Origin of the sequence: Enterobacter sp. ECC-249, from assembly GCF_043965265.1 — a bacterium.
In the GTDB taxonomy this organism is placed as follows: Bacteria; Pseudomonadota; Gammaproteobacteria; order Enterobacterales; family Enterobacteriaceae; genus Enterobacter; species Enterobacter quasiroggenkampii.
Genome location: NZ_CP143660.1, coordinates 568,548 through 624,543, shown reverse-complemented (window position 1 = coordinate 624,543; position 55,996 = coordinate 568,548). Strand labels below are relative to the sequence as shown.

The 55,996-nt window shown below is 57.4% G+C and carries 57 protein-coding genes and 1 other annotated feature (2 of these 58 only partly in view); of the genes, 22 read left to right on the top strand and 35 right to left on the bottom strand.

The annotated features are described in order from the left end of the window. A protein-coding gene (locus tag V1587_RS03055) for a LacI family DNA-binding transcriptional regulator (RefSeq protein WP_371899067.1) crosses the window boundary here: on the bottom strand, window positions 1–7 show its start. 944 nt of this gene lie to the left of the window's left edge; 7 of the gene's 951 nt are visible here — the first part of the coding sequence; the start codon lies at window positions 5–7; the stop codon falls past the left edge of the window. Between the two features lie 293 nt (window positions 8–300). Here V1587_RS03055 and V1587_RS03050 point away from each other — a divergent pair, with 293 nt between their 5' ends. From V1587_RS03050 to V1587_RS03025, 6 genes are all read left to right on the top strand, one after another. After that, a complete protein-coding gene (locus V1587_RS03050; RefSeq protein ID WP_032644367.1) occupies window positions 301–615 on the top strand; it encodes a PTS sugar transporter subunit IIB in 315 nt (104 codons plus the stop codon). Window positions 616–626: 11 nt separating this feature from the next. Continuing rightward, window positions 627–1,955, top strand: coding sequence for a PTS sugar transporter subunit IIC (locus tag V1587_RS03045; RefSeq protein WP_111967629.1), 1,329 nt, complete (start codon window positions 627–629; stop codon window positions 1,953–1,955). Between the two features lie 17 nt (window positions 1,956–1,972). Then, entirely contained in the window at window positions 1,973–3,355 is a 1,383-nt protein-coding gene (locus V1587_RS03040; protein ID WP_371899066.1) for a glycoside hydrolase family 1 protein, read from the top strand. After that, window positions 3,355–3,657 (top strand): PTS lactose/cellobiose transporter subunit IIA, encoded by a 303-nt coding sequence (locus V1587_RS03035; protein WP_028015653.1) that lies wholly within the window; start codon window positions 3,355–3,357, stop codon window positions 3,655–3,657. Before V1587_RS03040 ends, V1587_RS03035 begins: the two co-directional genes overlap by 1 nt. 138 nt (window positions 3,658–3,795) lie before the next feature. Continuing rightward, window positions 3,796–5,175, top strand: coding sequence for a carbohydrate porin (locus tag V1587_RS03030; RefSeq protein ID WP_023326394.1), 1,380 nt, complete (start codon window positions 3,796–3,798; stop codon window positions 5,173–5,175). A 186-nt stretch (window positions 5,176–5,361) separates the two neighbouring features. Continuing rightward, on the top strand, window positions 5,362–6,267 hold the full coding sequence (locus tag V1587_RS03025) for an EamA family transporter (RefSeq protein ID WP_008500138.1): 906 nt from the start codon (window positions 5,362–5,364) through the stop codon (window positions 6,265–6,267). Window position 6,268: 1 nt separating this feature from the next. Here the strand turns inward: V1587_RS03025 and V1587_RS03020 are convergent, their stop codons facing one another. The 13 genes from V1587_RS03020 to V1587_RS02960 form a co-directional block, all read right to left on the bottom strand. Continuing rightward, entirely contained in the window at window positions 6,269–6,535 is a 267-nt protein-coding gene (locus V1587_RS03020; protein WP_041911701.1) for a Txe/YoeB family addiction module toxin, read from the bottom strand. Next, a complete protein-coding gene (locus V1587_RS03015) occupies window positions 6,510–6,782 on the bottom strand; it encodes a type II toxin-antitoxin system Phd/YefM family antitoxin (RefSeq protein ID WP_371899065.1) in 273 nt (90 codons plus the stop codon). Before V1587_RS03015 ends, V1587_RS03020 begins: the two co-directional genes overlap by 26 nt. 56 nt (window positions 6,783–6,838) lie before the next feature. Next, on the bottom strand, window positions 6,839–8,029 hold the full coding sequence (gene nepI, locus V1587_RS03010; protein WP_371899064.1) for a purine ribonucleoside efflux pump NepI: 1,191 nt from the start codon (window positions 8,027–8,029) through the stop codon (window positions 6,839–6,841). A 102-nt stretch (window positions 8,030–8,131) separates the two neighbouring features. Further along, on the bottom strand, window positions 8,132–8,584 hold the full coding sequence (locus V1587_RS03005; RefSeq protein WP_371899063.1) for a DUF1198 domain-containing protein: 453 nt from the start codon (window positions 8,582–8,584) through the stop codon (window positions 8,132–8,134). 175 nt (window positions 8,585–8,759) lie between these two features. Next, complete coding sequence (uhpT, locus tag V1587_RS03000; RefSeq protein ID WP_096217538.1) at window positions 8,760–10,151, bottom strand: hexose-6-phosphate:phosphate antiporter; 1,392 nt, start codon at window positions 10,149–10,151, stop codon at window positions 8,760–8,762. A 140-nt stretch (window positions 10,152–10,291) separates the two neighbouring features. Beyond that, window positions 10,292–11,611 carry an MFS transporter gene (locus V1587_RS02995; RefSeq protein WP_371899062.1) on the bottom strand — a complete coding sequence of 440 codons (1,320 nt, stop codon included), beginning with the start codon at window positions 11,609–11,611 and terminating at the stop codon, window positions 10,292–10,294. Further along, window positions 11,604–13,109 carry a signal transduction histidine-protein kinase/phosphatase UhpB gene (gene uhpB / locus V1587_RS02990; RefSeq protein WP_395314501.1) on the bottom strand — a complete coding sequence of 502 codons (1,506 nt, stop codon included), beginning with the start codon at window positions 13,107–13,109 and terminating at the stop codon, window positions 11,604–11,606. The genes V1587_RS02995 and uhpB overlap by 8 nt, the downstream gene beginning before the upstream one ends. Beyond that, window positions 13,106–13,699: a transcriptional regulator UhpA gene (gene uhpA, locus V1587_RS02985; protein ID WP_022646555.1), complete on the bottom strand. Its 594-nt coding sequence runs from the start codon at window positions 13,697–13,699 to the stop codon at window positions 13,106–13,108. Before uhpA ends, uhpB begins: the two co-directional genes overlap by 4 nt. Window positions 13,700–13,824: 125 nt before the next feature. Next, window positions 13,825–14,112: an acetolactate synthase small subunit gene (gene ilvN / locus V1587_RS02980; RefSeq protein WP_010426528.1), complete on the bottom strand. Its 288-nt coding sequence runs from the start codon at window positions 14,110–14,112 to the stop codon at window positions 13,825–13,827. A gap of 3 nt (window positions 14,113–14,115) precedes the next feature. After that, window positions 14,116–15,804, bottom strand: a complete 1,689-nt coding sequence (ilvB, locus tag V1587_RS02975; RefSeq protein WP_371899060.1) for an acetolactate synthase large subunit — start codon at window positions 15,802–15,804, stop codon at window positions 14,116–14,118. A gap of 106 nt (window positions 15,805–15,910) precedes the next feature. Further along, window positions 15,911–16,009 carry an ilvB operon leader peptide IvbL gene (gene ivbL / locus V1587_RS02970; RefSeq protein WP_057979964.1) on the bottom strand — a complete coding sequence of 33 codons (99 nt, stop codon included), beginning with the start codon at window positions 16,007–16,009 and terminating at the stop codon, window positions 15,911–15,913. A gap of 107 nt (window positions 16,010–16,116) precedes the next feature. Next, a complete protein-coding gene (locus V1587_RS02965) occupies window positions 16,117–16,596 on the bottom strand; it encodes an Hcp family type VI secretion system effector (RefSeq protein ID WP_371899059.1) in 480 nt (159 codons plus the stop codon). A gap of 208 nt (window positions 16,597–16,804) precedes the next feature. Further along, complete coding sequence (locus V1587_RS02960) at window positions 16,805–17,509, bottom strand: hypothetical protein (RefSeq protein WP_371899058.1); 705 nt, start codon at window positions 17,507–17,509, stop codon at window positions 16,805–16,807. A gap of 691 nt (window positions 17,510–18,200) precedes the next feature. Here V1587_RS02960 and tisB point away from each other — a divergent pair. The 4 genes from tisB (at window position 18,201) to emrD (ending at window position 21,057) form a co-directional block, all read left to right on the top strand. Further along, a complete protein-coding gene (gene tisB, locus V1587_RS02955; RefSeq protein ID WP_023309830.1) occupies window positions 18,201–18,290 on the top strand; it encodes a type I toxin-antitoxin system toxin TisB in 90 nt (29 codons plus the stop codon). Between the two features lie 64 nt (window positions 18,291–18,354). After that, window positions 18,355–18,801 (top strand): GNAT family N-acetyltransferase, encoded by a 447-nt coding sequence (locus tag V1587_RS02950; RefSeq protein WP_024907376.1) that lies wholly within the window; start codon window positions 18,355–18,357, stop codon window positions 18,799–18,801. A gap of 62 nt (window positions 18,802–18,863) precedes the next feature. Beyond that, on the top strand, window positions 18,864–19,697 hold the full coding sequence (locus tag V1587_RS02945; protein ID WP_371899057.1) for an EamA family transporter: 834 nt from the start codon (window positions 18,864–18,866) through the stop codon (window positions 19,695–19,697). Between the two features lie 175 nt (window positions 19,698–19,872). Continuing rightward, the gene (gene emrD / locus V1587_RS02940; protein ID WP_371899056.1) at window positions 19,873–21,057 is read left to right on the top strand and encodes a multidrug efflux MFS transporter EmrD; all 1,185 of its coding nucleotides are present in this window, start codon (window positions 19,873–19,875) and stop codon (window positions 21,055–21,057) included. Here emrD and V1587_RS02935 read toward each other — a convergent pair. Both V1587_RS02935 and dsdC read right to left on the bottom strand, forming a co-directional pair. Next, on the bottom strand, window positions 20,960–22,048 hold the full coding sequence (locus V1587_RS02935; RefSeq protein ID WP_371899055.1) for a cellulase family glycosylhydrolase: 1,089 nt from the start codon (window positions 22,046–22,048) through the stop codon (window positions 20,960–20,962). The genes emrD and V1587_RS02935 overlap by 98 nt on opposite strands. An 84-nt stretch (window positions 22,049–22,132) precedes the next feature. Further along, window positions 22,133–23,059, bottom strand: coding sequence for a DNA-binding transcriptional regulator DsdC (dsdC, locus tag V1587_RS02930; protein WP_371899054.1), 927 nt, complete (start codon window positions 23,057–23,059; stop codon window positions 22,133–22,135). Window positions 23,060–23,263: 204 nt separating this feature from the next. On the opposite strand from dsdC, the gene dsdX reads away from it, so the two are divergent. Both dsdX and dsdA read left to right on the top strand, forming a co-directional pair. Further along, window positions 23,264–24,601 (top strand): D-serine transporter DsdX, encoded by a 1,338-nt coding sequence (gene dsdX, locus V1587_RS02925; RefSeq protein WP_371899053.1) that lies wholly within the window; start codon window positions 23,264–23,266, stop codon window positions 24,599–24,601. 17 nt (window positions 24,602–24,618) lie between these two features. After that, window positions 24,619–25,905 carry a D-serine ammonia-lyase gene (dsdA, locus tag V1587_RS02920; protein ID WP_371899052.1) on the top strand — a complete coding sequence of 429 codons (1,287 nt, stop codon included), beginning with the start codon at window positions 24,619–24,621 and terminating at the stop codon, window positions 25,903–25,905. A gap of 83 nt (window positions 25,906–25,988) precedes the next feature. On the opposite strand, the gene V1587_RS02915 is transcribed toward dsdA, so the two are convergent. From V1587_RS02915 to V1587_RS02900, 4 genes are all read right to left on the bottom strand, one after another. Further along, a complete protein-coding gene (locus tag V1587_RS02915) occupies window positions 25,989–26,336 on the bottom strand; it encodes a DUF202 domain-containing protein (protein ID WP_371899800.1) in 348 nt (115 codons plus the stop codon). Next, window positions 26,326–26,673: a YidH family protein gene (locus V1587_RS02910; RefSeq protein WP_371899801.1), complete on the bottom strand. Its 348-nt coding sequence runs from the start codon at window positions 26,671–26,673 to the stop codon at window positions 26,326–26,328. The genes V1587_RS02915 and V1587_RS02910 overlap by 11 nt, the downstream gene beginning before the upstream one ends. 92 nt (window positions 26,674–26,765) lie before the next feature. After that, window positions 26,766–28,088: a 6-phospho-alpha-glucosidase gene (locus V1587_RS02905; protein ID WP_371899802.1), complete on the bottom strand. Its 1,323-nt coding sequence runs from the start codon at window positions 28,086–28,088 to the stop codon at window positions 26,766–26,768. Then, window positions 28,085–29,707 carry an alpha-glucoside-specific PTS transporter subunit IIBC gene (locus V1587_RS02900; protein WP_371899803.1) on the bottom strand — a complete coding sequence of 541 codons (1,623 nt, stop codon included), beginning with the start codon at window positions 29,705–29,707 and terminating at the stop codon, window positions 28,085–28,087. The genes V1587_RS02905 and V1587_RS02900 overlap by 4 nt, the downstream gene beginning before the upstream one ends. Before the next feature lie 221 nt (window positions 29,708–29,928). Here V1587_RS02900 and V1587_RS02895 point away from each other — a divergent pair, with 221 nt between their 5' ends. After that, entirely contained in the window at window positions 29,929–30,675 is a 747-nt protein-coding gene (locus V1587_RS02895) for a GntR family transcriptional regulator (RefSeq protein WP_395314500.1), read from the top strand. On the opposite strand, the gene V1587_RS02890 is transcribed toward V1587_RS02895, so the two are convergent. The 3 genes from V1587_RS02890 to ibpA form a co-directional block, all read right to left on the bottom strand. Beyond that, on the bottom strand, window positions 30,643–32,304 hold the full coding sequence (locus V1587_RS02890; RefSeq protein ID WP_371899805.1) for a putative transporter: 1,662 nt from the start codon (window positions 32,302–32,304) through the stop codon (window positions 30,643–30,645). The genes V1587_RS02895 and V1587_RS02890 overlap by 33 nt on opposite strands. A 165-nt stretch (window positions 32,305–32,469) precedes the next feature. Next, window positions 32,470–32,898: a small heat shock chaperone IbpB gene (ibpB, locus tag V1587_RS02885; protein WP_008500161.1), complete on the bottom strand. Its 429-nt coding sequence runs from the start codon at window positions 32,896–32,898 to the stop codon at window positions 32,470–32,472. A 136-nt stretch (window positions 32,899–33,034) separates the two neighbouring features. Then, window positions 33,035–33,445, bottom strand: coding sequence for a small heat shock chaperone IbpA (gene ibpA, locus V1587_RS02880; RefSeq protein ID WP_008500162.1), 411 nt, complete (start codon window positions 33,443–33,445; stop codon window positions 33,035–33,037). Continuing rightward, window positions 33,439–33,510, bottom strand: a sequence feature (ROSE (Repression Of Heat Shock gene Expression) occurs in the 5'-region of heat shock genes and acts as an RNA thermometer to modulate expression.). (Overlaps the previous gene by 7 nt.) Window positions 33,511–33,759: 249 nt before the next feature. Between ibpA and V1587_RS02875 the strand changes: the two genes are divergently transcribed. Beyond that, window positions 33,760–34,092: a YceK/YidQ family lipoprotein gene (locus tag V1587_RS02875; protein ID WP_371899806.1), complete on the top strand. Its 333-nt coding sequence runs from the start codon at window positions 33,760–33,762 to the stop codon at window positions 34,090–34,092. Here V1587_RS02875 and V1587_RS02870 read toward each other — a convergent pair. The 8 genes from V1587_RS02870 to V1587_RS02835 form a co-directional block, all read right to left on the bottom strand. After that, complete coding sequence (locus V1587_RS02870; RefSeq protein WP_371899807.1) at window positions 34,089–35,318, bottom strand: DUF3748 domain-containing protein; 1,230 nt, start codon at window positions 35,316–35,318, stop codon at window positions 34,089–34,091. The two genes, V1587_RS02875 and V1587_RS02870, sit on opposite strands and share 4 nt — an antisense overlap. A 51-nt stretch (window positions 35,319–35,369) precedes the next feature. Then, entirely contained in the window at window positions 35,370–36,707 is a 1,338-nt protein-coding gene (locus tag V1587_RS02865) for an MFS transporter (RefSeq protein WP_371899808.1), read from the bottom strand. A gap of 78 nt (window positions 36,708–36,785) precedes the next feature. Beyond that, window positions 36,786–37,934 carry a galactonate dehydratase gene (dgoD, locus tag V1587_RS02860; RefSeq protein WP_371899809.1) on the bottom strand — a complete coding sequence of 383 codons (1,149 nt, stop codon included), beginning with the start codon at window positions 37,932–37,934 and terminating at the stop codon, window positions 36,786–36,788. Then, entirely contained in the window at window positions 37,931–38,548 is a 618-nt protein-coding gene (locus V1587_RS02855; RefSeq protein WP_371899810.1) for a 2-dehydro-3-deoxy-6-phosphogalactonate aldolase, read from the bottom strand. The genes dgoD and V1587_RS02855 overlap by 4 nt, the downstream gene beginning before the upstream one ends. After that, entirely contained in the window at window positions 38,532–39,410 is an 879-nt protein-coding gene (locus tag V1587_RS02850) for a 2-dehydro-3-deoxygalactonokinase (protein ID WP_371899811.1), read from the bottom strand. Before V1587_RS02850 ends, V1587_RS02855 begins: the two co-directional genes overlap by 17 nt. After that, the gene (gene dgoR, locus V1587_RS02845) at window positions 39,407–40,096 is read right to left on the bottom strand and encodes a D-galactonate utilization transcriptional regulator DgoR (protein WP_371899812.1); all 690 of its coding nucleotides are present in this window, start codon (window positions 40,094–40,096) and stop codon (window positions 39,407–39,409) included. Before dgoR ends, V1587_RS02850 begins: the two co-directional genes overlap by 4 nt. Before the next feature lie 226 nt (window positions 40,097–40,322). Next, on the bottom strand, window positions 40,323–41,135 hold the full coding sequence (gene yidA, locus V1587_RS02840; protein WP_023309809.1) for a sugar-phosphatase: 813 nt from the start codon (window positions 41,133–41,135) through the stop codon (window positions 40,323–40,325). A 115-nt stretch (window positions 41,136–41,250) separates the two neighbouring features. Next, window positions 41,251–42,276 carry an NAD(P)-dependent alcohol dehydrogenase gene (locus V1587_RS02835; protein WP_371899813.1) on the bottom strand — a complete coding sequence of 342 codons (1,026 nt, stop codon included), beginning with the start codon at window positions 42,274–42,276 and terminating at the stop codon, window positions 41,251–41,253. Window positions 42,277–42,386: 110 nt separating this feature from the next. On the opposite strand from V1587_RS02835, the gene V1587_RS02830 reads away from it, so the two are divergent. After that, on the top strand, window positions 42,387–43,322 hold the full coding sequence (locus V1587_RS02830; protein ID WP_371899814.1) for a LysR family transcriptional regulator: 936 nt from the start codon (window positions 42,387–42,389) through the stop codon (window positions 43,320–43,322). 34 nt (window positions 43,323–43,356) lie between these two features. On the opposite strand, the gene gyrB is transcribed toward V1587_RS02830, so the two are convergent. From gyrB to dnaA, 4 genes are read right to left on the bottom strand one after another with little or no spacing between them, the layout of a single operon-like run. Beyond that, window positions 43,357–45,768: a DNA topoisomerase (ATP-hydrolyzing) subunit B gene (gyrB, locus tag V1587_RS02825; RefSeq protein ID WP_048030320.1), complete on the bottom strand. Its 2,412-nt coding sequence runs from the start codon at window positions 45,766–45,768 to the stop codon at window positions 43,357–43,359. A gap of 28 nt (window positions 45,769–45,796) precedes the next feature. Beyond that, window positions 45,797–46,870, bottom strand: a complete 1,074-nt coding sequence (gene recF, locus V1587_RS02820; RefSeq protein WP_048030318.1) for a DNA replication/repair protein RecF — start codon at window positions 46,868–46,870, stop codon at window positions 45,797–45,799. After that, complete coding sequence (gene dnaN / locus V1587_RS02815) at window positions 46,870–47,970, bottom strand: DNA polymerase III subunit beta (RefSeq protein WP_371899815.1); 1,101 nt, start codon at window positions 47,968–47,970, stop codon at window positions 46,870–46,872. Before dnaN ends, recF begins: the two co-directional genes overlap by 1 nt. Window positions 47,971–47,974: 4 nt before the next feature. Next, on the bottom strand, window positions 47,975–49,369 hold the full coding sequence (gene dnaA / locus V1587_RS02810; protein WP_371899816.1) for a chromosomal replication initiator protein DnaA: 1,395 nt from the start codon (window positions 49,367–49,369) through the stop codon (window positions 47,975–47,977). A 599-nt stretch (window positions 49,370–49,968) separates the two neighbouring features. On the opposite strand from dnaA, the gene rpmH reads away from it, so the two are divergent. The 7 genes from rpmH to yidZ form a co-directional block, all read left to right on the top strand. Next, window positions 49,969–50,109: a 50S ribosomal protein L34 gene (gene rpmH / locus V1587_RS02805; protein ID WP_000831330.1), complete on the top strand. Its 141-nt coding sequence runs from the start codon at window positions 49,969–49,971 to the stop codon at window positions 50,107–50,109. 16 nt (window positions 50,110–50,125) lie between these two features. Next, a complete protein-coding gene (gene rnpA / locus V1587_RS02800) occupies window positions 50,126–50,485 on the top strand; it encodes a ribonuclease P protein component (RefSeq protein ID WP_032640303.1) in 360 nt (119 codons plus the stop codon). Next, the gene (gene yidD / locus V1587_RS02795) at window positions 50,449–50,706 is read left to right on the top strand and encodes a membrane protein insertion efficiency factor YidD (RefSeq protein ID WP_001307474.1); all 258 of its coding nucleotides are present in this window, start codon (window positions 50,449–50,451) and stop codon (window positions 50,704–50,706) included. Before rnpA ends, yidD begins: the two co-directional genes overlap by 37 nt. A gap of 2 nt (window positions 50,707–50,708) precedes the next feature. Then, window positions 50,709–52,352: a membrane protein insertase YidC gene (gene yidC / locus V1587_RS02790; protein ID WP_371899817.1), complete on the top strand. Its 1,644-nt coding sequence runs from the start codon at window positions 50,709–50,711 to the stop codon at window positions 52,350–52,352. Between the two features lie 72 nt (window positions 52,353–52,424). Then, complete coding sequence (gene mnmE / locus V1587_RS02785) at window positions 52,425–53,789, top strand: tRNA uridine-5-carboxymethylaminomethyl(34) synthesis GTPase MnmE (RefSeq protein WP_032644252.1); 1,365 nt, start codon at window positions 52,425–52,427, stop codon at window positions 53,787–53,789. 111 nt (window positions 53,790–53,900) lie between these two features. Further along, window positions 53,901–55,076, top strand: a complete 1,176-nt coding sequence (locus tag V1587_RS02780; protein WP_371899818.1) for an MFS transporter — start codon at window positions 53,901–53,903, stop codon at window positions 55,074–55,076. Continuing rightward, window positions 55,045–55,996, top strand: the 5' portion of a protein-coding gene (gene yidZ, locus V1587_RS02775) for an HTH-type transcriptional regulator YidZ (RefSeq protein WP_371899819.1). 20 nt of this gene lie beyond the right edge of the window; only the first 952 of its 972 coding nucleotides appear in the window; its start codon is at window positions 55,045–55,047; the stop codon falls past the right edge of the window. Before V1587_RS02780 ends, yidZ begins: the two co-directional genes overlap by 32 nt.

Sequence of the window (55,996 nt, the reverse complement as noted above, 5' to 3'; positions counted from 1 at the left end):
TCGACATCTTTTTCCCCTGGCAGGCTTACCTCGCGCCTGCAAATTCCATGACCGCTTCGGCTCACATTATAGCCAGAACGGAGTATATCCGTTTCCGTTTTCCATGGAAACCGATTTTCCGTTTCCACTCAAAATGATGTCAAAACAGTCAAATTATGTGACACACATCCGGTTAATTAGCCTCATAAGTATTGGATCTTGATGGGTATCACAGTTCTGCTTTTTATAAATGGAAACCGGTTTCCGTATCATGTCCAATCATCCTCGCAATAACTTTTTACATTTAGAGGATGGTTGTCGATGTTCAAGATTATGCTGTGCTGCTCTGCCGGGATGTCCACCAGCCTGCTGGTCAGCAAAATGGTCGATGTCGCGAAAGAACGTGGTTTGCCGGTGAAGATTGATGCGTACGGCGTTTCCGAATTTGATACGCAGTTTCCGCAATACCAGGTTGTCCTTCTCGGACCGCAAGTGAAATACATGTTACAGACACTCTCAGACAAGGCGGCGACGCATGGCATTCCGGTGCAGCCCATCGACATGATGGACTACGGCATGCAGCGTGGCGATAAAGTACTGGACTATGCTCTGTCGCTCATCGAAGCGGCACACTAAAAGGTGTTCACATGAGTTCGTTATATCAATCCATGGTCGCGGTGATTGAGCAGTCAATTACCCCGCTGGCCGCGAAGCTCGGTCAGCAAAAGTATGTGATTGCCATCCGCGACGGCTTTACCGCCGCGCTGCCGTTTATGATCATCGGCTCGTTTATGCTGGTGTTCATCTTCCCGCCGTTCTCGGCGGATACCACCAACAGCTTCGCCCGCGGCTGGCTGGATTTCTCCCAGACCTACCGCGAACAGCTGATGCTGCCGTTTAACCTCAGCATGGGCGTGATGACCTTTTTCATCTCGGTAGGGATTGGGGCGAGCCTGGGGCGTCAGTTTAACCTCGACCCGGTGATGTCCGGCCTGCTGGCCTTTATGGCCTTCCTGCTGGTCGCCGCGCCGTATGCCGACGGCAAAATCTCGACCCAGTATCTCTCCGGTCAGGGTATCTTCACCGCTCTGATTACCGCGATCTACGCCACCCGCGTTTACGCGTGGCTGAAGCAGAACAACGTGACCATTCGCCTGCCGAAAGAAGTGCCCACCGGCGTGGCGCGTTCGTTCGAGATCCTGATCCCGGTGATGGTGGTCATCGGTACCCTGCACCCGCTGAACCTGTTCATTGAAGCGCAAACCGGGATGATTATCCCGCAGGCGATCATGCACCTGCTGGAGCCGCTGGTGTCCGCGTCTGACTCCCTGCCCGCCATTCTGCTCTCCGTGCTGCTGTGCCAGATCTTCTGGTTCGCGGGTATCCACGGCTCGCTGATTGTTACCGGCATCATGAACCCGTTCTGGATGGCCAACCTCTCGGCAAACCAGGCGGCACTGGCGGCCGGCGCTGCGCTGCCGCACGTTTACCTGCAGGGCTTCTGGGATCACTATCTGCTGATTGGCGGCGTCGGTTCCACCCTGCCGCTGGCGTTCCTGCTGCTACGCAGCCGCGTTACCCACCTGCGCACCATCGGCAAAATGGGCGTGGTGCCAAGCTTCTTTAACATCAACGAGCCGATTCTGTTCGGCGCGCCGATCATCATGAACCCGATGCTGTTTATCCCGTTCGTGTGCGTTCCGCTGATCAACGCCTGCCTGGCGTACGGCGCCACGAAGCTCGGCTGGCTGGCGCAGGTCGTCTCGTTAACTCCGTGGACTACCCCTGCACCGATTGGCGCCTCGTGGGCGGCGAACTGGGCGCTGAGCCCGGTGGTGATGTGCCTGGTCTGCATGGTGATGTCCGCGCTGATGTACCTGCCGTTCCTGCGCGCCTATGAGCGTACGTTGATTAAAAACGAAGAGCAGAAAGCCCAGGCTGCAACCGTGGGTGCCGCTGAAGCCACAAGCAATTAAGTCAAAGAGGAAGGGTCATGAAATACGCATTTCCCGATAACTTCTGGTGGGGCAGCGCAAGCTCCGCTCTCCAGACGGAAGGGGCAAGAGAGGGTGAAACCACGTGGGATTACTGGTTTGCCCGCGAGCCGAACCGTTTTCACAACGGGGTAGGGCCGCAGCAGACCTCCACGTTTTATCAGCACTGGAAAACGGACATTCAGCTGTTGAAACAGCTGAACCACAACAGCTTTCGCACCTCGATTAGCTGGGCGCGCCTGATCCCCGACGGTATCGGTGAAGTGAACCCGGACGCGGTCGATTTTTATAATCAGGTCATTGATGAACTGAATGAACAGGGCATCACGCCGTTCATCACCCTGTTCCATTTCGACATGCCGATGGCGATGCAGGAGATAGGCGGCTGGGAAAACCGTGACGTGGTGGACGCGTACGCCCGCTATGCGCAGATTTGCTTCGAGCTGTTCGGCGACCGCGTGCTGCACTGGTTTACCTTCAACGAGCCGATCGTGCCGGTGGAAGGCGGTTATCTGTACGACTTCCACTATCCGAACGTGGTGGATTTCCGCCGGGCGGCCACCGTGGCGTATCACACGGTGCTGGCGCATGCGAAGGCGGTTCAGTCCTACCGCGCCGGGCATTACGCGGGGGAGATCGGCATCGTGCTCAACCTGACGCCGTCGTATCCGCGCTCGCAGAACCCGGCTGACGTGAAGGCGGCGCACGTTGCGGACCTGATGTTTAACCGCAGCTTCCTTGACCCGGTCCTGCGCGGGGAGTATCCGGCCGACCTGGTGGCGCTGCTGAAATCCTGCGATCAGTTGCCCGCCTGTAAACCGGAAGACGGATTCCTGATTGCGGAAGGGAAAATCGACCTGCTCGGCATTAACTACTATCAGCCGCGTCGCGTGAAGTGCCGCGACAGCGCGGTGAACCCGCAGGCGCCGTTTATGCCGGAATGGTTCTTTGATAGCTACGAGATGCCGGGCCGCAAGATGAACCCCTACCGCGGCTGGGAAATCTACGCGCCAGGTATCTACGATATTCTGATTAACCTGCGCGACAATTACGGCAACCCCCGCTGCTTTATTTCTGAAAACGGAATGGGCGTCGAAGACGAGCAGCGCTTTATTGAAAATGGCCAGATTAACGATCAATACCGCATTGAGTTTATTTCTGAGCATTTAACCTGGCTGCATAAAGGCATTAGCGAAGGGTGTAATTGTCTTGGCTACCATATGTGGACGTTTATAGATAACTGGTCGTGGTGCAATGCCTATAAAAATCGCTACGGATTTATCCAGCTCGATTTAAAGACGCAGCAGCGCACCATTAAAAAAAGCGGAGAGTGGTTTGCCGCTACCGCGCTGAATAATAGCTTTGAAAGAGAGTCATTGTGATGATCGTATTAGAAGAAGCCGTAATGGAAATTATCGTCAATGCCGGCCAGTCCCGCAGCCTGTGCTTTGAGGCGCTGCACGCGGCGCGCCAGGGCAACATCGACGAAGCCAAAAGCCTGCTGCGCGAAGCCGACGGCTACGCGCGCCAGGCGCACAAGATGCAGACCAAACTGATCGAGCAGGACGCGGGCGAAGCCCGCCAGCCGATGACCTTAATTATGGTGCACGCGCAGGATCATTTAATGAATTCGCTATTAGCGCGTGAATTGTCTGAAGAAATTATTCATTTATATCAGAGATAGCCTATGGCGAAATAACTTAATGTAATACCTCTGTACCTAAAACTAGAAATCCACTTGTTCTGATGATAGCGACATATTCTGTCAGATCGGAGCGGGATGGTTATTGTCTGAATAAAATTAAACTATATTGAGATAACCATGAATACGATTAAAAAACTTCCATTAACTATGGCGGTTATCGCCGCGCTTTGCCCAATTTCCGTGCTCGCACAAGAATTTACGCAGGAGCAAATTGACGCCATTGTAGCCAAAGCGGTGGATAAAGCCCTGGCCGAGCGTCAGGCCAAAATGGATGCCGCCGTCGCGAAAAAAGCGGACGTGGTGACCGAGCCGCAAAGCGCGGCGCAATCCCCGGACATGGCGATCCCGTTCGGGATTAAATTTACCGGCTATGCCCGCTACGGCGCGCACTTCCAGGCCGCCGATCAGAAATACGTGGCTGTCGATGGCTCCTACAACGGCGCGTCCGCGATCGGTCGTCTGGGTAACGAAGGCAACGGCGGCGAGTTCCAGCTCTCTAAAGCCTTCAAGGGCGAAAACGGCGCCATCTGGGACATCAACGTGATGATCGACCACTGGGGCGACGAAGTTAACCTGAAAAAGGCCTACGCCGGGGTGACCAACATTATGGCCTCCAACCCGAACGCCTACTTCTGGGCCGGTCGTGACTTCCACCAGCGTCCGCAGCAGGGCATCAACGATTACTTCTGGATGAACCACGACGGCCAGGGCGCCGGGGTGAAGAACTTCGACATTGGCGGCGTGCAGTTTGACGTCGCCGCCGTGGCGGCGGTGGAATCCTGTAGCCCGGAAGTGATGGAAGACGAAGCGAACCCGTCGCGCATAACCTGCACCGGCGGTTCCGGTACGGGCGACAAAGGCAACTACGCCGCGACGTCTAAAATCCACGGCATGAAGCTCGGTCCGCTGGATCTGGAGCTGTACGCCAACTACGGCTTTGACTCTAAAGCGGTGGAAAGCGACGAGCGTCTGAACGCCTGGCAGGGTGGCGTGGTGCTGAGCCACACCAACGACAGCGGCGTGAACAAGGTGATTGCACGCTACTCCGATAACTCGGACAACAGCGTGTTCAACAAAACCGAGGATCTGACCACGGTCTACGCCAGCTTCGAAGGGCTGTATAAATTCACCCAAGCCACGCAGGTGGAGTACATCCTCGCCTTCCACGACTACGACAACAGCCGCGATAAGACCGACAACCGTAAGAACTACAACGCCATCGTGCGCCCGATGCACTGGTGGAACGACGTTCACTCCACCTGGCTGGAAGCAGGCTGGCAGCACGTTGACTACGACAACGGCGGCGACAACAAGGGCTGGAAGCTGACCCTGTCGCAGAACATGTCTATCGCCATGGGGCCGGAGTTCCGTCCGATGCTGCGCTTCTACGTGACCGGCGGCAAAGTGGATAACGCACGCACCGCGCGCGTGAACAACACCAAAGACGAGACGCTCGACGACTTCAACGTCGGCGCGATGTGGGAGGCGTGGTTCTAAGCAAGATAGAAGCAAAACGGCAACGAGAGTTGCCGTTTTTAGTGTTTGCTCCCTCTCCCCATGGGAAAGGGCCGGGGTAAGGGCATCAGGCCGCACCCTACAAGGTTTTGTAGGCCGGGTAAGCGTAGCGCCACCCGGCAAGATCCCATGTTATGCTAGAAAAAAATCAACATAGCAGGGGAGAAAATGGGTTCCACACGTAAAGGGATGCTGAACGTCCTGATCGCCGCCGTTTTATGGGGCAGTTCCGGCGTTTGCGCGCAGTACATCATGGAGAAAAGCCACATTTCTTCGCCTTACCTGACCATGGTTCGCCTGCTGTTTACCGGCGTTATCCTCCTGACGCTCTCCTTCGTTCACGGCGACAAGATTTTCTCGGTCATCAAACATCGCAAAGACGCCCTCAGCCTGCTGTTTTTCTCGCTGGTCGGCGCGCTCACCGTGCAGCTCACCTTCCTGCTGACGATTGAAAAATCTAATGCGGCAACGGCCACCGTGCTGCAGTTTCTGTCGCCAACCATTATCGTGGCGTGGTTTGCGCTGGCGCGGAAAACGCGTCCCGGCGTGTTTGTCCTGTCCGCGATTGTGACCTCGCTTGTCGGGACGTTCCTGCTGGTGACCCACGGCGACCCAACCTCGCTCTCCATCTCGCCAGCTGCGCTGTTCTTTGGCATCGCCTCGGCGTTTGCCGCGGCGTTTTACACAACCTATCCGTCAACGCTGATTGCCCGCTACGGCACATTGCCGATTGTCGGCTGGAGCATGTTGATTGCCGGGTTAATGCTGACGCCGTTCTACGCCGGGCGCGGGACGACCTTCGTCATTGACGGCAGCCTGCTGCTGGCGTTTTTCTATCTGGTGGTGATCGGCACGGCGCTGACGTTCAGCCTGTATCTGAAAGGCGCGCAGATGATCGGCGGGCCGAAGGCGAGCATTCTGAGCTGCGCCGAGCCGCTGAGCAGCGCGTTGCTGTCGGTGATGTTGCTGGGCGTGGCGTTCACCCTGCCGGACTGGCTGGGGACGCTGCTGATTGTGTCGTCGGTGGTGCTGATTTCGATGGATTCAAGAAGACGGGTGAGGACATCGGCGTGATCTACGAATAATAGTGATAGCGGCACATTAAAATAGTAAGAGCGCTATCTGATACCCCGTAAACCAGACGATCGGTATCATTGATTCGACGGGACCAGTATCCGGAAAGGTTACCTTTAAGGGGTTCCGGCTTACCCAGGCCATCGAAGGGTTGACGCTTCGCATCTTCAATCAATTTATTGATTCTGCGAAGCGTTTTCTTGTCCTGCTCCTGCCACCACAGGTAATCATCCCAGCCGTTATCAGTCCAAATCAGTAGCCTGGTCATCTATCAGATCCCTCTGCGTGGTTTTTCCGGTATTTGCCTGTGAGATTGACTCCATCAGTCGGCTGGCGTTAGCAGGCGAACTCATCAGATGGATGGTTTCCATCATCGAATTGTAGTGCTGCAGAGACATAACCACCGCGTCACCCCCGTTTCGGCGGCTGATGATGGTTGTCTCCACGTTGTCATTCACGTCGTCCAATACATCTTTGAGTCGGCTTCGTGCTTCGGTAAACGTCACAACCTGCATATTTCCTCCTGTACAAGTTACGGTACAAGTATATCGATGAAGTGACTATTTATCAATCAACGTGCCTTTACCTTCACCGCCACCAGCAGCGCGGTCAGCAGCATCAGCGTGCCGGAGATCGCCAGCGGCGACGTCAGCCCCAGGTGGTCGAGCGCCACGCCGCCAATGGCCGCGCCGCAGGTATTCGCCAGCTGGATCACCGCTACCTGAATCGACCCGGCTTTTTCAGCCTGATCGGCAAGCGAGCGGGTGATCCACGTCGACCAGCCCACCGGCACCAGCGCAAAGGCTAAGCCCCAGATAATCGCAATGGCAGATGCGACCCACTTATCGCTGCCCCACAGCACCAGCACCGTGGCGCTCACTGCCAGCACCAGCGGCGCCCCCGCCAGCGCCACCTTCAGGGAGCGCTTCAGGAACTGCGACGACAGCGACGTGCCGACAAAGCTGGCAATACCGAAGCTCAGGAGCACCAGCGTCAGGCCGTCGACGTCAAACCCCGCCATGGTCATATACACCGGGCGGATATAGGTAAAGAAGGCAAACTGCCCGGCAAAGGACATAAAGATCGCGGTCATTCCCGCCAGCACGCCGGGGCGCTTCAGCAGCGCGAACATGTTCTGTTTATGGTGCGCCGCTTCGCCCGGCAGCGACGGCAGCGCTTTCCAAACCCAGATAACGCAGAGCACACCCATCACCGCCGCGGCGTTGAAGACGTTACGCCAGCCGATAATCCCGCCGAGGAAGCTACCGAGCGGCGCGGCAATCACCAGCGCGATAGAGACCGCACCGAAGATGACGGAAAGCGCTTTTGGCACGGTGCGCGCAGGCACCAGGCGCATGGTCAGCGAGGCCGACATCGCCCAGAAGCCGCCGAGCCCCAGTCCCAGACAGGCGCGCCCCAGCAGCAGCAGGGTAAAGCTTTCCGCGAAGGAGACCAGCAGGCAGGAGAGCGTCAGCAGCACGCTGAACAGAATGACCACCTTGCGGCGGTCGATAGTGCCAATCACCTGGGTGATAAACAGGCTGGCGAACATCGCCACGAAGGCGGTGACGGTAACGGACTGCCCCGCCACGCCTTCGGAAATGCCCAGATCCTGAGCCATCGGCGTCAGGAGGCTCACCGGCAGAAACTCAACGGTAATCAGGCAGGCGACGCAGAATGCCACGGAGAAAACGGCCGACCAGTTGGGGCGTGAAACCTCGCTGGTCTGCGGTCTGGTCGAGGGCTGGATATGTTCTGTCATGGCGTCACCTGAAGATGAAAACGTGCGGAAAAGTCGCGCAGTTTATCATCAAAAGTGTGACGAATTTAACGTTTAGACAACTTTTGTGGTTTTTAGCGGGGATCAGTGGAGGTAAAACACGCCCTCTTCCGGCAGGAAGAGCTGGTTGTAGCGCAGCTGGAAGGCGTTAAGCTCCTGCGGATCGGGCTCCATCTCGCGCATAAAGCCGAGCGCCAGACGAATTTGCGCATCGGTGATCGGCGCGGCCAGGCGGGCTTTACGCAGCAGACGGTGCCACGTGTGCAGGTTCTCTTCACTGCCGTCGACAATGCAGACCTGCCAGATCAGCAGCACCTGTGCCGCGTTTTGCAGATGCGCCTCGTCCGGGCGCTCAAGGTAGCGGATAAACTCATTGCCCGGCGTTTTACCGAACTGATCGATCATCGACTCGACAGGCATCGGGGTGACGCCCAGACGCTCGCTTAAACGTTTGATGGCGCGGCGGGAATCTGAGGTCAGGACGCGAAATCCCACCACAAACACCACGGCAAGCGTTGCCAGCATTATCCAGACCATGCGTTCTCCTTAGACTAGCCGCTCATCATAGCGGGAAACGCACGGCGTCAACAGCGGGCATAACCAGAATAGTGCATTGAAAAGACGTTGCAGAACGGGGGATAAGGTATTAATGCCGTCGGCGGAAATAAAAAAGCCCGGCATCACACACCGGGCAAAGAAGTTACCTGCACACTCAGGCTGTTTTTAATTTCTGCGCACGATTCTCACGGCGAATTTTACGTTCTTCCAGCACCGCGACCATCGCCATCAGGACGATACAGCCGATCGCTGCCGCATCCAGCGCCGCGAAGGTGCCCGCCCAGCCGGTGAGGCCGAAAATCGGCGTGCCGTCGGCAATCATCCCCAGACCCAGCTTGGCGAAGCTGTCGCCGATCAGGTAGGCGAAGGTGCCTTTAATCCCATCGGCGGCGCCGATCGCTTTTTTCGGAACGAAGCCCACTGCCGCCACGCCGATCAGCAGTTGCGGACCAAACACCAGGAAGCCGAGTGCAAACAGGGATGCGAGGTAAACGTACTGATTGCTGGCGTGCTGGTAGACGCCGAGCGTGGCGATAATCAGCGCCAGCGCGACGCAGGCCACCAGCGCGCGACGACCGTTGGCGAGGTCAGAGAGCCAGCCCCACAGCAGCGTGCCGACCAGCGCACCCACTTCGAACAGGGTGAAGCCCTGAATCGCCACCTCTTTAGAGAGCTTCAGCTCCTGGAAGGCGTACACGGTGGACCACTGGTCGATGCCGATGCGCACCACGTAGAGGAAGATGTTTGAGAAGCAGAGCAGCCAGATCACTTTGTTTTTCAGCACGTACTCGACAAAGATCTGCCATTTGGTCATCTCGTTCTCTTCGGTCTCTTTGTCCTCTTCGCTGATCTCCTCGCCGAACAGCTCTTCGGCTTTGCCGAGGCCGTAGGATTCGGGGGAGTCGCTGCCGAAGCGCAGACCGATAAAACCGACAATCAGGGCGATAATCGACGGGAAGATAAACATACCGATCACGTGGCCGTCGAACAGGTAGTTTGCGCCAAACAGCGCCACGCCTGCCGCACCCGCCCCACCGAGGTTGTGGGAGATGTTCCACATGCCGAGGTACGACCCCCGCTTGCGGCGCGGCGTCCATTTGGTGATGGTGGAGTAGCTGCACGACCCGCCGGTACTCTGAAAGAAACCGCTCAGGGCGTAGAAGGCGATCATCAGGAACAGGCTAACGGACCCCGCGCCCATGCTGGCGCTGAAGCCGAGCATACAGATGGCGGAGAGGATCAGCATAAACGGCAGGAACTGCTTGGTGTTTTTGCCGTCCGCGTAGTAGGACACAACCGTTTTCCCCACGCCGTAGGTGATGGAGAAGCCCAGGCCAATCATCCCCAGCTGCGTCATGCTCAGCCCGTAGGTGGAGATCATGTCGTTCTGCGCGATGTTAAAGTTTTTGCGGATCAGGTACATGGTCAGGTAGCCGATAAAGACCACCAGATAGGACTGCATGAACGGTTTGAACCACATTTTGCGCCGCACGTCGAGCGGCAGATCCAGGGTCGGCTTGCGCACCTGGTTGAGGAAGGCCAGCATGGTTTGCTCCTGAGCTGATTTTTACCTGCGAATGGCAGGCATTGTAAAAATCAGCCGGAAGAGATGCCTGAGACAGCGTCCAGGTAAAACCGGGAAAATTTCTTAGTTTTACGCCACTCGGGCCAGAAAGGTGAGGCGCATCACGCTTCACCCATCTCGCGCGGGGCCTGCGCGTGCAGGAAAGGCAGCAGCAGCAGGGCGGAAATTCCCGCCGCGATGGCGATCACAGCGAAGAAACCGCTCCAGTGCCAGATATCGATCACCCGCGCCAGCGGCCAGCCGGAGAGCGATGCGCCAAGATAGGCAAACAGCCCCACAAAGCCCGTCGCCGCGCCTGCCGCCTCTTTGTGGGAACACTCCGCCGCCGCCATGCCGATCAGCATCTGCGGGCCAAAGACGAAGAAGCCGGTAGTAAAGAAGCACGCCGCCTGCATCACGTAGCTGGCGAACGGCATCAGCCACAGCGAGCCGACGGAGAGCAAAATCCCGGCGGCAAAAATCAGGTTCATCGGGCCGCGGTTGCCGTTGAACAGCTTATCCGAACCCCAGCCCGCTACCAGCGCGCCGATAAACCCGCCCAGTTCGAACATCGTGACCGCCGAGTTGGCGGTGACCAGATCCACGCCGAGCGTCTCGGACATGTACAGATTGCCCCAGTCGTTGATGGCCGCGCGCACCACGTAGACCAGCACGTAGCAGAGCGACAGCAGCCAGATGTACGGGTTTTTCAGCACGTATTTGGTGAGGATCTCCTTACGGGTCAGCCCCGCCCCCTCCTGCTGCTGGGCAATCTCCATTTCGTCGTGCCGCCAGTCGCCCACCGCAGGCAGGCCAACGGTTTGCGGCCTGTCGCGCAGGCGCCAGCAGAGGAACAGCCCGGCGAGAATGGCCAGGCCACCGGCAATCATCATCCCCGCGCGCCAGCCGTAGTGCAGCGCCGCGGCGCCGACCACCATCGGGATCAGCGCCCCGCCGACGTTATGCGCGGTGTTCCAGACGGCCCACCAGCCGCCGCGCTCGTTGCGCGAGTACCACGCCGTGAGCAGGCGGGCGCAGACCGGCGCGCCCCAGCCCTGGAAAAAGGCGTTCAGCGCCCACAGCAGGGCGAAGGCCCAAAGCGAGGTGGAGAAGCCAAACAGGATGTTCACCAACCCCGTCGCAATCAGCCCAACGCCCATGAAATAGCGGGCGTTAGAGCGGTCGCTGACGATGCCGGAGAAGAACTTCGACAGGCCGTAGGTGATGTAAAACAGCGTCGCCAGCAGGCCGATGTCGGTGCGCGTCATCACGCCGCTGGCGAGAATTTCCGGCGCGGCGGCGTTGAAGCTTTTGCGGGTGAAGTAGAACAGCGCGTAGCCGAGCCAGATGGCGATCAGAATATGGCGACGCCAGTAGCGGTAGCGGGCGTCGATTTCCGCTTTGTCGCCAATCGGCGCGACGCTGGCAGGGGTTTTAAACATGATAACTCCGTAGCGGCAGGCTGACGCTGACGCGCGTCCCGTGGGTGCAGGAGAGGTTCAGCGTGCCGCCCAGCGCCTTGACGCGCTCGCGCATGCCCGCCAGGCCAAAGCCCTGGTGGCCGGAGCCCGGCGGCAGGCCGCAGCCATCGTCTTCAATCACCAGCATCAGGCGTTCGTCCTGCTGCCAGCCCTGGATCGTGACCGCGCTGGCATTGGCGTGTTTAACAATATTGTTCAGCCCTTCCTGACAGACGCGGAAAAGGGTCACGCGCTGGCCTTCGCTCAGCGCAGATTCGTTAATTCTCCAGTCGAGATGGCTGACAATGCCGCGGCTTTCCAGCTCCATCTCGCGCATCAGGGAACGCACCGCCTGCTCCAGCGACAGGTCGTCAAGCTGGCGCGGACGCAGCCTGCCGAGCAGGCGTCGCACCGAGTCATACACGCCCAGCGAAAGCTGCTCGATATGCGCCCCCCCCTGCTTCACGCCCGCGTTTTCCGCCGCCAGACGCTGAACAATGCCCGCCTGGGTGCGGATGGCGGTGATCGTCTGGCCGATATCATCGTGCAGCTCGCGGGCGACCTCCTGCCGCACGCTCTCTTCGGTCTCCAGCAGGCGTTCAGCCAGACGCCGGTTGCGCGCCAGTTCGGTTTGCAGGGACTGGTTCAGCTCGCGCAGGCGCTGAATGCCCGCCCCGAGCAGCAACCCGGTCAGGCTCTGGGCCAGCAGCGAGAGCAGCAGATCTACCGGATGGTCGTGCCAGGTCTGGCTGGCAATCAGCGCGATGGCGTTCATCAGGGTCGCGATCAGCGCCCCCTGCCAGCCGTAGTGCCAGGCCAGGGCGATAATCGGCAGCGCCAGGCAAAACGGCGTGAAGCGTGAAAGCTCGGCAGGTAAACCCAGCTGAAGCCAGAGGCTCACCACGAAAAGCAGCAGATACCAGATGAGATGCCGGGCGCGCCAGTTCACCGGCTGGGACACCAGCCCCGGACCAAGCGGTTGCCAGACGGTGCTGGAGAGGTAGTGCCAGATAACGAGGCAGGTCGGCGCGAGCGTCAGGCCGCCGGTGAGGGTGAGCAGCAGCGCGTTGAGCATCTCCTTGTCGCCAACCCACGGCAGGGACTGCAGCAGCGCGGCGGCAATTAGCGCCGCCCCCTGTCGCAACAGCGTGCGCCAGTCGCGCTGGTGACGGTAGCGGGAAATGAGCGCAACCGGGAGAAGCGTAAGCAGGCTTCCGGTCATCAATAAGGGCAGGTGCGCGAGGGCGACTTCCTGCGCCAGCCAGACCAGCATCAGCCACTCTGCACCCAGCAAAACGGGCCAGTAGCCGCGCGGGCACTGGAGCATTAACCCCAGTCGCAGGCCGAAGGGAAACAGCAGCACCGCCAGCTCAGGACGCTCCACCAGATGCAGGCTGATGCTCCACAGGCAGAACCACGCGGCGGAGAAGATAAAAAAGCTGGCAACGACGGCGATCAGCCGCGAAAACACGGGACTCATTGCCAGCTGTCGAACATGCGGCGCGCCAGCTCGACGTCGTTGCTGACGTTGAGTTTTTCCATCAGGTTGGCGCGATGGACGTGCACGGTCTTCGGCGACAGATCCAGTTCGGCGGCAATCTCTTTTACCGACATCCCCTGCGCGAGCTTCTCAGCCACCTGACGCTCGCGTCTGGTGAGCGGATCCTGTCGTCCGGCCGCCAGCTTGATGGCGATATCCGGCGTCAGGTAGCAGCCGCCGGTGGAAACGGTGCGCACGGCGGCAATCAGCTCGTCCGGGCTACAGCGTTTGGAGAGGAACCCGCGCGCGCCCGCGTTGAGCGCCTGCTCGACCAGCGCCGGGCTGTCGTGGACCGACAGCATGATCGTCGCCATCCCTTTCGGCAGCTGGCTTAACAGCTCCAGCCCGGAGAGATCCGGCATCGAAATGTCGCAGATACAGACCTGCACCCCGCGCCCCGGGAGGCCGGCCAGCGCTTCACGACCGGAGCCAAACTCGGCCACGACCTGGAAATCCGGTTCGAGGTTGAGAAGCTGGGCAAAGCCAGAGCGGACGATAAGGTGGTCGTCGATAAGGGCGATGGTGGTCATGGTTTGATCCTGATGCGTTAACGCGCCGGATGGCGGCGTAAACGCCTTATCCGGCCTACGTGAAAAGTCCTTGTAGGCCGGATAAGCCCAGCGCCATCCGGCAAAAACCGCCTACCTTAAGCGATCTATTCGAAGAACACCGCAATTTTGTTAAACATGGTGGGATCGGACTGGTTGCGCGCCACTTTAGTGACATCTTCCAGCTTGTCGATCTGCGCCATCATCTGCTCCAGACGCTGGTCATCGTTAACCAGTAGCCAGATGCGGCTGTGCTCGCTGCCCTGAATCGGCAGACAGAGAATGCCTTCCACGTTAAACGCCCGGCGGGCAAACAGCCCGCAAACGTGGGTCATGACGCCAGGGTGGTTGCGGACGGTGAGTTCCAGAATGACGTTATCATGTTGTTTCTGCATGGCTTATTCTCCCACCATCTCAGTATTTGCCGCACCCGGCGGCACCATCGGATACACTTTTTGTTCAGGGTCGATACGGACGTGGATCAGCGCCGGGCCAGGACGTGAGATCGCCGCCTGCAGCGCCGCGTGGGCATCCTCTTCCGCGTTCAGATCGCAGGTGTGCAGGCCAAAGCCGGCGGCAATCTGCATAAAGTTAATCATCCCCGGATAGGTCGCGGCAAACACGCCCTGCTTGTAGAACAGGCTCTGCTGCTGATGCACCAGCCCCAGCGCCTCGTTGTTCATCAGGATGATTTTCACGTCTAACTGGTTTTCGGCCGCGGTGGCCATCTCCTGAATATTCATCATCAGGCTGCCGTCGCCGGAGAAGCAGATGACCTTGCGGTCCGGATTCGCCAGCGCCGCGCCCACGGCTGCGGGCAGGCCAAAGCCCATGGTGCCGAGGCCGCCGGAGGTGAGCCACTGGCGAGGACGGTTCAGCGGGTAAGCCTGCGCGGTCCACATCTGGTGCTGTCCCACGTCGGTGGTGATAATCGCGCTGTCGTCGACGCAGGCGGCCACGGCGTTGATCAGGCCGTAATGGCTCAGCGGATCGCCTTCAGTTGGGATCGCGCCCGGGAACTCGCGCTGCAGATCGGCCACCAGCTGGCGCCAGTCGGCGCGGTCGGTCGCGTCGGTTTGCGGGATCAGCTGCGCCAGCACTTCGGCTACGTCGCCCTGAATCGCCACGTGCGGCTGCTTGATTTTTCCCAGCTCGGCGCGGTCAATATCTACGTGAATGATTTTGGCATTCGGGCAGAACTGCTCTGTTTTGCCAATCGCCCGGTCATCAAAACGCGCGCCCATAACAATCAGCAAATCCGCCTCTTGCAGGATGTAGTTGGTGCTGCGCGCTCCATGCATGCCCAGCATGCCTAATGACAACGGGTGCGCTTTCGGCAGCATGCCCAGCGCCATCAGGGTCATGGTGGTCGGCAGGTTAGCTTTTTCCGCAAACTGGCGGATTTCATCCGCAGCGTTGATCGCCCCGCCGCCCACATAGAGCACAGGGCGTTTCGCCGCGTTAATCATGGCAGCGGCGTCGCGCACGCTCTCCGCGCTGAACTCCGGCGCGGGGGCACGCTCGCCCGGCTCGGGCAGTATGTCGATCTCGATCTCTGCGGTCTGGACATCCTTAGGAATGTCTATCCACACCGGGCCCGGGCGGCCAGACTGCGCAATGCGGAACGCATCGCTGATAACCTGAGGAAGCTCGCTGATATCGCGAACTAAATAGTTATGTTTGGTGATGGGGATAGAGATGCCGTAGGTATCCACTTCCTGGAACGCATCGGTACCGATCATCGAGGAAGGCACCTGGCCGGTAATGCAGATCAGCGGAATGGAGTCGAGGCGCGCGTCGGCGATGGCGGTGACCAGGTTGGTTGCGCCCGGCCCGCTACAGGCCATACAGACCGCCGGTTTACCCTGGGTACGCGCCATGCCCTGAGCGATAAAGCCTGCCCCCTGCTCGTGGCGCGCCAGCACGTGGCGGATCTGCGTGCTTTGGCTTAACGCATCGTACAGCGGCAGCACCGTGCCGCCGGGGATGCCCGCAACAGTGGTGATGCCCTGTCGCTCCAGCAGATGAACGATCAGCTGCGCGCCGGTAAAACGCGTCTTGGTGGATGTTGTGCCCGAACTTGCCATGCTCCAGTCCTTTTCTTCTGAGCCAGCCTTCCGGGGAGGGTCCTAAACGAAAAACCCCGCCCGGTTTGCGCCGGCGGGGTTTTGGATTCGTGTGTTGATCCAGTCCCTACGGCGCATTGCCGACGACCACCACCACACGCACGACGACCACTGCGGCTGGTTGCGCAGTTTTTAGTAGGGTCGAAGTGAAGATGGATGAAGTCATTGGGGACCTGTGTTTGGATTCATTGATTGAATTTATACAAACACAGGTTTTCGGGCGTGACAATGGAAATATTTTCATCTGCGCAAAAATGCGTCAGGGATCACGTTTCAGTACGTTGCCCGCTCATTCCAGGCGTCACTATAGATGACATTGCCGTCGCAATGCTTCCAGGTGATTTTCTCATAGCGTATGAGAACCGTTTCAAGGTGTGTTCCCGTGTTCGCGCCGGGATACAGGTCAGGTGTGATTGAGGTTATTTTCACATTCTCCAGGAGGATATTAAAATATTCCTGTTCTAAACCCGCCTCATTAATCTGATACATCTTAATGGTGGCTGACTGGAGTGTTCTTCCCGTACTCAGCGCGCGAAAGAGAAGCGGGGTTACACGATCAAATTCTTTCTGAAACATAATGGGCATGTGGATGCGCGTGCCCGTCAATTTCCCGGTATTCCCGTCGACTGGGATGTTGACATTATGAGTGAACGATTTGAGTTCAATTGAACCTTCACGCCCTGTCACAAGGCAGGGGCCAACCATGGGGGAACCTTTTTCATCTGTAAGAAATAAATAAACCGGATTTGACATAAAGAATACCTTTTTTTTAAAAAATCAATCGAACTTATCAAAACGACCAAAAATTATTGGATGAACAATGATAAATACACCGATAGAAATAAATGTGAGTACTACCCAGTGGTCAGGTACCAACCACAGAAACAAAGAGGCGCATACAAAAACATAAACGGGGAATAAAATATCCGTAAAGAGAATGGATAATAGACTCTTAAACATGCTATTTGTGCCTTAAGTCGTCATAAATCGCTTCAAAATCCCTGTAGAATCCCATTTGAACCTTCTTAATCACTTCAGACAGGAATGGTTCAATAAAGTAATAGAGCATCTCCAGTTGTGCGGCATAGAGGGTGGCGTAATACTTTGGGTCCAACGTTTTCAGGTGACGAGCAGCAAGCGCGCACTTCTGCTCCGTTCCAATCAGTTGAAACGCCATGACAACGTTAGGTACGCGGCGTGCAAGCCGCTCGACGACGATTTCTGAGAGCAGGCCAGATTTGGAGAGATATATTGCCAGTCCCCATGCTATTGCTAAGCGCGCTGCTTTGCTTGTCGGGATGTTTTTAACAAGTCCGGTTACTTGTGAACCCGTCTTGCGGGCGCGATTTTGTTCATTTCCATTTTCAGAGTCATTTAGAACACTTTTAAAATAAAGATAGAGCATCTGTGCTATTACATCGCGATAACGGTAAAGAGACACAATTGAGAGGTACATCCTCTTTTCTTCTGAGAGAAGCTCATCACATACATCGTGATAGCTGGGGATTAAGCATGATGAGTACCAGCTTACACGCTCCATTCCTGAATAGATATCAGAGCCGATTCCCTTTAATGCTTTCCATGTCCCGGCAACGCCTTGCTGTCCATAAATAGCCAACTGCCTGTCGCTCTGGAACTTCATCTTCAAATAATCCGATGCTTGCATAACATATCCATATCATGCCTGTGGTTATAAGAATATACATTGAAAAGCAGTGTAATTCAAACCAGTGAAATTGCCTCAAAATACATTCACGAAAAAAATAATTCGATTAAATATTATTTTTTACGTCTATATGCGATGCGATTTTAATATCCTGGTAAGTCTGTTGTTTATATGAAATGGCTTATTTGGTGCTGCATCTTGTAAAACAATACTGCTTCCCCTGCATAAAATTGATTTCTTAAGAAGCCTGACCAGGTCACTGCTTATCCCGGTATTTTTTTGTAGGCAGACCAGAAAACAAAAAACCCCGCCGGAGCGAGGTTTTTATCAGGGTTTTGCGGTTGGTCGCCGCAGAACACACTGTGTTACGTCAACGCGAAAAGTATACGCGATCGAAGACGAACGCGCAATTCAGGCACGGATTTTGACGTTTTTGAGTATGGATCGCCTTCCAGATTTTGTCCACAAAATACTGTTCATACGTACAGTATTTATCTATACTGAGGGTGTTCGCAGTGAGCGAGGGGGCCGCAGTTCTACCGGCGCAACAAAGTCCTGGCTGAAACGGGTGGTGCCGTCAGTGCCTTAACCCCTGAAGTGAGCACACTGTGTTACGTCAATCCAGGTGCTGGCAACAGGCGGCGGAAAGGTACGCCAGCATCGTGCTCCTTTTAACCAAAAGGAGACGCGTATGAGCGTAGTGGATATGGTGATACTTATCCTCAAACTCATTGTTGCTGTACTGCAACTGCTTGATGCTGTCCTGAAATTCCTTCGGTAATTCAGGTTCAAGTCGCACCTGAGAGGGGCGGGCAACCGCCCCTCTTTAATAACGAGGGAATGCTATGTCGCGTCTGTTAATTGAGCCTGTCACACCGGATGAGCCGGGGTATATCGCCCTGAAGGCGGAAAGTATCGCATTGAATTTCAACATGCTGCGCAGGCTGGAAGAGAACTGGCAGCGTGGTGAGAACCGCTTTAACGCACCGGGCGAAAAGCTGCTGGGTGCGTTTCTCAACGGCAAGCTGGTGGGCGTGTGTGGTCTCAACCGCGATCCGTTCAGCCAGCAGCCGCGCGCCGGACGTATTCGCCATCTCTACGTCAGCGAGAAGTGCCGCGGGCTGGGGATTGGCAAGCAGCTTTTAACCGTCGTGATGGCCGATGCCAGCATCTGGTTTGATTTCCTCAATACCCATGCGCCGGACGCTGCCTACGGGTTTTATCGCCGGGCCGGTTTTACGCTGGTCTCGGACGAACCGCGGGTGACGCACCGCCTTTTTTGTGCGGTGTAACCGGCTGGCAGCTTCAGGACGTGAATGTTACAGTTGAGTGACAATTCATCACCCGATACGCCATGACCATCACCGTATTCTGCATTTTACTGTTTGCCGCACTGCTGCATGCCAGCTGGAATGCCATAGTTAAAGCCGGAACGGATAAGCTCTATTCCGCGATTAGCGTCAGCGGCTCCGCCACGCTGATTGCCCTGGTGCTGCTCCCCTTCTCTCCACAGCCCTCTGCCGCAAGCTGGCCGTTTTTGTTAGTCTCATGCGCCTTACAGGTGGTCTACACCGTGCTTGTAGCGAAGACCTATCAGGTTTCCGATATGAGCCAGACCTATCCGCTGATGCGCGGCACCGCACCGCTGCTGGTGGCCCTGATCAGCGTGCTGGCGCTTGGCGATCGTCTCTCCTGGCTCGCCTGGTCCGGCATCGGGGTAATTTGCCTGTCGATTCTGGCGATGGCGATGCACGGGCGCATGCAGTCGCGAAAAGGGATCTGGCTGGCGCTGCTAAATGCCTGTTTTATCGCCGGGTATACCCTGGTGGACGGCACCGGCGTGCGGTTGTCGGATACCGCGCTGGGCTATACGCTGTGGACCTTCTTTATGAACGGCTTCTGCCTGCTGGGCTGGGCGATGGTCGCGCGCCGACGCGAGGCGTCCGGCTACCTGCGTCTGCACTGGAAAAAGGGGCTGCTCGGCGGCGTTGGCACGATGGGCTCTTACGGTCTGGCGCTGTGGGCAATGACGCAGGCACCGCTGGCGGTGGTCGCGGCGCTGCGTGAAACCTCCATACTCTTTGGCGCGCTGATCGCTTTTTTGCTTTTAAAAGAGAAGGTTGCGGGCCTGCGCATCGCGGCGGCACTGGGCATTGCCGGCGGCGCCATTCTGCTGCGCCTGGCGTAAAGCACTGGCAACATTAGTTGCCGTTCTTGTTTACAAATCCTGCCTTTATCGATTTTTTCATTCACCACAACAATGCTTAAATTGTCATCTCTCTGTGGTAGATTCCTCGCGCATTTATGGGAATGCGCAGTCACTTATTCTTCATTTTTCTCTTTTGGCAAAAGTATTCAGCGACATGAAAAAACAAAGGAACGTTAACTTATTGTTGATGCTGGTGTTACTGGTGGCCGTCGGTCAGATGGCGCAAACCATCTACATTCCGGCGATTGCCGACATGGCAAAGGAATTAAACGTCCGCGAGGGCGCAGTACAGAGCGTAATGGCAGCCTATCTGCTGACCTATGGCGTCTCGCAACTCTTCTACGGCCCGCTCTCCGACCGCGTCGGGCGTCGCCCGGTGATCCTGGTGGGCATGAGTATTTTCATGGTGGCGACCGTCATTGCGATGACCACCCATAACCTGACCGTATTGATTGCCGCCAGCGCCCTGCAGGGCGTCGGGACCGGCGTCGGCGGGGTAATGGCACGAACCTTACCGCGCGATATGTATCAGGGCACCCAGCTCCGTCATGCCAACAGCCTGTTGAACATGGGTATTCTGGTCAGCCCGCTGCTGGCCCCGTTGATTGGCGGCCTGCTGGACACGATGTGGTCCTGGCGCGCCTGTTACGCCTTCCTGCTGGTGCTCTGCGTGATTGTCACCTTCAGCATGGCGCGCTGGATGCCCGAAACGCGCCCGCAGGACGCGCCGCGCACGAAGCTCATTGCCAGCTATAAGACGTTGTTCGGCAACGGATCGTTTACCTGCTACCTGCTGATGCTGATCGGCGGCCTGGCGGGCATTGCGGTGTTCGAAGCCTGTTCCGGCGTGCTGTTGGGCGCGGGGCTTGGCCTGAGCAGCATGGTCGTGAGTATTCTGTTTATTCTGCCGATCCCGGCGGCGTTCTTCGGCGCGTGGTTTGCCGGACGCCCGAACAAACGCTTCTCAACCCTGATGTGGCAGTCGGTGATCAGCTGTCTGCTGGCGGGTCTGATGATGTGGATCCCGGGGCTGTTTGACGTGATGTCGGTCTGGACGCTGCTCATCCCGGCAGCGCTGTTCTTCTTCGGCGCGGGGATGCTGTTCCCGCTCGCCACCAGCGGTGCGATGGAGCCGTTCCCGTTCCTCGCAGGTACGGCGGGCGCGCTGGTGGGCGGCTTACAGAATATCGGCTCCGGCGCGCTGGCCTGGCTCTCGGCGATGATGCCCCAGACCGGGCAGGCTAGTTTGGGCCTGCTGATGACGCTGATGGGGCTGCTGATTTTACTGTGCTGGCTGCCGCTGGCGTCGCGTGTCCCGCATCACGAGCAGCCGGTTTAACCGCATGATGGCCCGGCTTCTCGCCGGGCTTTTCACAGACGGGCGCAATCATCGCCTGCAATAACGGCTCCGGCGCAGGCCGCCAGGCGCCCTCTTCCCCGTCGTAAAACTGGAAATCCGCGTTAAGCGCATACGGGATTTTCGCCTTTTGCAGCTCGCAGGCCATAAAGGTGGCGAACGCTATTTGCGAGGCGGTTGGCGTGAGGTGGCTTGACTCCCCCACGCCCCAGCCCCCGACCCAGCTAACGTGCCCGGTTTTTTGCTGCCAGTGCAGCGCGGCGTTGATGCGGTTATGGATAGCCGCTTTCTCCACCGCCGTGCCGGACGTCCACGGGTATTTGCCGCCATTCTTCAACGGCCCCCACGGGAAAATATGCCACTCCGCCAGCAGGTAGTTTTGGCTGTGCGCGGGCAACTTCAGGCTGGATAGATCCTCCGGCGCGGCACGCAGGCGCGGCGCAATGAAGATCATGCGCTGCGGGTCAATGTCGTGGATCGCTTTAATGGACTTTTCATAGACGCGGTTTAGAGACGCCAGGTTGTGGTTGAGCTTGTCGGCCGGCTCATAGATGAGGTCAAAACCCAGCAGCGGGTAGCTCTGACCGAAATAGTGCGCCACGGCAATCCACCAGTTGATCGTCTCTTTCTCGTTATCGGCTTTCGGGTCGTTTTTATATTCATCAGCCTGATACGCGACTATCGGGATCACGCCATACTGCTCGCAGGCTTCTACCAGCTTGCGCAGGTGGATCAGCCGCGCTTCCGTCGGCTCATCGGCCACGCGGATGCGCACGTGGGTAATGCCTTTTGCACGGAAATCGCGGACCACCAGCGGGTCGAATTCGCGTATGCCGCGCTCGGTTCGCGCCCAGTCCACATCCATCCCGACGCCAAGCTGCTGCGCATAATGGGCAGCCGTCAGCGGCGGCTCGGCGCCAATCGCCCAGCCGGAAGAGAACAGTAATGCAGAGACAATGAAAGGCTTTAACACGGTTTACCCTGGATAAATCGAAAGCATTACCTGTATTTAGCACGCTTTTTCATATTTGGTGTAGAGCGAAAGCGTAATAATTCTTCAACCTGCCAGTTCTCTCAGCCAGCCGATAAAGGCATCTATTTTCGGCCACTGTCGGCCAGAAAGCGTCGAAATATAGTAGTGCTGATGACATTTCAGGGTCTTTTCGCCAAACGGGGCGATCAGCTCGCCCCGTTCAAGCCGTTTTTGCACCAGCCGCTTTCTGCCCATCGCGACGCCAACGTGGTTGATGGCCGCAATAATCGCCAAATCCGAACGATCGAAACCGATACCCGACGATGACGGCATGTTCACCGCAAAGTGCTGCGCCCAGCTCAGCCATTCATCCGTACCGGAATCGTTACTCCAGGCCTGACGGTCATGCAGCAGCGTGCAGTGGCTGAGGTTATCGGAGTTTTTCAGCAATTCATGCTCGCGGGCATACTGCGGTGAGCAGACGGGCAAAATCTCCTCATCCATCAGGAAGTGATGAGAAAGGTGGTTTGGCGGCGTATCGTCGAAATAGAGCGCCAGATCGACACCCGTTCGCTGCATATTGACGTAATCATTACCGGTCAGGATGGTGAGCGAAATTGACGGGTAACGGCGGGTAAAGTCTCCCAGCATCGGTACCAGCCAGCACTGTGCGATCGACGGCCGGGAGTAGACCGTCAGCGTACCGGACAGCGCCTGGTTTTTGATATCCAGGATCTCCTGATTCAGGGTGTCGAGGGACGATTTTAGCGTCCAGTAAACGCGCTTTCCCTCCTGCGTCAGCTCGACTTTACGATGCGAGCGGACAAACAGCTGAATGCCCAGCTCCTCTTCCAGCAGGTTGATGCGGTGGCTTACCGCGCTGGGGCTAAGCGACAGTTCCTCCGCCGCCAGCGCGAAGGATTCATGCCGGGCCGCCACTTCAAAGGTATACATTTTCGACAGCTGCCAGCCGTTTAACAGCCGGTTTCTGGCTTCATTTGTATCGGTCATCACAATTCTCACGCGTGGTTTCTGCGCTCAGCATACCGTTTAAGGGTGAATTTATGTGAACCTAATGCGGATTAAGTGTGCTTTTTAGAGCGTAGTCACTCAGTTGATCCAATCTGGCTCATCTGAACGCCAATTTATATCGTTTGTCAGCCCACACCGCTTTTTCGTCCAATACCCCCAGATGACATAAGGGTGAGGTGAGATATGGGATCTCAGGTCTGGGTTGTGGCAACGCTGCTGGTCAGCATTGTGTTGATTGTTTTAACCATCGTAAAACTGAAGTTTCACCCGTTCCTCGCGCTGCTGCTGGCGAGCTTTTTCGTCGGCGCAATGATGGGAATGAGCCCGCTGGATATGATAAACGCCATCGAGAGCGGGATCGGCGGCACGCTGGGCTTCCTGGCGGCGGTGATTGGTCTTGGCACCATTCTCGGCAAGATGATGGAGGTTTCCGGCGCGGCAGAGCGCATCGGGATCGCCCTTCAGCGCTGCCGCTGGCTGTCAGCAGACGTGATTATGGTGCTGGTGGGCCTGATCTGCGGCATTACGCTGTTCGTGGAAGTGGGCGTGGTCCTGCTGATCCCGCTGGCGTTTTCCATCGCCAAAAAGACCAACACGTCGCTGCTCAAGCTGGCCATTCCGCTCTGCACCGCGCTGATGGCGGTGCACTGCGTGGTGCCGCCGCATCCTGCTGCGCTGTTTGTGACCAATAAATTAGGGGCGGACGTTGGAACGGTGATCGTCTACGGCCTATTGGTGGGCCTGATGGCCTCTCTGATCGGTGGCCCGCTGTTCCTGAAACTGCTCGGCAATCGCCTGCCGTTTAAACCGGTTCCGGCGGAATTTTCAGACCTGAAGGTGCGTGAAGAGCATACCCTGCCGTCGCTGGGCGCTACGCTGTTCACGGTGCTGCTGCCGATTGCCCTGATGCTGGTGAAAACCATCGCCGAGCTGAATATGGCAAAAGAAGGCACGCTGTATACGCTGCTGGAGTTTATCGGCAACCCGATCACCGCGATGTTTATCGCCGTGTTTGTCGCCTACTACCTGCTGGGGATCCGCCAGCATATGGGCATGGGCACGATGCTGACGCACACCGAGCACGGCTTTGGCTCTATCGCCAACATTTTGCTGATTATCGGCGCAGGCGGCGCGTTTAACGCCATCCTGAAAACCAGCGGGCTGGCGGACTCACTGGCGCATATTCTCTCGAACCTGCACATGCACCCTATTCTGCTCGCCTGGCTGGTGGCGCTGGTGCTGCATGCCGCCGTCGGTTCCGCCACGGTCGCGATGATGGGGGCGACGGCCATCGTCGCGCCGATGCTGCCGCTCTACCCGAACGTCAGCCCGGAGATCATCACCATTGCCATCGGTTCCGGCGCAATTGGCTGCACGATCGTCACCGATTCCCTCTTCTGGCTGGTGAAGCAGTACTGCGGCGCGACCCTGAATGAGACCTTCAAATACTATACGACGGCGACGTTTATCGCCTCTGTGCTTGCACTTGGCGGCACATTCCTGCTTTCTTTCATTATCTGAGCGCGAAGAGACCTATTATGGAAAACGCAACTATCACTACTTTAACCGCACAGTTTCCTCTGGTTGAGGATCTGATTGCCCTGAAAGAAACCACCTGGCTTAACCCGCGCACCACAACGCTTGCGGAAGGGTTGCCGTACGTTGGGCTGACCAAAGCCGACGTGGACGACGCACACGCTCGCCTGAAACGCTTCGCGCCGTATCTGGCGAAAGCCTTCCCGGAGACGGCAGCAACGGGCGGGATTATTGAATCCGAGCTGGTCGCCATTCCGGCAATGCAGGCGCGGCTGGAGAACGAGTCCGGGAAGACCATTCCCGGCACCCTGCTGCTGAAAAAAGACAGCCATCTGCCGATCTCCGGCTCGATTAAAGCGCGCGGCGGCATCTATGAGGTGCTGACCCACGCGGAAAAACTGGCGCTGGAAGCCGGAATGCTGAGCGTTGAAGACGACTACAGCGTTCTGCTGGAGCCGCGCTTTAAGGACTTCTTCAGCCAGTACAGCATTGCGGTCGGCTCAACCGGCAACCTCGGGATGTCCATCGGCATTATGAGCGCCCGCATCGGCTTTAAGGTGACGGTGCATATGTCTGCCGACGCCCGCGAGTGGAAGAAAGCCAAACTGCGCAGCCACGGCGTCATCGTCGTGGAATATGAGCAGGATTACGGCGTGGCGGTGGAGCAGGGACGCAAGGCGGCAGAAAGCGATCCGAACTGTTTCTTCATTGACGATGAAAACTCCCGCACCCTGTTCCTGGGCTACGCGGTGGCAGGCGAGCGGCTGAAGGCGCAGTTTGCCGAACAGGGCCGCGTGGTGGATGCCGATCATCCGCTGTACGTCTACCTGCCGTGCGGCGTCGGCGGCGGCCCTGGCGGCGTGGCGTTTGGCCTGAAGCTGGCCTTTGGCGATAACGTCCACTGCTTCTTCGCGGAGCCCACGCACTCCCCGTGCATGCTGCTGGGCGTTTACACCGGGCTGCACGACGAGATTGCCGTGCAGGACCTGGGCATTGATAACGTGACGGCGGCGGACGGGCTGGCGGTAGGACGCGCCTCCGGCTTCGTGGGCCGCGCGATGGAGCGCCTGCTTGACGGGTTCTACACCCTTTCCGACCAAAGCATGTACGACATGCTCGGTTGGCTGGCGCAGGAGGAAGGCATTCGGCTGGAACCGTCCGCGCTGGCGGGCATGGCCGGGCCGGTGCGCGTTCATTCGCATACCAACGTTACCCACCTGGTGTGGGCGACCGGCGGCGGGATGGTGCCGGAAGACGAGATGGCGAAGTATCTGGCGAAAGGGAAGTAATTATGCCGGGTGGCGGCTACGCCTTACCCGGCCTACGGTTCGCGGCAGTTGTAGGCCCGGTAAGGCGTAGCCGCCACCGGGCTTTAAAAGCTCACAATTTGCTGAATGTGAGTAACTGCAAAGAGTAAAGACAGAGACAGCACGGCCAGGGCGATCAGGAACTTATCCCGCACCGCTTTCGGCTGTACAAAATCGCTCTGCGCCACGTCCATCAGGTTACGGCTGCGGGTATAGCGCCATAAAACGATCGCCACCAGCGCCAGCACAACAAGCGAGATCCAGAACGGCATCCCGGTGCGGTGCCAGTTGTGCTTAATCGCGAGGGCAATCAGCGCGCCATACCCCAGCAGCGTGCGCAGCCAGGCGAGTGACGTCCGCTCCGGCTGCAAACCGGGGTCCGCTTCGCGTCGCGCTTTGCGGCTATCCGCCATAGAACACCAGCACCATCACCACGCTCGCCACTGTCAGCAAAATCACGCTGATGATAAGTAATCCACGCGTATAGGGCAGATCCTGCTTCAGACGCATCGCCTTCTCATTGCGCAGCCAGCGCAGGTAGCCGTAAATCGCCAGCACGCCCGCGAACAGGCACAGCAGCAGCGCCAGCACTTCGCGGATCAGCGGCGTGGCGAAATCAGGCGCGAGCTGGTCGAGCCCCACCCCGGCGGCAAGGAATCCCAGCGCGGTGCGGATCCACGCTAAAAACGTGCGTTCATTAGCCAGCGAGAAGCGGTAATCCGGCGCTTCGCCGAGGCGGGAAATTTTCATGAAGGTTCCTTGTCGTGCTACGGGCAGGCTTCAGCATAGCGTAAATCGACCAGGACAAGGAGACCGGCATCGGGGGATGCCGGTCAGGACCGTTAATGCAGCTCTGGCCAGTACTCTTTGTTAGCCTCGATCAGGTCATCCAGAATCGCCTTCGCGACGGACGCGCTCGGCACGGTTTTCGACAGGGTGATCGCCTGCCAGAGTTTCTGGTACGAGCGCTGCTCCCAGGCATCCACCACCAGTTTTTCCACCGCCACCTGCTGGCTCATCAGCCCTTTCTGGAAGTGCGGAATATCGCCCACCGTGAGCGGCTCCGGTCCGTTATGGCCCACCAGGCATGGGATCTCCACCATCGCGTCGGCATCAAAGTTATGAATGGCCCCGTTGTTTGGCACAATCAGCAGCATCCGCTCCTGGGTGTTAAAGGCAATGGCGGTCGCCAGATCGACGATGTACGACGCGTGTTCATCGATTTCCAGATCGCCGGCGGAGGATTTTCCCGCCTCGATAATCGCCCGGCAGGAACTGAACACGTTCTTCTCACGGTGATCCATGACCTCATTGGCGCGGGTGCGTTCCGGGTTGGAATGCGCGACCACGTAGTCCGGGAACAGATAATACTTCAGGTAGGTGTTCGGCATGGTGTCCGGATCCAGCGCCTGCACGTCTTTTGCTTTAGCGAACGTATCGTTCCAGCTCGCTTCGGTATGCGCATCTTCTGAAGGCGGCACATAGCCGTTTTTCGCGACATATTCGCGCAGCTTCGGCATCAGATCGTTGCCGTTCTGGTCTTCAATTGACGTCCACCAGCCGAAATGGTTCAGGCCGTAGTAGCGCACGCGCATCTCTTTGCGGTCTTTCAGGCCGACAATCTGCGCCATTCGCCCTTCAATGCCGATCGGCATATCGCAGATATTGAGGATTTTGGCGTTCGGACGCAGGCGGCGCGTGGCTTCCGCGACAATCGCCGCCGGGTTGGAGTAGTTCAGCATCCACGCGTTCGGAGAGTATTGCTCCATATAATCCACCAGCTCCAGCACGCCGCCGATAGAACGCATGCCGTAGGAGATGCCACCCGGTCCGCAGGTTTCCTGGCCCAGCACGCCGTGGCGCAGCGGGATTTTTTCATCTTTTTCGCGCATCGGGTATTTGCCCACGCGGATATGCGCCATCACGAAATCGACATCGCTAAAGGCCGCTTTCGGATCGGTGGTGTAGCTGAATTCAATCTCCGGGGCCTGCTCCTTAAGGATGATTTTGCACGCTTCGGCGATGGTCTCCTGACGCGCGCCGTCGTTGTCATAGAACTTCAGGGCGCGCAGCGGGAAACGGTCACGGTTGGCTAACAGCATCAGGACGATACCAGGCGTAAAGGTGCTGCCGCCGCCTGCAATAACAACTGAGAATTTTTTCATGATATAGCCTCTGTCAGGGTGGTTTGTTCATTCGTTAAGGGGGTTTTCATCAGCGATTCCAGCTGGTCGCGCACCTGAGGAACGTGCAGACCGACAATCACCTGAATGCCGTTGCCGCGTCGCACCACGCCGTGGGCGCCGAGGGCTTTGAAGACGTCATCGCTTTGCGTTTTCGCCATATCGACCAGGGCGATACGCAGGCGGGTGGCGCAGTTGTTGATGCTTTCGATATTGGCCGCACCGCCGAGCGCCTGCAGGAATCCGGCGGCTTGCCCGACCTGCTGGCTGGCCGCGGCCGGGACGGTGGTTTGCCCGCGCGCCGCCTTATAGTCGGCCTTGCTGTAGAGCTTTATTTCGCTCTCTTCCCGGCCCGGAGTTTTCAGGTTCAGACGCGCAATCAGCGTTTTGAATACCACGAAGTAAATTCCGGTGAAGCAGACGCCAATGCCGATCTGGGTGAATACCGTCGCGGCGTGGTTATGGAACATCGGGATCCAGTTTTGCGGCAGGAACTGGTCCAGCAGGCCGCCGCCCATGTTCCCGACCACGCCGAAGATGTACATCACCGTCGCCATGGTGGCCGCCAGCACGGCGTGGACGGCAAACAGCAGCGGCGAGATAAACAGGAAGGTGAATTCGAGCGGTTCAGTAATGCCCACCAGCACCGCGGTAAGCGTGGCCGGAACCAGCAGCCCCGCGACCTTGACGCGGTTTTCCGGCGACGCGGTATACCAGATCGCCAGCGCAATCCCGACCGAACCGAACACTTTTGAGTTGCCGTGCAGCGCGAACCCGCCTTCCGGGAAGAGGGTTTTCAGCGGCAGGGTGCTCTGGCTGAATTCCTGCAGGTGCTGCGCCCAGTAGACCTGAATCCCACCCTCCACCGCCGCCGGGCCGAAGATGAACGGACCGTAGACGAAGTGGTGCAATCCGGTTGGGATCAGAATGCGTTCCAGGAAGGTATAAACCCACACGCCCAGCGCCCCGGCAGAGCGCAGGAACGCCTGCAGAGACTCAATGCCCATCTGCACTTTCGGCCAGCCCAGCAGCGTCAGCCAGGCGCAGGGGATCATGACGAAGAACGCGAGGATAACGACAAACGAGCTGCCCTGGAAAATCCCCAGAAACACCGGCAGCGGCTTGTCAAAATAGCGGTTGTGGATGGCGGTGACGATGCCTGAAATCACGATGGCCCCGATGATGCTGGTATCGAGCGTTTTGATCCCGGCAATCATCGCCAGCCCGCTACCTGCCGTCGGTTCGGCGGAGAAATCGACGCCAAAGAAGGGGCCCCAGGTCATCCCCATCGCGTTGATAAAGTAGTTCCAGGTCAGGAAACTAATCAGCACCGCCAGACAGGCGCGGCCCTGCGCCTGCTTCGCCAGGCCAATCGGCAGGCCGACGGCAAAAATCAGCGGCATATTGCGGAACACCGCCCAGCCGCCCTCTTCAATGATATGAACAATCTGCGCGAAAAGATGATCGGGGGCCGTTAAGGCTTCGCCGACAAACAGCGGGTTGCGAAGCATGATGGCGATTCCCACCACGATCCCGGCGAACGGAAACAGCAACACCGGGGTAAACATGGCACCGCCAAAACGTTGTATTTGACTGAGCATTTTTAAATCCTCATGAAACAACCTGTAGGGGTAGAGGCCTTTATGTTTTTTTGCTGGCCTGAGGTGAGCATAAGAACTTACTGATGCGCGAACATGGCGTGCCGCTGCGATTCGTGATCGCATTCATGGTTTTATTTTGACCAATCAGGTCTACTTTTTGCGGTAAATATGGACATGTCAGGACGCCATCCACGCCCTGATAAGGGCAGAGAGGTCTACTGGTGATCTACAAATCTATCGCCGACAGATTGCGGCTGCGGCTGAATTCGTCGGACTACAACATCGGCAGTCCGCTGCCGGGCGAGAAAGCGCTGGCGCAGGAGTTCGGCGTGGCGCGAATGACCATCCGCAAGGCGCTGGATCTGCTGGTGAGCTGGGGGCTGGTTGAACGGCGGCACGGCAGCGGCACGTTTGTGTCGCGCAAAGACGTTCATCACGAAACCACCAACCTGACCGGGCTGGTGGAGGTGCTGCGTCAGCAGGGCAAAGAGGTGCAGAGTAAGGTCTTACAGTTTGAAGTGATGCCCGCCCCGCCCGCCATCGCCAGCCAGCTGCGAATTCAGGTGGATGAGCGGATCTACTTTTCCCGGCGGGTGCGCTACGTGGACGGAAAGCCGCTGATGCTGGAGGACAGCTTTATGCCGGTGAAGCTGTTTCGCAACCTGTCGCTGGCGCATCTTGAAGGGTCTAAGTTTGATTACATCGAGAAGGAGTGCGGGATCACCATCAGCGGCAACTACGAGAGCCTTACGCCGGTGCTGGCAGATAAAATGCTGGCGGGTTATATGAACCTGCCGGAACAGACGCCGCTGCTGCGTATCACCTCCCTTTCCTACAGCGACAGCGGCGAATTCCTCAATTATTCCGTGATGTTCCGAAATACCAGTGATTACCAGGTGGACTACCATCTGCGGCGCATCCACCCGGACGACCTGCTAGCCCATTCCCCAGAACAGCACCGCCAGTAGCTGCGGGGTGATGATGCGCAGGAACATCACCAGCGGATAGACGGTAGCATAGGAGAGAGCGGCCGCGCCGCTGGTGGCGTGCAGGTTGTTGGCAAAGGCCAGCGCTGGCGGATCGGTCATGGAGCCCGCCAGCATGCCGCATAGAGTCAGGTAGTTCATTTTGGCGAACATCCGCGCCAGTATGCCCACCGTCAGCAGCGGGATCGCCGTGATAAATATGCCGTAGCCGACCCAGCTCATCCCTTCGCCCTTGACCAGCGTATCGACGAAATCCCCGCCAGACTTCAGCCCGACCACCGCCAGGAACAGGACGATGCCCAGCTCGCGCAGCGCCAGGTTGGCGCTCGGCGGCATAAACCAGTAGAGCTTACCGATGCAGCCGATACGCCCGAGGATCAGCGCCATAATCAGCGGCCCGCCTGCCAGGCCCAGCTTGAGAGCAACCGGGAAACCCGGCACGTACAGCGGAATAGAGCCGAGCAGCACGCCGAGCCCGATCCCGATAAACACCGGCAGCATCTGCACCTGCTGCAGTTTCTGCTGGGCGTTACCCACCATATCCGCCACGGCGTCGATGGACGATGGACGACCCACCAGGTTGAGGATATCCCCGAATTGCAGGCTGGCTTCCGGGCTGGCGACCAGCTCGACACCCGCACGGTTGAGACGTGAGATCACTACGTCGTAGCGTTCTTTTACCTGCAGATCGCGTATTTTTTTGCCCAGTACCTGCTCGTTAGTCACCACAACGCGTTCCACCCGCATATCGGTGCCGCGCGTTGAGAGCGAGGTATCCACTTCCTGACCAATCACCAGCCGCGCGTTGTTTAAATCGCCGGGCTGGCCGACCAGATGCAGCAGATCGCCTTGCTGAATGACGGTGCCGGGCGCGGGGACCATCAGCATATCGTCGCGCTTAAGGCGGGAGCAGATAATATTGGCGCTGTTCAGGATCGGCACGTCCTGAATCGCCATATTGTTAAGGTTGGGGTTATCAACCCGAATGTTGATGGTTTTGATCGGCATATGGCCGTTGGTGAGCGTGGTTTCGTGGTCCTTCGCCTCTTTATCGACATTAATGCGAAACAGGACGCGGACCAGCCACATGGAGAGCAGAATGCCGCAAATGCCAAACGGATAGGCCATGGCGTAGCTCATCCCCATCTGGTCGACGATGCCGGATTCGATGCCCAAATCACGCAGGATTTGCTGGCCCGCGCCGAGCGCGGGCGTGTTGGTGACCGCCCCGGAGAAAATACCCAGCACCACGGGCAGAGGGATAGCAAAGATTTTATGCAGAATGGCGGTGACCAGCCCGCCCATCACCACAATGCCGAGGGCAAACAGGTTGAGCCGTAATCCGGAGACACGAAGAGAGGCGAAAAAACCCGGCCCTACCTGAATCCCGATGGTATAGACGAACAGGATCAGGCCGAACTCCTGGGTAAAGTGAAGCATTTCGGCGCTCAGCACCAGCCCGAGCTGGTCGGCAAAGTGGCCGACAAAAATGCCGCCAAACAGCACCCCGCCTATCCCAAACCCGACGCCGCGGATTTTGATATTCCCTATCCACAGGCCAACAACAGCGACCAGGGCCAACACGCTGACGGTTAACGCGATATCACTCATGATCCACTTCCTTGGCATAACCTTAGTTATTTCAAGGATTCTCTCAGAGCCGTGGACGGTTGTATGGGCGATGGCGCACAAAAAAGCCCTGCCGGGGCAGGGCTTTAGCTTTTCACCTTCTCCCTGAGGGAGAGGGCCGGGGTGAGGGCATCAGCCCCAACACTATTAACTGTTTAACGCCGGCCGATCGCTAATGGCGATACGCTGCGGCGCGATGGCTTCCGGCACGTTGCGGGTCAGGTCAATATGCAGCAGCCCGTTGGTAAACGTTGCGCCGGAGACGTCCATATGGTCTGCCAGGGTAAAGCTCAGGCTAAACGGCTGATTAACCAACCCCTGATGTAGCCATTTGGTTTCGGTCTCTTGTTTCTCCGGCGTACCTTTCACGGTCAGACGCGTGCCTTCGAGCTGAATATCCAGATCCTCCTGACGGAAGCCGGCCAGCGCCAGGGTGATGCGATAGTGGTTATCGTCGCTTTTTTCGATGTTGTACGGCGGAAACGTCTGTTGCTCAGCGGTGTTTTGCAGGGCATTAGCCAGTTTGTCAAAACCAATCCACTGACGAAGTAAGGGGGATAAATCGTAGTTACGCATACTAAATCTCCTTCTGAGAAGCGAGTTCGGCACAGTTTAATTTTGTGCGCAGTTGTTCCTGCAAATCCGGATGGATTCGCATATGCTCCCGTTACGGCAAGCAAGTCTGGGTGGGCCGCTCGCGCGACCCGCATAATTAGTTAATTTCGATACGACGCGGTTTTTTCTCTTCCGGAATCACACGTTCCAGTTCGATAAACAGCAGGCCGTTGACCAGGTTCGCGCCTTTCACGTGAATGTTCTCGGCTAACTGGAACTTGCGTTCAAAGTTGCGCTCGGCGATGCCCTGATAAAGGTAGGTACGTTCTTTCTGCTCGGCCGTATGGGAACCTTTCACCACAAGCAGGTTGTCCTGCGCGGTGATCTCCAGTTCGTTTTCTGCAAAACCGGCGACGGCAATGGCGATGCGGTAGTGGTTTTCGTCAACCAGCTCAACATTGTATGGAGGGTAGCCGTTGCTCTGGCTTTGGTTATTTTCTAAATGGTTAAACAGGCGGTCAAAACCAATTGCAGAACGGTATAGCGGAGAAAGATCGAAGTTACGCATAAATAAAACTCCTGAAATCAGCGAGAAAATTAAGCCTTCCACCATGGACAGGCCTTTACGCCCCCCGAACACCCATCAGGCGAGTTCGTTATCGGGTCGTATTCTTAAAATGGGTCTGCAGGCGAGCTTTTCAAGCACGACGACTGCACTTTTTTTTGCACTTTCCTGCATCTCGCTTAGACTGGGACAACAGCACAAAGGGTTAAATTGCGATGGCTGCCACAGTGCGGGGTTATCGGGCTATCCATTTTGGATAAGGCTCGCTATAACCCTGAGTTGCAGGTCTATGCAGTGCCATTAACGATGACTGAGTGATGATGAAAAATGTTCTGATAAAGCTGACGACGTTCAGCGGGGTTGTTTTACTTTGCGGGTGTTCGAGCGTGATGTCTCACACCGGCGGTAAAGAAGGAACATATCCGGGGACGCGCGCCAGCGCGGCGATGATCTCCGATGACGATACAAACTGGGGCACCAAATCCCTGGTTATCCTGGATATGCCGTTTACGGCTGTGGCGGATACGCTTTTGCTGCCGTGGGATATATTTCGTAAGGACAACTCCGTGCGCTCACGGGTAGAAAAAAGCGAGCAGGAGAATCTGGCAACAAACGCCGTTATCCCGCCCGCTGACATGCCTCCACGCTAGTTCTGTGCGGTTTCCGTTAACCAAAGCTGACGGAAACCCCCTGTCTCTTCCATCCACGCAATAAAGCGCCCGTCCGGGGAAAACACAACGGCATCAGCAGACGGCGGGTTGCCATGATCGGACGTCAAAAACGTCACCTCTCCGGTCTGCGCGTCGCAGCAGGCAATCCGGTTTTCAAGAACACATCCCAGCATTTTCCCGGAAGGGTGCCAGTTGAATGCAGACTGAATACCGCTCTCCGTATGGGTTAACTGGCGCGGCTCGCCGCCCTCAGGGGAGATCAGCCACAGCTGCACGATGCCGTTATCATCCCGCATCAGAAACGCAATCTGCGTCCCCTGCGGGTTGCTGCGAATCCAGTGACGAGGCACGTTCACCAGGCCCGGGAACGTCCTCTGGTGCGTAAAGGTCAAACGACGCTGCTCCACACCCGCAGGCGGCGCTGGCAGGGTATCCGTCGTGCCCTGTAGCGGCGCATCGCCCGCACGCTTCCAGCCCTGCTCGTCTCCCGGCAGGTCGACGATAAACAGTTCGGGTACTTTTTCGCCCCGCGAAGAAAGGGTATCGCCAATAAACGCCAGCCTGTCGTTGCCCACCCAACCCTCTTCGTAAGCGCGGTTGATTTCATCGCTGCCCGGCAGCGGGTTGGGCGTCGTGCGGCTAACCAGCACGCTCCAGAAAGTTCCAGAATATTCACGGGGATGGTTCCCCTGCGGGTTCACCGGGCCGTAAGGCGCAGCCACGCCGACGTTGCGTAAATCGAGCTTCGGATCGCGCTCGTGCAGCACGTGGTCGTTATAGGTGAAGCTGACGAGCTGCCCGTTCGGGCTGAAGACGTGCACATGGCTGCCGCCGCGCAGCGCGCCTGCGGTGTAGGGTGCAGTGATATCCATCGCGTCAAGATTGCTCACCTGTCCGCTGCAGGCAATGACTCCCTGGCGATGATGAAAATCGTAGTGCCAGTCTGCGTCCGGTTTTTTCGGGCCGTGGATAAAGACGTATTTGTCCTGTGCCGGATGAACGGTCACCACGCCGACGTGCGCGCCGTCAGTGGCACGATAGATCACCTCCACCTCACCCGTAGCGACATTGACCCGCTCAATGGTTTCGCCGGTAAATGACGCACCGGACGGGCGCACGTCGTAGACCAGCCACTGGCTGTCCGGCGTCCAGGTATTGATATTGGTCAGCTGGTGGTTGCGGGAAGCGAAGGTGATTTGTTTCATGAGGATACCCTGATGCACGGTGAGTGCATCAGGGTAAAACATCCGCAGAGATTAGCCTACTCGTTTCACATCACCCACCAGCAGGATGTAGGAGAGCGCGCCAATCAGCGCCACGGCGGAGATGTACACCAGCGCCGGGCCGAAGCCGTAGTCCTGCGCCAGGTAGCCGATGACCAGCGGTACGGTGATCCCGCCGAGCCCGCCGACAAAGTTGAACACGCCGCCGGTCAGGCCAATCAGCCGCATCGGCGCGAGGGACGACACAAGCGACCAGGTGATAGAGGCGAAACCGTTACCGAAGAACGCCACCGCCATCAGGGTCATAATCCACACCGGATCGTTGGTGTAGTTGGCGCCCATGATGCAGGTTGAGATCAGCAGACCGCAGATAATCGGCGTTTTACGCGCCATGCCCAGCGAGTAGCCTTTTTTCACCAGCTTATCGGCCAGCCATCCGGAGAGCAGCACGCCGAAAAACGCCGCGAGGAACGGCACGGTGGTCATAAAGCCCGCCTTCAGCGCCGTGATCCCCTTTTCCTGGGTCAGATAGTTCGGGAACCAGGTCAGGAAGAACCACAGCGTGGAGGTCACCGCGAACTGGCCCAGATAAACGCCCACCAGCTTACGGTGGAAGACCAGCTTCCAGTCCGCTTTGGTCAGCGGCTGGCGCGCCTCTTTTTTCACCGGTGCATCACCGTCCACCAGGCCACCGCCGTCGCGGATGTAGTCCAGCTCGGCTTTGGTGATGCTTTTAGTCAGACGCGGCGGCTGGTAAACCTTGAACCAGATCAGCGACCAGATAATACCAATCCCACCCGTGACGATGAATACCCAGTGCCAGCTCAGCAGCTCCTGGATCCAGATCAGCAGCGGCGTCAGGAACGCCAGGCCGACAAACTGCCCGGAGGTGTAAAAGCCAACGGCGGAAGCGCGCTCGTGTTCCGGGAACCAGCTGGTCACCATGCGGTTGTTGGTGGGAAACGCGGGCGCTTCGAAAACCCCGGTAATGGCACGCAGGCCAATCAGCGACATCAGCCCGGTCGCGAAGCCCTGGAAAAGGGTCGCCACGGACCAGCCGAAAATGGCGATAAAGTAGGTCAGACGTGACCCCACGCGGTCAAGGAACCAGCCGCCCGGGATCTGGCATAGCGTATACAGCCAGGCAAACGCCGAGAAGACATAACCCATTTCCGCTTTGGTGATGCCAAACTCTTCCTGAATATGGGCCGATGCCACGGCAAGGTTGGCGCGGTCGACATAACAAATGACCACGGTAATAAAGATCATAATCAGCGTCAGGTAGCGGCGACGCCCGGTTTTTGTAGCGGTAACTGGAATATCCATCGCAATCTGTCTCCAGATTTTGGGCATAGCGAAGCCGCTCACCATGCCCTGTAATTTACAGAGGGTTATATTTTTGTATGTATGATTTTTGCCCGGAGGCTTACCGGGTCTACGGGATGGCGATTACCATTCCGCTACACTGCCATCTTCATGACGCCACAGCGGGTTACGCCAGTCCGGCGCGTTTTTACTCAGCTCAATGACTTTGGCTTCGTCAATCTCTACGCCAAGGCCCGGCTTCGTTAACGGTTTAAAGAAACCGCCTTCCATGCTGAAGTCTTCTTTATTTTTCACAAAATCGAGCAGTTCCGCGCCCTTGTTATAGTGAATCCCCATGCTCTGTTCCTGGAACACCGCGTTGCGGGAGACAAAGTCGACGTGCAGACAGGCAGCCAGCGCAATCGGTCCGAGCGGGCAGTGCGGCGCCAGCGCGACATCGTAAGCTTCGGCCATCCCGGCAATTTTGTAGCATTCGGTGATGCCGCCCGCGTGAGAGAGGTCCGGCTGCAGTATGGCAATGCCGCCCGCTTCGAGCACGCGTTTAAACTCAAAGCGCGAGAACATGCGTTCACCCGCCGCGATAGGAATGTGGGTCTGTTCAGCCAGTTTCGGATAGTACTCGGCCTGCTCGGCCAGCACCGGCTCTTCGATAAACAGCGGACGATACGGCTCCAGCTCTTTGATCAGCACTTTTGCCATCGGCGCGCTGACGCGGCCGTGGAAATCCAGACCAAACTCGATCTCGTTGCCGAAGGCTTCACGGATTTGCGCCACGGTATTGACCGCGCGATCCACCGCACGCGAGTTGTCGATAATGCCCATCTCTTCGCAGCCGTTGAGCTTAAAGGTATCAAAGCCAATGTTGCGCAACTGCGTGATGCCGTCGATGACTTCCGCAGGACGGTCGCCGCCGACCCAGCTGTAGGCTTTGATTTTGTCGCGCACCAGGCCGCCCATCAGCTGCCAGACCGGCGCGTTCAGCACTTTGCCTTTGATATCCCACAGCGCCTGGTCGATGCCGGCGATAGCGCTCATCAGGATCGGCCCCCCGCGGTAGAAGCCCGCGCGGTACATCACCTGCCACAGGTCGTTAATGCGCGCTGGATCCTGACCAATCAGGTATTCACCCAGCTCGTGCACCGCCGCTTCTACGGTGCGCGCACGCCCTTCAATCACCGGTTCGCCCCAGCCCACAATCCCTTCATCGGTTTCGATTTTCAGGAACATCCAGCGCGGGGGTAAACGGTACGTGGTGAGTTTGGTTATTTTCATTTCACTGCCTCTCGATACGCTTTCACAAATGCTGCCGCCTGCTGTGCGGTTCGTTCCACGGACTGCCCGGCACGGTAAAGATCGCTACCCAGCCCCGCACCCACGCAGCCAGCGCTCATCCACTGGCCCAGGTTTTCTGGCGTTACGCCGCCCACGGCAAAGACCGGCACGCTGGCGGGCAATACCGCTTTCAGCGCTTTGATGTAGTCCGGACCAAAAGCCGATGACGGGAAAATTTTGAGCGACTGTGCGCCCGCATCCAGGGCAGTAAAGGCTTCCGTGGCGGTGGCGCAGCCCGGGCAGACGGTCATGCCATAACCCACCGCGCGGCGGATCACCTCAGGCTGAATATTGGGCGTGACGATAAGCCTGCAGCCCATCTTCGCCAGCCGATCTACCTGCTCAGGCTGCAACACGGTGCCTGCGCCAATCAGCGCCCTATCGCCGAAGGCCTCCACCACGGCCGGAATGCTTTTTTCCCACTCGGGCGAGTTAAGCGGGATTTCCACCGCGTCGAACCCGGCGTCAATAACCGCGCCGACGTGGGCTAACGCCTCATCGGGCGTGATGCCGCGCAAAATCGCGATAAGGGGAAGATCAGTTTGCCACTGCATGAGCGATGCTCCTTATTCCTGCCTGAAATGCCGTGTCGCCGGATACCGTTGCAACATCGCGCCCAACGGCGCGGAACGCCTGCTCGTAGCGCGACGTCAGCGATGCGCCAGCGACAAGGGTGATGGCCTGCTCGTGCGCGACGAAATCACGCATGCTGGCGACCTCTGCGCCAATCAGCAGGCCGGAGAGAAATTCGCTGACCTGCTCGCGCGGGAGATTTCCCAGCACGTGCGAGGCGCGAACCTCAAAAAGCTGCGGCAAAACGGCAGGGGAAGCGATCCCACGTTCAAGCCCGGCAGCAAACGCCTCTGACGAGGCTTCCTGCTCCGGTAAACCGGCTCCCACCAGTGAATGGTTGAGCAGCAAATGGTGCAGCTCGCCGGTCATCACGGTGCGAAAATCGTGGATTTGCTCAGCGTCGGCCAGAACCCACTTGCAGTGCGTTCCGGGCATAACGTAGACGGAAGAAGGAGAAAGCGTGCGCGCGCCAAGCAGCTGCGTCTCTTCGCCGCGCATCACGTTGTGGTTATCGTTGCGAGAGACGCACAAACCGGGAATAATCCAGATATTGTCGCCAACGGACGTTAACTGCTCGCCAATAGCGGAGAAATGGGCGGGAACCGGCAGGTAAGGCGCGACCTTCCAGCCTACGTTACTGCCGACCATACCCGCCATCACTACAGGCGTGGCGCTATCGCGCCAGTTTTGTGTGACCTCTGCTAACACCGCCTCGGGGGATTTACCGTTCAGGCGCGTCACGCCTGCTTCTGATTGCCTGCTCTCCAGGCACTGCTCGCCCTGGTACAGCCAGGCGCGCAGATTGGTCGATCCCCAGTCAATTGCGATGTAGCGAGATGTCATGTGATTTCCTTCAGCCTTCGTGTCGAGCTGGCAATCATGGTAAGTGCCGCCTGCTCTGCCGCATCGCCGTCCTGATGCCGTATCGCATCGAACAGCGCTTTATGTTCCTGGAGCGTTTTCGGCATGTTGGCCTCATCCCCCATCCAGGTACGTTCAAATACTGCTCGCTGTAGCGAGCTGATCGCTACGCTAAGCTGCTGCAATACCGGGTTATGAACCGACTGCAGCACCGCTTCGTGGTAGCGAATGTCCGCCTCGTTAAACGCCTCCCGGTTCTGGTTGTTAGCGATCATGTCGTTTAAAGCCGACTCAATCTGAGCCAAATCGCCGGAAGTTGCGCGTTCCGCCGCCCAGCGGGCGATGGCCGGTTCGACCAGGTTTCGTACTTCACTCATCGCGCCGATAAGCCGCGGGTCGTAGTCGTTTTCCAGCACCCACTGCAGCACGTCGGTATCGAGGTAGTTCCACTGGTTACGCGGGGCAACAAACGCGCCGCGATAGCGCTTCATTTCAATCAGCCGCTTCGCCATCAGCGAACGGAACACTTCCCGGATGATGTTGCGCGAGGTTTCAAACTCCTCACACAGTTCGGCCTCCGCCGGAAGCGGCGAACCGGGAACATATTTGCCAGCCACAATCTGGGTGCCCAGCGTGATGACAATGCGATCGGTTTTATTGAGAGTCATGGAGAGTCCTTGTGCTCTGTATGTCCATCCCTACTTTACCGCGACCGCTGAATTTCACATCACTTTTGCAGTACAAACGTGAGAGTTCTCGTCTTTACCGTGGCTGTAATGTAGTACAATCATTTAATGTTGTACTACAATCAAGATCACAAAAAGAACAATTCAATAAATTGAGCGCAAAAAAATGCCCCGGTTGATAACCGAGGCTGATGATTAAAAATAAGCGTTACTGCAGCACAAACTTCTCAATCGCGTAGGCAACGCCGTCTTCCAGGTTGGATTTGGTCACGAAGTTGGCCACTTCTTTAACGGACGGGATAGCGTTATCCATCGCCACGCCCATGCCCGCAAACTCAATCATCGCGATGTCGTTTTCCTGGTCGCCCAGCGCCATGATCTCTTCCTGTTTAATCCCCAGCGCATCAGCAAGCGATTTCACGCCGGTACCTTTATTGACGCGTTTATCAAGAATTTCGAGGAAGTACGGCGCACTTTTCAGCACGGTATACTTCTCTTTTACCTCCGCCGGAATGCGCGCAATCGCTTTATCCAGGATCTCCGGCTCGTCGATCATCATCACTTTCAGGAACTGCGTCGCCGGGTCCATTTTCTCCGCTTCACAGAACACCAGCGGAATGGTCGCAACGTAGGATTCATGCACCGTGTAGTAGCTGATATCGCGGTTGGCGGTATAGAGCGTATTGCGATCGAGCGCGTGGAAGTGGGAACCCACTTCACGGGACAGTTTTTCCAGGAACAGATAGTCATCGTAGCTCAGCGCGGTTTGCGCAACCGTACTGCCATCTGCGGCTTTCTGCACCAGCGCGCCGTTATAGGTGATGCAGTAGTCGCCAGGCTGATTCATGTGCAGCTCTTTCAGGTAGCTGTGCACGCCCGCATACGGACGCCCCGTGGTCAGGACCACATTCACGCCCTTTGCGCGTGCCGCGGCGATCGCGTTTTTAACGGCTGGAGAGATGGTGTGGTCTGGCAGCAGCAGCGTGCCGTCCATGTCGATTGCAATGAGTTTGATAGCCATGAGTTCCCCGGAATAAATGAGTGCTGCCTCATGCTAACGCGATTAAGCACACAAAAATAGAGCTACATTGCGCAACAGGAACACCCCTTTTACGTTTATTTCGGGGAACAAAGGCTTACTCGCGGATGAGAACGATTTTACCGAACGCGCCGCGATCGACATGTTCAAAGGCCTGTTCAAGCTCGTTAAAACGGTAGCGATGCTCAATCACCGGCTTCAGTCCCGTGACGTCAACAGCGCGGACAAAATCCTCCAGCGCCCGGCGGTGCCCCACGCCAATCCCCTGAATGACAGGGGATTTCAGCAGCAGTTCGTCAGCTGAGAGCGTAATCTCCGTGCCTGCCAGCACGCCAATCACAGATATACGCCCGTGAACGGCAACGGCGCGCAGGGAGTGCTTCAGGTTCTCCCCGCCCACGGTTTCGATAATATGGTCAATGCCGCGATCCTGCGTCAGCGCCAGCGTATTTTCAGCCCAGTCGCCTTTCAGACGGTTGATGCCGTGGCTGGCCCCCAGTTTTTTGGCGAGCGCCAGCTTTTCATCGCTCCCCGAGGTGACAATGACCTCTGCGCCGTGCGCTTTTGCAATTTGCAGGGCGAAAATCGCCACGCCGCCCGTGCCCTGCACCAGCACCGATTGCCCGGCGCGCAGCTGGCCGCGCTCCACCAGCGCGAACCAGGCGGTAAGCCCTGCGCAGGGCAGCGTGCTGGCCTCTGCGTCATCCAGGGTTTCCGGCGATGCCGCCAGCGCGTCTTCCTTCACAATCACATACTCGGCCAGCATCCCCTGGAAGTATCCGCCGGACGTTTTATAGGGCAAATTGCGCGCATCCGCCTGCGGTTTACCGTCGATCCACTCCGGGAAGAAGGTTGAGATGACGCGAGCGCCGGGCTGGAAACGCGTGACGCCTTCACCCACGCTGTCTACGACGCCCGCCATGTCAGACGCCGGGGTAAACGGGAAGGAAAGCGGGATCGGCATTGTGCCTTCAACAACCATTTTATCGCGATAGTTGAGCGCAACGGCATTCACCCGTACGCGCACTTCACCCGGGCCTGGCTGTGGAACGGGTGCCTGAGTCAGCTTGAGGTTCTCGCGCCCGAGGGCGTCCATGGACCAGCGTTGCATTGTCTCTGTCATTTTATTTCTCCTGCCATCAGATGAGCTTTAGTCCTGACAGTCTACCGTTGACTTAGCGTCGCCAGTGGCGATAGTTTTTCTCTTTATTGATGCCTGAATGGATACAATCCATGACCGATACGCTGAAGGATATTCCTGTTTTTGTGGCTGCCGTGGAGGCGGAAAGCTTTGCACAGGCCGCAGTTCGCCTGCACCTGTCGCGCTCGGCGGTAGGGAAAAGCATCGCTCGCCTTGAAGAGCGGCTGGGGGTACGTCTTTTTCACCGCACCACTCGCAGCCAGCGGCTGACCGATAACGGCGCCCTTTTTTATGAACGCTGCCTGCGCGCGCTGGAGGAGATCCGTGGCGCAGAGTCGCTGCTTGAAACGGGGAAACAGCAGGTCAGTGGCCGCCTGCGCGTTGCCATGCCGGTGCTGTTTGGTCGCCAGTGCGTCGCGCCGCTGTTGATTGAACTGGCGCAGGAACACCCCGGGCTTGAGCTTGAAATGTCGTTCAGCGACCGCGTGGTGGATCTGGTAGAGGAAGGGTTTGATATGGCGGTGCGTAACGGCACGCTGCAGGACAGCAGCGTTCTGGTCGCCAGAAGGCTAGGGGAACACCGCATGGTATTGTGCGCCGCGCCGGATTATCTGCAGAAGAAAGGCCAGCCGCAAAGCGTGGCTGATTTACCCCAGCATACGGCGATTAACTATCTGCGCGCAGGCAGAGTATTGTCCTGGCAGCTGATGGATAACGAAGGAACGTCTCACACCTTTACTCCCCGGTCATCACTCAATATGGATGATTTGCAGGCGATCTGCGACGCTGTGCTGGCCGGACACGGCATTGCATGGCTGCCCTGCTGGATGGTCGTCAAAGATATTCACCAGGGCAAACTCGTCCCGCTCCTGAAGCAGGCGCCGGATGTCCATTTTGACGTCCACGCGGTCTGGCAGCAGACACCGCATCTGCCGCTGAGGGTAAGAATTGCGATAGATACGCTGGCGAGCCGTTTACCGTCCGTGATGTCGCTGGATATGCCTGCGCCCATAAAAAAGCCGCGCTAAAAGCGCGGCCAGTTATCGTGCGGTATAACGTCGATTAAATATCGATATTTGCCGCTTTCAGGGCGTTCTCTTCGATGAAGGCACGACGTGGTTCAACCGCATCGCCCATCAGGGTCGTGAACAGCTGGTCTGCAGCAATCGCGTCCTTAACGGTAACGCGCAGCATGCGGCGGCTTTCCGGATCCATGGTGGTTTCCCAAAGCTGCTCCGGGTTCATTTCGCCCAGACCTTTATAGCGCTGGATCGCGAGGCCGCGACGGGACTCTTTCACCAGCCAGTCCAGCGCCTGCTCGAAGCTGGCTACCGGCTGACGACGTTCGCCACGTTCGATGAACGCATCGTCTTCGATCAGGCCGCGCAGCTTCTCGCCGAGCGTGCAGATACGGCGGTATTCCGGACCGGTCACAAATTCGTGCTCCAGCGGGTAGTCGGTGTCGACGCCGTGGGTACGCACGCGAACGATCGGCTCGAACTGATGATCGGCGTTCTGCTGAACATCGCATTTCCACTGGCTGCCGTGCTGCTCTTTCTCGTTCAGATCGGTCACCAGGGCATTCACCCAGCGGGTGACGGTCTGCTCGTCGCTCAGATCGGCTTCGGTCAGGGTTGGCTGATAAACCAGCTCCTTCAGCAGCGTTTTCGGATAACGGCGTTCCATACGCGTAATCATTTTCTGCGTGGCGTTGAACTCGGACACCAGACGCTCCAGCGGCTCACCGGCCAGTGCAGGGGCGTGCGAGTTCGCGTGCAGGGTCGCGCCATCAAGTGCGATCGCGATTTGGTACTGATCCATCGCTTCGTCATCTTTGATGTACTGTTCCTGCTTGCCTTTCTTCACTTTGTACAGTGGCGGCTGGGCAATGTAGACGTGGCCACGTTCAACGATTTCAGGCATTTGACGATAGAAGAAGGTCAACAGCAGCGTACGAATGTGCGAGCCGTCGACGTCCGCATCGGTCATGATGATGATGCTGTGGTAGCGCAGTTTGTCCGGGTTGTACTCGTCACGGCCGATGCCGCAGCCCAGCGCGGTGATGAGCGTCGCCACTTCCTGAGAAGAGAGCATCTTGTCGAAGCGCGCCTTCTCAACGTTGAGGATTTTACCCTTCAGCGGCAGGATAGCCTGGTTCTTACGGTTACGGCCCTGCTTCGCAGAACCGCCCGCGGAGTCCCCTTCCACGAGGTACAGTTCGGACAGCGCCGGGTCGCGTTCCTGGCAGTCAGCCAGTTTGCCCGGCAGGCCTGCTAAGTCCAGCGCGCCTTTACGACGGGTCATTTCACGGGCTTTACGCGCCGCTTCACGGGCACGCGCCGCATCGATAATTTTGCCCACCACGATTTTCGCGTCGGACGGGTTTTCCAGCAGGTATTCGCTCAGCAGTTCGTTCATCTGCTGCTCAACCGCCGATTTCACCTCAGAAGAGACCAGCTTGTCTTTGGTCTGTGAGGAGAACTTCGGATCTGGCACCTTCACGGAGACAACGGCAATCAGGCCTTCACGGGCATCGTCACCGGTGGCGCTGACTTTCGCTTTCTTGCTGTAGCCTTCTTTGTCCATGTAGGCGTTCAGGGTACGGGTCATCGCCGCACGGAAGCCCGCAAGGTGAGTACCGCCGTCGCGCTGTGGAATGTTGTTGGTAAAGCAGTAGATGTTTTCCTGGAAACCATCGTTCCACTGCAGCGCCACTTCCACGCCGATACCGTCTTTTTCGGTGGAGAAGTAGAAGATATTCGGGTGAATAGGCGTTTTGTTCTTGTTCAGATACTCAACGAACGCCTTGATACCGCCTTCGTAGTGGAAGTGGTCTTCTTTGTTGTCACGCTTGTCGCGCAGGCGAATCGAGACGCCGGAGTTCAGGAACGACAGTTCGCGCAGGCGTTTCGCCAGGATGTCGTACTCGAACTCGGTGACGTTGGTGAAGGTTTCGAGGCTCGGCCAGAAACGCACCATGGTACCGGTTTTGTCGGTGTCGCCCGTAACGGCCAGCGGTGCCTGCGGCACGCCGTGCGTATAAAGCTGACGGTGGATTTTGCCTTCGCGCTGGATAACCAGCTCCAGCTTTTGCGACAGGGCGTTTACTACCGAAACACCTACGCCGTGCAGGCCGCCGGAAACTTTATAGGAGTTATCGTCGAACTTACCGCCTGCGTGCAGGACGGTCATGATCACTTCCGCAGCAGAGACGCCCTCTTCCGGGTGAATACCGGTTGGGATGCCACGACCGTCATCGGTGACGGAGACGGAGTTGTCCGCATGGATGGTGACCACGATGTCTTTACAGTGACCCGCGAGCGCTTCGTCGATAGCGTTATCTACCACCTCGAATACCATGTGGTGCAGACCGGTGCCGTCATCCGTGTCGCCGATATACATACCCGGGCGCTTACGCACCGCATCCAGCCCTTTCAGGACTTTGATACTGGAGGAGTCATAAGAATTCGACATCAACGTTTCTCGCTCATTTCAACTTGGGTTAATCCGTTATTTTACCCTTTTCCACGGTAAACATCTTCGAATTTTCGTCCGACATGTCTATAACGTGTTCAGCGCTTATCGCGCTGACGAAAACCTGCGACTGCGTGGCTTTTAAGCGGCTGGCAAGCAGCCCGCGCCGCGCGTCGTCAAGTTCCGAGGCAAAATCATCTATCAGGTACAGGCAGCGTCTTCCGCTCTCGCGGGTGAGAAACTCTCCCTGTGCCAGGCGCAGCGCACACATCAGGAGCTTAAGCTGCCCGCGCGAGAGCGTGTCTTCCACCGGCGCCCCGTCAGCACGAATGCGGAAATCCGCCTTGTGCGGGCCATGCGCGGTGTAGGTCAACATGCGGTCGCGCTCGAAGCTTCTCTCTAACACCTCGGCATAGTCCGTCTCTTTCTCCCAGCCGCGCTGGAAGGAGAAGGTAAGAGAGAATTCAGGTAAAAACTGTTTGCAGGTGTCGGCCATGTCTTCGGCAATACCTGCGCTGTATTCGGCACGCCAGCGGCTGATCTGTTCCGCGAGAGGGATTAACTCCATATCCCACGGACGCAGCTGGGCGTAGCGCGTCACCTGGCGCAGCGCGGCGTTACGCTGCTTGAGCAGACGCTTCAGGTTGCTCCAGGCGTTAAAGAATCCTGCTTCGTTGTGAAAGCATCCCCAGTCGAGGAACGCTCTTCTGTATTTGGGGCCGCCGTTGAGTAAAGTAAACCCCTCCGGCGTTATCAGCTGCATCGGCATCAGCAGCGCCAGCTCGGCCACCTTGTGACCGTCGGTGCCGTCGATGCGCACCTTGCTGTCGCCCTGCTTGTCTTTGGTCAGGCCGATGGCGGTCTCCCGCTCCTCGCCCTGTAAACGCCCGTGCAGAACAAAGGATTCCTGCTCGTGGCGAATGACGCGACCAATCTGCAAACTGCGAAACGCCCGGCCGTGGCCGAGCGTATAGATGGCTTCCAGCACGCTGGTTTTGCCGCTGCCGTTCGCGCCTACCAGGAAGTTAAAGCCAGGGGATAAAGCGAGATCCGCGCTCTCGATGTTGCGAAAGTCGCGGATCAACAGACGGGTGAGCGACATTACAGTCTCATTGGCATGACAACATAGGCAGCCGACTGTGATGCGGCATCTTCAATCTGTACGCTCGAAACGGAGTCGGTCAGCAGGATGCGCACGTTTTCGCATTTCAGCGCGTTCAGCACATCCAGCACGTAGCTGACGTTAAAGCCGATTTCCATCTCAGCGCCGGCGTAGGTGACGTCCAGAATCTCTTCTGCCTCTTCCTGCTCCGGGTTATTGGCGGTGATTTTGATCTGGTTTTCACTCACGTACAGACGCACGCCGCGGAATTTCTCGTTAGAGAGAATGGCTGCACGTGCAAACGCCTGCTTGAGGCTATCGCAACCGGCTTCCAGCGTTTTGTCCGGGTTCTTCGGCAATACGCGTCGATAATCCGGGAAACGGCCGTCAACCAGCTTCGATGTGAAGACAAAATCGCCCACATGCGCGCGAATGTTATTGCTGCCGATCTGCACGCGCAGCGGCGTGTCGCCACCGTCGAGCATACGCATCAGCTCAATCACCCCTTTACGCGGCACGATCACCGAATGGTTTGGCAGCTCGCTGCCAATCGGCATAGAACAGACCGCCAGACGGTGGCCGTCGGTGGCCACGGTACGCAGCTCTTCACCTTCGGTTTCGAACAGCATGCCGTTTAAGTAGTAACGAACGTCCTGATGCGCCATGGAGAACTGCGTGGCTTCAATCAGACGCTTCATCGTCGCCTGCGGCAGGGTAAATTCCACTTCGCTCTGCCAGTCGTCCAGGTTCGGGAAGTCCGCAGCAGGCAGCGTAGAGAGTGAGAAACGGCTGCGCCCGGAGCGTACCAGCATACGGTCGCCTTCCAGCTGCACGGCGATTTCAGCGCCTTCCGGCAGCCCGCGGCAGATATCAAAGAATTTACGTGCCGGAACCGTGGTCGCGCCCGCGTCGTGCGGCTGCGTCAGCGTAACGCGCGCGATCATTTCCATTTCCAGATCTGTACCGGTCAGCGACAGCGTACCGTCCGCGACCTGAAGCAGCAGGTTTCCGAGAATAGGCAGCGTTGGGCGGCCACCTAATGGGCCACTCACCTGTTGCAGCGGTTTTAATAAATGTTCACGTTCAACGGTAAATTTCATAGCGTCACGATGATAATGTTCTGATTAGATTGGAAAAATCTTCTTTTATGTCGTGGCTTTCTTCGCGTAACTGCTCTATCTTGCGACAAGCGTGCAGCACGGTCGTATGGTCACGACCACCAAACGCATCCCCGATTTCCGGCAGACTGTGGTTGGTTAACTCCTTTGCCAGCGCCATCGCCATCTGACGCGGACGCGCCACCGAGCGGGAACGACGTTTAGACAGTAAATCTGCCACTTTGATCTTGTAGTACTCAGCCACCGTCTTTTGAATATTATCGATAGTGACCAGTTTTTCCTGCAATGCCAGCAAATCTCGCAGCGCTTCACGCACAAAATCGATGGTGATCGCACGACCGGTGAAGTTGGCATTGGCGATAACGCGGTTCAGTGCCCCTTCGAGCTCACGCACGTTGGAGCGCAGACGCTTGGCAATGAAGAACGCCACTTCACCCGGCAGGCGGATGTCGTTTTCATCGGCTTTCTTCATCAGGATCGCGACGCGGGTTTCCAGCTCCGGCGGCTCGATCGCCACGGTCAGGCCCCAGCCGAAGCGGGATTTCAAACGATCTTCAACGCCGTTGATCTCTTTTGGATAACGATCCGAGGTCAAAATGATCTGCTGATTACCTTCCAGCAGGGCGTTGAAGGTGTGGAAAAATTCTTCCTGCGATCGTTCTTTATTCGCAAAGAACTGGATGTCATCGATCAGCAGCGCGTCAACGGAACGATAGTAGCGTTTAAACTCTTCGATCGCATTGTTTTGCAGGGCTTTTACCATGTCCTGAACGAAGCGCTCGGAGTGCATATACACCACTTTGGCATTGGGCTTGCGCGCCATGATGCCGTTGCCCACCGCATGCAGCAGGTGCGTTTTACCCAGACCCGTGCCGCCATAAAGGAACAGCGGGTTGTAGGCCCCACCAGGGTTATCAGCAACCTGACGAGCTGCCGCGCGCGCCAGCTGGTTCGACTTACCTTCAACGAAGTTATCGAACGTGTGTTTCACGTTAACGTTAGAGCGGTAGGTTGGCTCAGCCGGTGCGGGAACATTATCCCAGCCCTGACGAGCGGGTGCGACGCGAGGGGCGGGAGCAGGAGCGGCCTGAGCAGGCACAGCTACGTTCACGGTTTCACGAACGGTTTGGGTGACCGGCTTTGTGCCCACTTCAAAGCGCAGCTGTGGGGCATCTGACCCGCAGAAATCGTTCAGCAGTCCATTGATGTTATTAAGGTACTTGTCCCTTACCCAATCGAGCACAAAACGGTTTGGCGCGTACAAAGCCAGCGTGTTATCGCTCAGTTCCGCCTGCAACGGGCGGATCCACATACTGAATTCTGTGGCTGGTAACTCATCCTGCAATCGGGCAAGACACTGCTGCCAAAGCGAAAGTGACACGGCGGACTCCACTCGAACAATAAAAGAAAACTATTGAATATTCATGATTGTTGGCGCACATCGGCATGACCCTGTGTAAAGGGGGACGTGCGAATTGCTATCTGCAATTTATCCTGACCAGGATCCTGGGATCCCGATCGGGACCGCGGATCATAGCCTAAACTGAGCCAGAGATCTTCTGTTTCTCACAGATTCTTCCCGATTTATCCACAGGAAGATCCGGAACCGGATAAGTGTAAACGATCCTGGCGCCAGTACCCCACGATTTAGTCCGCATATTGGAAAAATTAATGAGCACAGACAATTTATTGCTTAAATGATCTAACGAAGATCCGGGACGATCCTTGCGCTTTATCGTCGAGCCCGTATAATCCTCGACCCGGCGCGTGATGCTCATCTTCCTGCGTCGTCCGTTGCTCATTTTCCACGCGAAAACGTGCGGAAATACGCGGGAAATAAGGAAAGAGAATTGACTCCGGAGTGTACAATTATTACAATCCGGCCTCTTTAATCACCCACGCTGAGGCGTTAGTCGTTCGAAACTCGTTCGGGTATACGCAAAAGTCAGTGAATTTATTCAAGTTTAGGTAGAAATCGCCATGAAACGCACTTTTCAACCGTCTGTACTGAAGCGCAACCGTTCTCACGGCTTCCGTGCTCGTATGGCTACTAAAAATGGTCGTCAGGTTCTGGCACGTCGTCGTGCTAAAGGCCGCGCTCGTCTGACCGTTTCCAAGTAATAAAGCTAACCCCTGAGTGGTTAAGCTAGCATTTCCCAGGGAGTTACGTTTGTTAACTCCCGCTCATTTCACTTTCGTCTTCCAGCAGCCACTACGGGCTGGCACGCCGCAAATCACCATCCTCGGCCGCCAAAATTCGCTGGGGCATCCCCGCATCGGTCTCACAGTCGCCAAGAAAAATGTTAAGCGTGCGCATGAACGCAATCGGATTAAACGTCTGACGCGTGAAAGCTTCCGTTTACGTCAGCACGAACTGCCTTCAATGGATTTCGTGGTGGTGGCTAAAAAAGGGGTTGCCGACCTCGATAACCGTGCTCTCTCGGAAGCGTTGGAAAAATTATGGCGCCGCCACTGTCGCCTGGCTCACGGGTCCTGATAGCCCTCATTCGGGTCTATCAACGCCTGATTAGTCCGCTACTCGGGCCGCACTGCCGTTTCACACCAACATGCTCAAGCTACGGAATTGAGGCATTGCGCAGGTTTGGAGTGATAAAAGGCAGTTGGTTGACGGTGAAACGCGTATTAAAATGCCACCCTTTACACCCCGGTGGAGACGACCCCGTCCCCCCAGGACCCTTTGATACCAGAGAACACTAACGATGGATTCGCAACGCAATCTTCTTATCATCGCTTTGTTGTTCGTGTCTTTCATGATCTGGCAGGCATGGGAGCAGGATAAAAATCCTCAACCCCAGCAGCAGACCACGCAGACTACGACCACCGCAGCGGGTAGCGCCGCCGACCAGGGCGTACCGGCCAGTGGCCAGGGGAAACAGATTACGGTTAAGACCGATGTGCTTGAGCTGACAATCAACACCCGTGGTGGTGATGTTGAGCAGGCGCTGCTGTTGACCTACCCGAAAGAGCTGAAGTCTAACGAACCGTTCCAGTTACTGGAAACCACGCCTGAGTTTATCTACCAGGCGCAGAGCGGCCTGACCGGTCGTGACGGCCCGGATAACCCGGCTAACGGTGCGCGTCCACTGTATACCGTCGAGAGCGACACCTTTGTGCTGGCTGATGGTCAGAACGAACTCGCAATCCCGATGACGTACACCGACGCCGCAGGCAACACCTTCACCAAAACCTTCACCCTGAAACGCGGTGAATATGCGGTGAACGTGGGCTACAGCGTACAGAACGCCAGTGCGAAACCGCTGGAGCTGTCGACCTTTGGCCAGCTGAAGCAGTCCATCAATCTGCCGTCTCACCGTGACACCGGAAGCAGCAACTTTGCGCTGCATACCTTCCGTGGCGCGGCGTACTCCACGCCAGACGCGAAGTATGAGAAATACAAATTCGACACCATTGCCGATAACGAAAACCTGAACGTTAGTTCCAAAGGCGGTTGGGTTGCGATGCTGCAACAGTATTTCGCAACGGCCTGGATCCCAAACAACGACGGTACGAATAACTTCTATACCGCGAACCTGGGTAACGGTCTTGCAGCCATCGGCTACAAATCTCAGCCGGTTCTGGTTCAGCCGGGTCAAACCGGTAAGCTGGCAAGTACCCTGTGGGTCGGCCCGGAAATTCAGGACAAAATGGCTGCTGTTGCGCCGCACCTGGATCTGACCGTGGATTACGGTTGGTTGTGGTTCATCTCTCAGCCGCTGTTTAAGCTGCTGAAGTTCATCCACAGCTTCCTGGGTAACTGGGGCTTCTCCATCATCGTTATCACCTTCATCGTTCGTGGCATCATGTACCCGCTGACCAAAGCGCAGTACACCTCCATGGCGAAGATGCGCATGCTGCAGCCGAAGATTCAGGCAATGCGTGAGCGTCTGGGCGATGACAAACAGCGTCAGAGTCAGGAAATGATGGCCCTGTACAAAGCAGAGAAAGTGAATCCGCTGGGTGGTTGCTTCCCGCTGCTGATTCAGATGCCAATCTTCCTTGCGCTGTACTATATGCTGATGGGTTCCGTTGAGCTGCGCCATGCGCCGTTCGCACTGTGGATCCATGACCTGTCCGCACAGGACCCGTACTACATCCTGCCGATCCTGATGGGCGTGACGATGTTCTTCATCCAGAAGATGTCGCCGACCACCGTGACCGACCCGATGCAGCAGAAGATCATGACCTTTATGCCGGTCATCTTCACCGTGTTCTTCCTGTGGTTCCCGTCAGGTCTGGTGCTGTACTATATCGTCAGCAACCTGGTGACCATCATCCAGCAGCAGCTGATTTATCGTGGTCTGGAAAAACGTGGCCTGCATAGCCGCGAAAAGAAAAAGTCCTGATCCGATAAGTTAACGCTAAAATAAGGGCGGTCGATTGACCGCCTTTTTTATTTGTATTGAACGAGAGCAACCATGAGCCATAACGACACTATCGTCGCCCAGGCAACCCCACCGGGACGCGGTGGTGTAGGCATTCTGCGTATCTCCGGCCTGAAGGCGCGCGAGGTGGCCGAAGCGGTGCTGGGTAAACTGCCAAAGCCGCGCTACGCTGATTACCTGCCGTTTAAAGATACCGACGGCACGCCGCTGGACCAGGGCATTGCGCTGTGGTTCCCCGGCCCGAACTCCTTTACCGGTGAAGACGTGCTGGAGCTTCAGGGCCACGGCGGGCCGGTTATCCTCGACCTGCTGTTAAAACGTATTTTGACCCTGCCTGGCCTGCGCATTGCGAAGCCGGGCGAGTTCTCCGAACGAGCCTTCCTCAACGACAAGCTCGACCTGGCGCAGGCTGAGGCCATTGCTGACCTGATCGACGCCAGTTCTGAACAGGCGGCCCGCTCCGCTCTGAACTCACTGCAGGGGGCATTCTCCGCGCGTGTGAATCACCTTGTGGAAGCACTTACTCACCTGCGCATCTACGTGGAAGCGGCTATCGACTTCCCGGACGAGGAGATCGACTTCCTCTCTGACGGCAAAATCGAAGCCCAGCTTAACCAGGTAATGAGCGATCTCGACGCCGTTCGTGCCGAAGCGCGTCAGGGCAGCCTGCTGCGTGAAGGGATGAAGGTGGTCATCGCCGGACGTCCTAACGCCGGAAAATCGAGCCTGCTGAACGCCCTGGCGGGCCGTGAAGCAGCGATCGTGACCGACATTGCCGGCACCACTCGCGACGTACTGCGCGAGCATATCCACATCGACGGCATGCCGCTGCACATCATTGATACCGCCGGTCTGCGCGATGCCAGCGACGAAGTTGAGCGCATCGGTATCGAACGCGCCTGGCAGGAGATCGAGCAGGCCGACCGCGTGTTGTTTATGGTGGACGGCACCACGACCGACGCCGTTGACCCGGCGGAGATCTGGCCGGACTTTATCGCCCGTCTGCCGGCTAAACTGCCGATCACCGTGGTGCGTAACAAGGCAGACGTGACCGGCGAAACGCTCGGTATCAGCGATGTGAATGGTCACTCACTGATTCGCCTGTCGGCGCGGACCGGTGAAGGCGTGGACGACCTGCGTAACCATCTCAAGCAGAGCATGGGCTTCGATACCAGCATGGAAGGCGGCTTCCTGGCGCGTCGTCGTCACCTGCAGGCGCTGGAAGAGGCGGCGAACCACCTCGTTCAGGGTAAAGCGCAGCTGATCGGCGCGTGGGCGGGTGAACTGCTGGCTGAAGAGCTGCGTCTGGCGCAGCAGAATCTGAGCGAGATCACCGGAGAGTTTACGTCGGACGATCTGCTGGGAAGGATCTTCTCGAGCTTCTGTATTGGTAAGTAATTCCCGCTAATCAATGGTGATTTCCTCCAGGGAAATCACCATTGTCCAAATGGCAACTCGCCTAATCCCTTCTCACCCCCTATCCTGCATGCCTGCATCTATGGGGGGTTTATGGCGCGTTTTCTGTTTTGTAGTTTCGCATTAGTTCTGCTTTATCCATCCGGTATTGATATGTATCTGGTGGGATTACCGCATATCGCCCGCGATCTGGGCGCCAGCGAGGCGCAGCTGCATATTGCGTTTTCGGCCTACCTCGCGGGGATGGCGTCGTCGATGGTCTTTGCCGGGAAGATTGCTGATAAAGCAGGCCGTCAGCCTGTCGCTGTCGCCGGAGCCATCGTTTTTGCCCTGGCGTCCCTTCTCTGCTCGCAGGCGCAGAACAGCACCCTGTTCCTGACCGGACGGTTTATCCAGGGCATTGGTGCCGGTGGCTGCTACGTCGTCGCGTTTGCGATTTTGCGCGATACCTTAAGCGCCCAGCGTCGCGCTAAGGTGCTGTCGATGCTGAACGGCATTACCTGCATCATCCCGGTGCTGGCCCCGGTTGTGGGATATCTGATCATGCTGAAATTCCCGTGGCAGAGCCTGTTCTGGACCATGGCAGCGATGGGCGCGCTGGTGTTTATCCTGTCGATCGCCGTGCTGAAAGAGACCCACCCGGGCTCGCAGAATACCGGCCATACCGCAACCATTCACCCGGCAGAGAAGCTTCTCAACCGCTTTTTCCTCAGCCGTCTGGCCGTGACCACGTTAAGCGTGGCGGTGATTCTGACGTATGTAAACGTTTCCCCGGTGTTGCTGATGGAGACCATGGGCTTCGATCGCGGTCAGTATTCCACGGTGATGGCATTAACCGCTCTGGTCAGTATGGCTGTGTCGTTCTCCACCCCGTTTGCGCTGAATATCTTCCGCCAGCGCACGCTGATGCTGACCTCACAGGTTTTATTCCTCGCCGCAGGCGCGCTTCTGGCGACCACCAGCTCACATGCGGTGATGCTGGTGGGCATTACGCTCATTTGTGCCGGGTTCTCGGTTGGCTTTGGCGTGGCGATGAGCCAGGCGCTTGGTCCCTTCTCGCTGCGGGCAGGCGTGGCGAGCTCGGTGCTGGGGATCGCGCAGGTCTGCGGCTCGTCGCTGTGGATTTGGCTGGCGGCGGTCATCGGGCTTAACGCGCTGAATATGCTGATCGGGGTTCTGATTGGCTGTAGCATACTGTGCATCACCTTACTTATGGTCATCCAGCCCGCGGCGCACTATGAAGAAGCCCATCAGCAGTCTCGATCTTAACCTGTTGCTGTGCCTGCAGCTTTTGCTGCAGGAGCGCAGCGTTACCAAAGCGGCGAAGCGGATGAACGTGACGCCGTCGGCGGTGAGTAAATCGCTGGCCAAGCTGCGCGACTGGTTTGACGACCCGCTGTTTGTCAAAACGCCGTTAGGGCTGCTGCCGACGCCGCTGACGGTAAGTCTTGAGCAGGATCTGGCTGACTGGATGCAAATCGGCAACCAGATCCTCGATAAATTCCACCATGATTCTCCGGGCGGGCTGACGTTCGTGCTGGCCGCGGAAACGCCGCTGATGCTGATCCGCTTCAATACTCTGCTGGAGCAGGTGAACCAGCGCTATCCGCAGGCGACGGTGAAAATGCGCCAGTGGGATTACGACTCGCTGGACGCGATTACGCGTGGCGAGGTGGATTTGGGCTTCACCGGGCGTGAAACGCATCCGCGATCCCGCGAGCTGCTTAAGCTGATGCCGTGGTTTATCGACTACGAAATTCTGTTCAGCGATCGCCCCTGCGTCTATCTGCGCGAGGATCATCCGGCGCTTCAGCAAGAGTGGAATCTGGAGACTTTCCTGCGCTATCCCCACATCAGCATCTTCTGGGAGCGCAGCGACACCTGGGCGCTGGATGAGGTGCTAAAGGAGATGGGACGCGAGCGCACGATCGCCATGAGCCTGCCGGGCTTCGAACAGGCGATGTTTATGGCGGCGCAGCCCGGCCATAACTATATCGCCACCGCGCCGCACTACTGTCACCACTACAATGAACTCCACCAGCGGAAGCTGATCGCCCTTCCCATTCCGATTGATGAGGAGCAGGCGGAAAAATTGACCGTGCCCTTCACGCTGATCTGGCATAAACGGAACAGCCACAATCCAAAAATCCTCTGGCTGCGGGAGACCATCAAGGCGCTGTACGGTGCGA

Excerpts from the sequence above, each read along its gene's own strand:
- V1587_RS03050 (WP_032644367.1), top strand. The coding sequence starts at position 301 with ATGTTCAAGATTATGCTGTGCTGCTCTGCCGGGATGTCCACCAGCCTG.
- V1587_RS03045 (WP_111967629.1), top strand. The coding sequence starts at position 627 with ATGAGTTCGTTATATCAATCCATGGTCGCGGTGATTGAGCAGTCAATT.
- V1587_RS03040 (WP_371899066.1), top strand. The coding sequence starts at position 1,973 with ATGAAATACGCATTTCCCGATAACTTCTGGTGGGGCAGCGCAAGCTCC.
- V1587_RS03035 (WP_028015653.1), top strand. The coding sequence starts at position 3,355 with ATGATCGTATTAGAAGAAGCCGTAATGGAAATTATCGTCAATGCCGGC.
- V1587_RS03030 (WP_023326394.1), top strand. The coding sequence starts at position 3,796 with ATGAATACGATTAAAAAACTTCCATTAACTATGGCGGTTATCGCCGCG.
- V1587_RS03025 (WP_008500138.1), top strand. The coding sequence starts at position 5,362 with ATGGGTTCCACACGTAAAGGGATGCTGAACGTCCTGATCGCCGCCGTT.
- V1587_RS03020 (WP_041911701.1), bottom strand. The coding sequence starts at position 6,535 with ATGACCAGGCTACTGATTTGGACTGATAACGGCTGGGATGATTACCTG.
- V1587_RS03015 (WP_371899065.1), bottom strand. The coding sequence starts at position 6,782 with ATGCAGGTTGTGACGTTTACCGAAGCACGAAGCCGACTCAAAGATGTA.
- nepI (WP_371899064.1), bottom strand. The coding sequence starts at position 8,029 with ATGACAGAACATATCCAGCCCTCGACCAGACCGCAGACCAGCGAGGTT.
- V1587_RS03005 (WP_371899063.1), bottom strand. The coding sequence starts at position 8,584 with ATGGTCTGGATAATGCTGGCAACGCTTGCCGTGGTGTTTGTGGTGGGA.
- uhpT (WP_096217538.1), bottom strand. The coding sequence starts at position 10,151 with ATGCTGGCCTTCCTCAACCAGGTGCGCAAGCCGACCCTGGATCTGCCG.
- V1587_RS02995 (WP_371899062.1), bottom strand. The coding sequence starts at position 11,611 with ATGTTTAAAACCCCTGCCAGCGTCGCGCCGATTGGCGACAAAGCGGAA.
- uhpB (WP_395314501.1), bottom strand. The coding sequence starts at position 13,109 with ATGAGTCCCGTGTTTTCGCGGCTGATCGCCGTCGTTGCCAGCTTTTTT.
- uhpA (WP_022646555.1), bottom strand. The coding sequence starts at position 13,699 with ATGACCACCATCGCCCTTATCGACGACCACCTTATCGTCCGCTCTGGC.
- ilvN (WP_010426528.1), bottom strand. The coding sequence starts at position 14,112 with ATGCAGAAACAACATGATAACGTCATTCTGGAACTCACCGTCCGCAAC.
- ilvB (WP_371899060.1), bottom strand. The coding sequence starts at position 15,804 with ATGGCAAGTTCGGGCACAACATCCACCAAGACGCGTTTTACCGGCGCG.
- ivbL (WP_057979964.1), bottom strand. The coding sequence starts at position 16,009 with ATGACTTCATCCATCTTCACTTCGACCCTACTAAAAACTGCGCAACCA.
- V1587_RS02965 (WP_371899059.1), bottom strand. The coding sequence starts at position 16,596 with ATGTCAAATCCGGTTTATTTATTTCTTACAGATGAAAAAGGTTCCCCC.
- V1587_RS02960 (WP_371899058.1), bottom strand. The coding sequence starts at position 17,509 with ATGCAAGCATCGGATTATTTGAAGATGAAGTTCCAGAGCGACAGGCAG.
- tisB (WP_023309830.1), top strand. The coding sequence starts at position 18,201 with ATGAGCGTAGTGGATATGGTGATACTTATCCTCAAACTCATTGTTGCT.
- V1587_RS02950 (WP_024907376.1), top strand. The coding sequence starts at position 18,355 with ATGTCGCGTCTGTTAATTGAGCCTGTCACACCGGATGAGCCGGGGTAT.
- V1587_RS02945 (WP_371899057.1), top strand. The coding sequence starts at position 18,864 with ATGACCATCACCGTATTCTGCATTTTACTGTTTGCCGCACTGCTGCAT.
- emrD (WP_371899056.1), top strand. The coding sequence starts at position 19,873 with ATGAAAAAACAAAGGAACGTTAACTTATTGTTGATGCTGGTGTTACTG.
- dsdC (WP_371899054.1), bottom strand. The coding sequence starts at position 23,059 with ATGACCGATACAAATGAAGCCAGAAACCGGCTGTTAAACGGCTGGCAG.
- dsdX (WP_371899053.1), top strand. The coding sequence starts at position 23,264 with ATGGGATCTCAGGTCTGGGTTGTGGCAACGCTGCTGGTCAGCATTGTG.
- dsdA (WP_371899052.1), top strand. The coding sequence starts at position 24,619 with ATGGAAAACGCAACTATCACTACTTTAACCGCACAGTTTCCTCTGGTT.
- V1587_RS02915 (WP_371899800.1), bottom strand. The coding sequence starts at position 26,336 with ATGGCGGATAGCCGCAAAGCGCGACGCGAAGCGGACCCCGGTTTGCAG.
- V1587_RS02910 (WP_371899801.1), bottom strand. The coding sequence starts at position 26,673 with ATGAAAATTTCCCGCCTCGGCGAAGCGCCGGATTACCGCTTCTCGCTG.
- V1587_RS02905 (WP_371899802.1), bottom strand. The coding sequence starts at position 28,088 with ATGAAAAAATTCTCAGTTGTTATTGCAGGCGGCGGCAGCACCTTTACG.
- V1587_RS02900 (WP_371899803.1), bottom strand. The coding sequence starts at position 29,707 with ATGCTCAGTCAAATACAACGTTTTGGCGGTGCCATGTTTACCCCGGTG.
- V1587_RS02890 (WP_371899805.1), bottom strand. The coding sequence starts at position 32,304 with ATGAGTGATATCGCGTTAACCGTCAGCGTGTTGGCCCTGGTCGCTGTT.
- ibpB (WP_008500161.1), bottom strand. The coding sequence starts at position 32,898 with ATGCGTAACTACGATTTATCCCCCTTACTTCGTCAGTGGATTGGTTTT.
- ibpA (WP_008500162.1), bottom strand. The coding sequence starts at position 33,445 with ATGCGTAACTTCGATCTTTCTCCGCTATACCGTTCTGCAATTGGTTTT.
- V1587_RS02875 (WP_371899806.1), top strand. The coding sequence starts at position 33,760 with ATGATGAAAAATGTTCTGATAAAGCTGACGACGTTCAGCGGGGTTGTT.
- V1587_RS02870 (WP_371899807.1), bottom strand. The coding sequence starts at position 35,318 with ATGAAACAAATCACCTTCGCTTCCCGCAACCACCAGCTGACCAATATC.
- V1587_RS02865 (WP_371899808.1), bottom strand. The coding sequence starts at position 36,707 with ATGGTGAGCGGCTTCGCTATGCCCAAAATCTGGAGACAGATTGCGATG.
- dgoD (WP_371899809.1), bottom strand. The coding sequence starts at position 37,934 with ATGAAAATAACCAAACTCACCACGTACCGTTTACCCCCGCGCTGGATG.
- V1587_RS02855 (WP_371899810.1), bottom strand. The coding sequence starts at position 38,548 with ATGCAGTGGCAAACTGATCTTCCCCTTATCGCGATTTTGCGCGGCATC.
- V1587_RS02850 (WP_371899811.1), bottom strand. The coding sequence starts at position 39,410 with ATGACATCTCGCTACATCGCAATTGACTGGGGATCGACCAATCTGCGC.
- dgoR (WP_371899812.1), bottom strand. The coding sequence starts at position 40,096 with ATGACTCTCAATAAAACCGATCGCATTGTCATCACGCTGGGCACCCAG.
- yidA (WP_023309809.1), bottom strand. The coding sequence starts at position 41,135 with ATGGCTATCAAACTCATTGCAATCGACATGGACGGCACGCTGCTGCTG.
- V1587_RS02835 (WP_371899813.1), bottom strand. The coding sequence starts at position 42,276 with ATGACAGAGACAATGCAACGCTGGTCCATGGACGCCCTCGGGCGCGAG.
- V1587_RS02830 (WP_371899814.1), top strand. The coding sequence starts at position 42,387 with ATGACCGATACGCTGAAGGATATTCCTGTTTTTGTGGCTGCCGTGGAG.
- gyrB (WP_048030320.1), bottom strand. The coding sequence starts at position 45,768 with ATGTCGAATTCTTATGACTCCTCCAGTATCAAAGTCCTGAAAGGGCTG.
- recF (WP_048030318.1), bottom strand. The coding sequence starts at position 46,870 with ATGTCGCTCACCCGTCTGTTGATCCGCGACTTTCGCAACATCGAGAGC.
- dnaN (WP_371899815.1), bottom strand. The coding sequence starts at position 47,970 with ATGAAATTTACCGTTGAACGTGAACATTTATTAAAACCGCTGCAACAG.
- rpmH (WP_000831330.1), top strand. The coding sequence starts at position 49,969 with ATGAAACGCACTTTTCAACCGTCTGTACTGAAGCGCAACCGTTCTCAC.
- yidD (WP_001307474.1), top strand. The coding sequence starts at position 50,449 with ATGGCGCCGCCACTGTCGCCTGGCTCACGGGTCCTGATAGCCCTCATT.
- yidC (WP_371899817.1), top strand. The coding sequence starts at position 50,709 with ATGGATTCGCAACGCAATCTTCTTATCATCGCTTTGTTGTTCGTGTCT.
- mnmE (WP_032644252.1), top strand. The coding sequence starts at position 52,425 with ATGAGCCATAACGACACTATCGTCGCCCAGGCAACCCCACCGGGACGC.
- V1587_RS02780 (WP_371899818.1), top strand. The coding sequence starts at position 53,901 with ATGGCGCGTTTTCTGTTTTGTAGTTTCGCATTAGTTCTGCTTTATCCA.